The organism is Caulobacter sp. 10L414 (genome assembly GCF_056395525.1).
The window spans coordinates 1-47,243 of the sequence record NZ_JBFTJR010000043.1 but is presented as its reverse complement, the minus strand read 5'-3'; the positions used below and the strand labels follow the sequence as shown (position 1 = coordinate 47,243).

Sequence of the window (47,243 nt, the reverse complement as noted above, 5' to 3'; positions counted from 1 at the left end):
CTCCGGCCCTTCGGGCCACCTCCCCCAGAGGGGGAGGATCTATTGGCGCGAAGATGCTCCCCCTCTGGGGAGCTGTTGCGGAGCGACTGAGGGGGACCACTTGGCGCCGGCGCTGGCCCCCTCCGGCCCTTCGGGCTGCCTCCCCCAAAGGGGGAGGATCTCAGCTCAGCCCTTCGACGATCAGGTTGGGCAGCACCGCGTCGTCGAAATCGAGGCGGGGGCGGCCGATGCGGACGATGACCAGGTCGCGGGAGGGCGAGACGTAGACGCGCTGGCCCCCGAAGCCGTCGAAATAGACGAGGTCTTCGGCCAGGAACGCCGCGCCCTGCGGAGCGGCGTAGGCGGTGGAGGGGCCGTAGGCGCGCTTGCCGTCTTCGGCCGGGGCGGCGCGCCAGACCAGCAGGCCATAGGCCGGATTGAGCGGGTTCTGCGCGGTGATCGTCGAGATCCAGTCGGCCGGCAGCACCTGGCGGCCGTCGATCGCGCCGGCCCCGGCGACCAGGCGGCCCAGCTGCAGCCAGTCGCGGGCCCGGGCCTGCAGACCGGCGAAGAAGCGCGGCTCGCCGTCCTCGCGCTCGACCCACAGCCGGGCGTCGGCGCCGCCCATCGGCGTCCACAGCGCCTTGGAGAGATAGCTCGCCGCGTCGCCCAGGCCCTTGGCCGCGACGGCGCGCGACAGGGCCAGGCCCGCGGCCTGGGCGGCGACGTTGTAGTAGTCGAAGACCTCGCCGGACGGGCGCTCGGCCTGGACGGCGAGGGCCGTTTCGCTGATCCGGTCGCCCAGCATCAGGGCCAGCGCGACGGGGTCGCCCTTGTCGAGGCTGTGCACGGTCAGGCCGGAGCTCATGCCCAGCAGGTGGCGCAGCGGGATCGCGCCGCGCGGATCGTCGCGCCATTCGGCGAGGTAGAGGCCGACCGGGTCGTCGATCGAGGCGATGGCGCCGTCGCGGATCGCCGCGCCGTAGAGCAGGCCCAGCGCCGACTTATGCATCGAGAAGGTCTCGAACAGGCTGTCGGCGGTCACGTGCGGGGCATAGGACTCGTGCCGCAGAGCGCCGCCCGCGAAGACCAGCAAAGCGAGGCCGTCATGGGCGTCGGAAAAGGCCTGGGCGGCGTCGAGGGCGGCTTGGGAGACGCCGCCGGGGACCACCGGCGAGGCGTCGGGTGCGGCCGCGCCGGGCACCGGGCGCAGGGGGGCGTAGCCGTGGATCTCGTCCACGCCGCGTCCGTTCATCGTCGTCATCCCAAGCCCCTGAAAAGCATCCGTTACGAGCCGTGAACCTAGGCTCTAGCGCGGTTCGGAAGCGGCCGCGCGCGGGGGCGCCCGCACAGCGGATAGGTGTTCCGCGACCCCTGTGAATCGAGGGCGCGGGGGCTAGCGTCGAGGCTGGAATTCCAGCGTCCCGGGGAGTGCGCCATGACCTTCTTCGTCCGTTCGGTCGAACCTCAGACGGAGGGCGCCAAGGCCTTCCTCGCCAAGCGTCGCAAGCAGCTGTTCATCGGCGGCGCCTGGGTCGACGCGGCCGCCGGCGACACCTTCCCGACCAAGGACCCGGCCACCGGCGTCGTGCTGGCCGACATCGCCAAGGGCGGGTCGGCCGACGTGGATGCGGCCGTGGCCGCCGCGCGCAAGGCCTTCGATGGCGGCGAGTGGCCGTCTCTGACGCCGATGCAGCGCTCGCGCCTGCTGTGGACCCTGGCCGACCTGATCGAGGCCAATATCGACGAGCTGGCCGAACTGGAGACCCTCGACCAGGGCAAGCCGCTGTATGTCGGCCGCTGGGCCGAGATCCCGGGGGCGGTGAACCAGTTCCGCTACTACGCCGGCCTGGCGACGGCCATCGAGGGGCGGACGATCGACAGCTCGATCAACTACCAGCCGGCCGGCAAGCAGGTGGCCAGCTGGACCCTGCGCGAGCCGGTGGGCGTTGTCGCCGCCATCGTGCCGTGGAACTCGCCGCTGGTGCTGACCGCCATGAAGCTAGCGCCGGCCCTGGCCGCCGGTTGCACGGTGGTGCTCAAGCCCGCCGAGGACACCTCGCTGACCGCCGTGCGCCTCGCCGAACTCGTCCAGCAGGCCGGCTTCCCGGCGGGCGTGCTGAACCTGATCACCGGCCTGGGCGGCGAGGCGGGCGCGGCCCTGGCCGCGCACCCGGACGTCGACAAGGTGGCCTTCACCGGCTCGACCCCGACGGGGCGGGCGATCCTCGACGCGGCCAAGGGCAACCTCAAGAAGGTCAGCCTGGAACTGGGCGGCAAGTCGCCTGTGGTGATACTGCCGGACGCCGACCTCGACCTGGCCATCCCCGGCGCGGCCAACGCCATCTTCTTCAACGCCGGCCAGGTGTGCGTGGCCGGCTCGCGGCTGTACGCCCACCGCTCGATCTATGACCGGGTGGTCGAGGGGGTTGCGGCCCAGGCCAGGGGGCTGCAACTGGGCCACGGCCTGGATCCGGCCACCCACATGGGTCCGCTGGTCTCGCGCAAGCAGGCCGACCGCGTGGCCGGCTTCGTGGCCGGCGCGGCGGCGGCGGGCGCCGAGGTGCTGACCGGCGGCGTGCAGGGCGGCGACGAGGGGACGTTCGTGACGCCGGCCGTGGTGGCGCGGGTCACCCCCGACATGGCCATCGTCCGCGAGGAGGTGTTCGGCCCCGTGGTGGTCGTCCAGTCCTATGACGAGATCGACGAGGTGGTCGCCGCCGCCAACGACAGCGAGTACGGCCTGGCCGCCAGCATCTGGACCGAGAGCCTGTCGCACGCCCACCGCCTGTCGCGCCGCATCAAGGCCGGCACGGTGTGGATCAACTGCCACTCGATGTACGATAACAGCCTGCCRATCGGCGGGGTGAAGGCCTCGGGCTGGGGACGCGACAGCGGTCAGGTGGCGCTGGACGGCTACTTGGAATGGAAGACGGTCTGCGCGGTCGTCTGATGAGCCTGGACATCGTCGAGATCGCCGTCGGCGATCGCTCCATCGGATTGGCCGTGGCGCGGCCCGCCGGACCCGCCAAGGCTGCCATCGCCTTTTCGCACGGGGCCTTTTCGGCGCCGGGCAAGTACGCGGCCCTGCTGGAGGGCTGGGCGGCTGCGGGCCTGCTGGTCGCCGCGCCGATGCATGTGGACAGCACCGACCACCCGTTCCGGGAGGCCTACGACCAGGGCGCGGTCTGGCGCACGCGGCTGGAAGACCAGGCCGCGACCCTGGACTGGCTGGCCGGGCAGGGGAACTTGCCCCTCGCGGCCGCCGGCCACTCGTTCGGAGCCTTGCTGGCCCTGGCGGCCGGCGGGGCGGGCGTGCTGGCGCCGCCCGGCGCGCCGACCCTGGATCCGCGGGTCAAGGCCGTGGTCGCCCTGTCGCCGCCGCCCGCCACGCCGCCGCTGATCGGGCCGGAGGGCTTTGCCAGCATCGCCGCGCCGCTGCTGGTGCAGACCGGCGACGCCGACGTGCTGCCAGGCTTCGTCGACGACTGGCGCATGCGGCTGATCGCCTATGAAGCGCCGGCGCCGGGGAACCGCCACGCGCTGGTATTGCCCGGCGTCGACCACTATTTCGGCGGGCTGATCTGTCGGCCCGAACTGCCAGGGCCGGCCCAGGCGGCGGGTCTGGCGCAAGCTCTCGCGGCGTCGGCGGATCTGGTGCTGGCCCATGCTGCCGGCGACGCCGAGGCGGCCGCTCGCATCGCCGCCCGGTCGAGCGACGAGAGCTTCACCACCCGCTGACCGTTGTGCGGATAGCGGGTCCGAGGCGCCTTTCGGAGGCTCGGGTCGGGGTTAAAGTCCTTCATCGAAACAAGGTTTTAGAGGTGCCTCATGGACGCTCCGGCCCTGGCCCAACGCGGGCGCGCGTCGCTCGATTTCCAGGCGGGCATATCGAAGGCGACCTTCGGCCTGCACTTCGCCTCCGAGGCGGAACTGGCCATGAAGGGCGTCACGGCCCAGACCATGCCCGACGACATGGATGAACGCCACGCCCTGGTCGTCGAGACCTTGGCCGACTCCAAGATCTTCAAGATCCGCGAGCTGTTCGGAGAATGGGCCTCGCGCACCCACGGCGCCCACTGCGACGAAGCCTTCGAGGAGCGTCGCGCGGTCATCGAGCCGTACCTCAAGGCCCTCGACGAAGGTCCGGCCAGCTTGGACTACGGCGACGGCGAGACCCCGCCCAGCTACTGGAGCAAGGTCTGGTTCCACCGCACCACCGGCGGCTGGGACCACATCGACCACACCGGCTACGTTCACGGCGAGCTGGTGCACAAGCAGCTGGTGGCCCGCGGCTATGGCGGCGACATCTTCGGCCAGCGCCGGGCGGCCGCCCAGCAGGCCCCGCGCCGCGACTACAAGGAAATCCTCGATATCGGCTGCGGCTCGGGCCACTTCACCCAGGCCCTGCAGGAGACGTTCCCTGAAGCCCAGATCACCGGGATCGACTGGTCGGCCCGCATGCTCGAACAGGCCCGCCGCGTGGCCAACGAGAAGGGCTGGAACTGGAAGCTGATGGTCAAGGGCGGCGAGAACTCCGGTTTCGCCGACGAGAGCTTCGACCTCGTCACCACCTTCATCCTTTTCCACGAGGCGCCGCCGCGGATCATCAAGGCGGTTCTGGAAGAGGCGTTTCGGATGCTGAAGCCGGGCGGCGACATCATCATGGCCGACGTGCCGCGCTACGCCGAGATCGATAAGATGGCCTCGTGGCGCTACGACTACCTGGCCAAGTGGGGCGGCGAGCCCTACTGGCGCGCCTCGGCCAGCATGGACCTGATCCAGACCTGCAAGGACATCGGCTTCGTCGACGTCGAGGGCGCGACCCAAGCTCCGACCCATTCCTACTACGTGCTGCGCGCTCACAAGCCCGCCTGATCCTTCCGACAACGAGCGAGCGACATGAACGCGATGAACCAGAAGACCTTCGAGCGCCCGATCTCCGAGCCGGTGAACCGCCGGATGCTGACCGTCGACCAGATCGACGACCTGGGCGAGGCGATCCTGTCGCTGACCCGCGAGATCTGGGTGCTGACCGACCGCGTCCACGTCCTGGAGGCGGTGCTGGAAAGCCACGGCGTGCTGGCCAATGCGGAAGTCGACGCCTTCCAGCCGGGCCCGGAACTGCAGGCCCAACTGAACGCCAAGCGCGACGCCATCGTCCAGAACCTGATGCGCGCCCTGCGCGCGGCTCCCGAGGCGCGGAGCTGACGAAGTCCCCGCTGCAACTGCGCAGTGTGTAGCCTGGCGCGGTCCGAAAGGACCGCGCCTTTTTTTATTGGCTTGTGCGAGGGCGGCCCTTCTTGAAACCTCTTCCATGGGGAGAGGGAGGGGCCCGCGACGCAGGCGTGGGAGGGTGAGGGGATAAGCCGCTGGCGGTCCCATCCCCTAGCTCCCGCGCGGCCGACGTTTCTGATGTTCGATCGTGGATTTATCGGTGAGGGCGTAACCCCTCACCCTCCCAGGCTACGCCTGGGCCCCTCCCTCTCCCTCTGGGAGAGGTTTTCCGAGACTGGGAGAGGCTTGGGGCCTTACAGCCCCAGCGCCCCGGGGTTCATGACGCCCTTCGGATCCACCGCGGCCTTGACGGCCTTCACCAGATCCAGCGTCGGGGCCTCCAGCACATCCGCGTAGGGATAGAGCTTGCCCAGCTGGAAGTGCACGGCGCCGTGTTGGGCGTAGAGGTCGATGATCTGGCTCTTCAGCTTGCCCACGAAGGCCGTGGTCTCGGGGTCCTCGGCGTACTGCGGCAGGCTGGCCAGATGCTCGGCCGGCAGTACGCCGGCGTGGTAGGCGGTCTGCTCGCCGGGCCAGTAGAGGGCGACCTCGTAGAGGAAGCCGGACGGGCGCAGCACCTCGAACATGCCGCCGCGCCAGACGCCGCGGGCGGTCATCTCCTGCGCGTGGCTGGCGTAGAGGGCCTCGAGCGCCGCGTGGAAGGCGGCGACCTGGCTGTGGGGCAGGATGCCGTTCAGCGGGGCCCAGCGCTCGCCCTTGGGGCCGAGCACGTTGTAGAGCGGCGCGAACGGCATGCCGCGCACGATGGTCGGCATGGTGTTGGGGATCTCGACCCCCTCGGCCGTCATCAGGGTGCGCAGGCGGTCCAGTCGCGCCTTGGCCTCGCGGTCGTCCACCCCTTCGAGGATGTAGTGGACCATGTATTCGGCCTTGCGCAGGGCGCGATCGCCGGCCAGGGCCATCTTGCTGAGCTGCTTGACGCCGGCGACCAGCGACGGCGAGCTCTTCAGCACGGTCAGGGCCATCTGCACGACGGCGGCGTTGTCCTGGCGGGCGATCTGGCCCTGGGCCAGGGGCGCGTCGATGGCGAAGTGCTCGTCGTCGAGCGCCTCGACCGACGCCGCGCGCATGGCGCGGGCGAGGCTCGGCAGGTCTTCGAAGGCGAAGGACGCGCACTGGAAGGCGGGCTTCCTGGCGATCAGCGGCAGGGTGATGCGCGCCTTGATCCCCAGCGCGCCGCAGTCGCCCAGGAACAGGCCGCACAGATCGGGGCCGTACCAGCGGGCGAACGGCGAGGCGCCGCGGGCCGCCGAGCCGGTGCGCAGCAGGGAGCCGTCGGCGATCACGACGTCGACCGACACGGCCGACTCCGCCGAGCTGCCGTAGAGGCCCGAGCCGTGGCTGATGGCGTGCTGAGACATCGACCCGCCGATCGTGGCGGCCAGGCCCGAGAACGGGCCGAAGAACGGAGTGCGCAGGCCCAGCGGATCCAGCGCGTCCTTCAGCTGGGCCCAGGTGACCCCGGCCTCGACCGTGACATAGGCGTCGGTCTGGTTGATCTCGACGATGCGGGAAAGCGCGCCGGTGTCGATCAGCACCGTGTCGGTGCGGACGGCCAGATAGCCGTCGGTATAGGAGGCGCCGCCGCCGCGCGGGACGATGGCGACGCCGGCCGTAGCCGCTTCGCGCACGACCGCCTGAAGTTGCTCGACGTCGGCCGGGCGAACCACGGCCAGCGGCGTTTCCAGCGTGCGATAGACGTCGGTGGCGAAGGGCAGGGCGGCTTCGCCCGTCAGGACGCCGCCGGCGCCGACGATCGCCTCCAGGCGCGCGAGGAGGCCGGCGTCAGCCGGGGCGGTACGCGTCTTGACGGGCATAGGCTCTACTCAGGTTTGGGCGATGTCTTCGATGGTGGCGCGGAAGCGCTCGGCCGTGTCGGCCGCGGCGGCTTCCGAGGCGTCCTTGCGGGCCAGGTAGAACAGGCGACCCAGGAAGTCCTGGCGCCAGGCCTCGCGGGCCTCCAGGGCGGCCTGGTCGAGCTGCAGGGCCTCGATCTCGGCGGCGAGGTCCAGGCCCTTGGCGGCGTGGACGCGTTCGGCGCTGTCGAGACGGTCGTGCAGCACGGCCAGTTCGTTGGCCAGGACCATGATCATCGACATGGCCTGGTCGAGGCCCGGGGCCTCGTAGAACTGCGGGCGCTTGCCCTTGGCGTCGCGGATAACGTGCGGGCGCTCGGCCTGCGGAGCGTGGGCGTTCATCGTACTGTTTCCTCGAACTCTGCTCAGGCCTTGCGGGCGATCAGGACTTCCCAGCCGCCGCCGGGAGCGTATTCGCCGGCGGCGAACTCGCGGTCGGAGACCGCCGCGCTGGCGTCCTGGCTGTAGCCGGCGGCCTGCTGGGCGACGAACTCCATGATCGCCATCGGCGCGGTGTCGAACTTGATGGTTTCCGGCGGGAAGCCGGCGGCCTTGGCCAGCGCGACCTGGTCGGTCTCGCGCATGGCGCCCCAGAATGGTTCGTTGTTGTACCAAGTCTCGTTGTCGAGGATGAACTGGGTGAACGGATCCATGTTGTCGAACGGCGGCAGGTCGGCGTGGATCATGTAGCCGCCGGGCGCCAGCAGGCGGTGGCACTCCTTGAAGATGCGCGGCATGGCCTTGCCCGACGTCTCGTGCAGCAGGATGTGGCTGACGATCAGATCAAACGAGCCGTCCTCGAAGCGGGTCTCCTCGGCGTTCATCTGGGCGAAGTTGACTTCGAGGCCCAGACCGGCCGCGCGAGCATGCGCGTAGCGCACCTGCGGGGCGGCCACGTCGACGCCCCAGACTTCGGCCTCGGGGAACAGCTCCTTGTAGGGCAGGGTCGAGTGGCCCACCGTGCAGCCCAGATCCAGGATCCGCTTGGGCTTGAAGCCGTCGAGGCGGCGATTGACGTAGTTGCAGACCGAGCGACCCATGTCGTCGTTGAACGGACCCATATAGCCCATGGCGTAGAGATAGACGCCGCGGTCGTAGAGGGCGCCGGTCGAGATGTCGTTCGGGGCCACTTCGCCGGCATAGCCGCCGGGCATGCAGTGGATGTCGATCGAGGTGACGTAGCGCGGGGTGTCGAAGGCTTCGGGCACGTCGAGCTTGCCCTTGGCGGAAGCCGAAAGGTCGCGGGCCTTCTCGATCAGCTCGGGCAGCTCACGGTCGATCGTGACGTTGGTCGATTCCCAGAGCAGCTCCTGGGCGATGCGGTTGGCGGCCGCGTAGTGCTGGAAATAGAGGTCCTTGACCATGGCCGAGCGGATGTCGCGGCGGTCGGCGGGGGTGCGGCCATGCTCGCGCTCGAAGGCCTTGGCGGCGCGGACGCCGAACACGGGACCCAGGCCCGGCAGCAGACCCTGCTGGATGAACTGCTTGAAGCTCTTGGTGAATTCCTGGCGCGAGCCCTCGTCGTGGGTCGGCTTGGGCAGGATCGGGTGGTCGACCTGCTGGAAGGTGTTGAGCATCTCGGCGGACATGGCGGCCTCCAAACAGCCGGCCCGGAAGGGCGGCGCGAACTGAGGCTAATCTGAAGGGGACTGATCAGTCAAAATATTGCGTTCAGCGGATGCTCCGCTAGGCGGACAGCCTGGGTGGTAGGCAGGCGAGGGCTGTCGGCGGGCAGGGCGTGGGCGGACGCAGGGGAAGGGGAATGTTCGACTTCCCTCCCGTCATTCCCGCCCTTGTGGCGGGAAACCCTCTTTCAGCCGCAAGGGCGGGAGGGGCGGCGTGCTCAGCACGTCGCTAGCGCATCACGTGCGGGCGGAACCAGGGGTTCCCGCCACAAGGGCGGGAATGACGGGAGTATGGGAGGATGGGCGGCACCCGGTTCGGAGAGGGTAAAACCTCTCACCCTCCCACCGCCTGCGGCGGCTGGCCCCTCCCTCTCTCTCGGAGAGAGGGATCAGGTGTCAGACCTCCACCGCTCCCGCGTCATACGCAAACAGCCCCAGGGTCTCTTCGTTCTTGATCTCGGTAATGCCGTAGAGGTGGGCTTCGTCGCCTTCCAGGCGGTCGGCGTTGAGGTTGGATTCGACCTGGATGAAGCCGCAGCGCTCCTTGCGGGCGGCCTCGTAGCGGGCCAGGGCTTCAGGAACGTCGGCGGCGGCCTCGAAGGCGCGGGCCAGGACGAGGGCGTCCTCGATGGCGGCGGCGGCGCCTTGGCCCAGGAACGGGGTCATGGCGTGGGCGGCGTCGCCCAGCAGGGCCACGCAGCCGCCGCGCACCCAGGTCTTCAGCGGCTGGCGGGCGAAGACGGCCCACTTGTAGAGGGCCGACGGATCCACCGCGTTGAGCAGGGACTGCACGTCGCTGCTCCAGCCCTCGAAGGTCTTGCGCAGGTCGGCGAGGTCGGCGCGGATCGTCCAGCCTTCCTCGGCCCAGCCTTCCTGGCGGGCGAAGAAGACGAGGTTTAACAGGGTGGAGCCCCGCAGCGGATAGCGCACGGCCATGCGGCCCGGGCCGATGTGGATGCCGGGGAAGTGGGCCATGTCTTCCAGCAGCGCGCCCTCGACCGGCACGATGGCGCGCCAGACGACGTGGCCGGTGAAGTGCGGCTGGCCGGGATCGAAGCCCTTGCGCACGCCTGACTTGACGCCATCGGCGCCGATCACCGCGTCGCCCTTGATCTCAGTTCCATCGGCCAGGACGGCGATGGCGCCGTCTTCGGTCGGCTCGGCGGCGACGCACGCGGACGACAGGCGCACCGTGGCGCGGCCGCTGGCCTCGAGCGCCTCGACCAGGATGGCGTGCAGGTCGGCGCGGTGGATGTAGACGTAAGGGGCCCCGTAGAGGTCGCGCACCTTCTGGCCGCGCTCGAAGGCGACCAGATCGCGGCCGTCGGCCCAGTGCTGCACCCGCTGGCGCTGGGGCTCGACCCCGGCCGTGGTGATGGCTTCGGCAAGGCCCAGGTGGTGATAGACGCGCATGGCGTTGGGGGCGAGCGTGACGCCGGCGCCGATTTCGCCGAGCGCCGGGGCCTGCTCCAGAACCTCGACGGTGTGGCCGGCGCGGGCCAGGGCGATGGCGGCGGTCAGGCCGCCGATGCCGGCGCCGGCGACGATCAGGTGCTGGGGACGCATGGGTAGTCTCCGTACTCAGGCATAGGTCGCCGCGTCGGCCAGCAGGGCGTCGAGCCCGGCGACGGCGTTGAGGCGGGGAAGGTCGAAAATGTCGAGGCCGTCGGTGGTGCCGTCGGCGGCCAGCTTGGCCAGCCAGTCGGGCGCGTGGCGGGCCAGGCCGTGCAGCAGCAGCATCGGGTGCAGGGCGATGGCGAAGCCAAGCTCCTGCAGCTCGGCGCCCGTGCGCACGGCGGTGATCCCGCCCTCGACCAGGTTGTGGACCAGGGGAACGCGGGCGGCGAAGCGCTCGGCGACGGCCCTGGTCTCTTCGAGGGTGCGGGGACCTTCGACGAAGACGATGTCGGCGCCGGCCTCCAGATAAGCCTCGGCGCGATCCATGGCGGCTTGCGGACCCTCGACGCCCAGGGCGTCGGTGCGGGCCACCAGCAGGGTTTCCGAGCGGGCGTCGAGCGCGGCGCGGACCTTGCCGACCATCTCGGGCAGCGGGATCACGCCTTTGCCGCGCATGTGGCCGCAGCGCTTGGGAAAGGTCTGGTCTTCCAGCTGCACGGCGGCGGCGCCGGCGCGTTCGAGCACCTTGACCGTCCGCTGGGTGTTCAGCGCGTTGCCGAAGCCCGTGTCGATGTCGACGATCAGCGACAGGTCGACGCGGTCGCAGATTGCCCGCACCGCATCGGCCAGCTCGCCGACGCCGACCAGGCCGACGTCGGGACGGCCCAGCCGCGCCAGCGACAGGGCCGCGCCCGACAGGAACGCGGCCTCGAAGCCGGCCTGCTCGAGCAGCAGGGCCGAGAAGCCGTCGTAGCAGCCCGGGGCGGCCAGCAGCCGGCGGCGGCCGTCGGGGCCGGCCGCCAGCCGCTCGCGCAGGCGCGTGGCGGCGCTGGTCACTCGGCCGCCTTGGAGGCCGCGCCCGTCGGGATATGGCTCTCATGGTTGGCCAGATACCAGTCGGCGATCTCTTCGCGGGTGGCGAACCACACGCCCGGCAGGCTTTTGGCGTGCTGGATGAACTCGCGCAGCGCCCGGATCCGATAGGCCCGGCCCGAAACGTGCGGGTGGATGCCCACGTTCATGATCCGGCCCGAGGTCGCGCCCTCCTTGTAGAGGACGTTCAGCTCCTCGATCAGCACATCGCGGTACTCGTCGGTGGTGTGACCGCGACGGGTGAGCAGGGTGAAGTCGTTGATCTCGTTGGAATAGGGCGTCGAGACGATCGGGCCGTTGGGCGTGCGCAGCAGATAGGGCTGGTCGTCGTTGAGCAGGTCGCAATAGAAGGTGCAGCCGTGCTCGGCCAGGATATCGGCGGTCTGCAGCGTGCCGCGCAGGGACGAAGACAGYCAGCCCTTGGCCTTCTTGCCCACGAACTTCTCGTACTGCTCCAGCGAGCGCAGGACGATGTCGCGCTCCTTGGCCGGTTCATGGGCGAAGTCGGTCAGCAGTTCGCCCTGTTCCCAGTTGTGGGCCAGAAGCTCCCAGCCGCGCTCCAGGCAGGCGTCGGTCATGGCCTTGCGACGCTCGAAGGTCACCGCGTTGGTGGTGCAGCTGGCCTTGACGCCCTGCTCGTCGAACAGGTCGAACAGCCGCCAGATGCCCACCCGCTGGCCGTATTCGCGCCAAGTGTAGTTGGGGAAGTCGGGGGTGTCGCCGGCCAGCACGTCGGGCAGCACGGCCGGACCGCCGGCGTAGTACTTCTCCTTGGTCGGCTTGGTGAGGTCCCAGGTCTCCAGGTTGAAGGTCATGACCAGGGCCACGCGCGCGCCGTTCGGCCAGATCAGCGGCTTGCGGTGCGGAAGCGGAACGTAATCGTATTCCATACTGATAACCCCTAGTGCTCGAGCAGCAGCGAGCCGAAGCCGTCGATCTTGTCCTGGATCCCCATGCTCCGGAGAGCATGCCAGTAGGTGGCGGTGTTGATGGCCACGACCGGCTTTTCCAGCCAGAACTCGGCCATGGCCGCGACCTTGGCGAAGGCCAGGTTCGTGCCGCACTGGACGACGGCGTCGGCGCCTTCGGAGACCTCTTCGGCCGCGCGCTTGAGCGTTTGCGGCGTCTCGTGGGCGATCAGCATCGGCGAGGGCGACTTCAGGCCCTTCACCTGCGTGACCTCGTAGCCCAGGTCCTCGAAGAACTTGCGCACCTGGTTGTCGCCCACCGGCATGTAGGGGGTGATCACCCCGATCTTCTTGATGCCGCCGTGGGCCTTCAGCGCCGCGTCGACGGCGGTGGAGCCCATGACGACCGGCACGCCGTTGGTGCGCTCCAGCATGCGCTGGGTCAGGCGCTCGGCGCCGTCGGCGCCGTCCCAGAAGGTTTCAGCCGACATGCCCATGACCACGCAGGCCGGGTCCATGGTCATGGCGACGTCGACGCTGTCCATGGTCGCGTCGCGGATGTTCTGCAGCATCACCATGAACGACTCGTCGTCGGTGACCTTGGTGTCCGGAATGGCGATGCGCTGGAAGTGGTTGGTCACGCCGCGCGGGCGCATGTCGTCGTATTCCGGCTGCACGCTGGTGTTGGTCGACGGCGCGATCACCGCATACTTCAGGCGGTGTCCCAATGAATCCGGCATGACGCTTCCTCGACGTTTCGATGGTCGAGGAATGGCAAAGCCGAAGCGGCCGCGCCGCACCCCAGGAGCCGATATCCGCCCGGCGGATAGGAAAAGGCGCCGCCAGAGCGGGAAGGACGGGCGTCGCTAGGGTCGTCGTTGAACCACAACGGAAATTCCTTCGGGGGACGAGACCATGCCCGCCTTCATCATCGCCACCACCGTCATCACCGACCCGCCGCGCTTCATGGAATACGTGAAGGCCATCTCGGGCCTGGCCGAGCGCTTCGGCGGCGAAACCTATGTCCGCGGTCCGGTGACCGAGGTGCTGGAGGGCGAGGTGCCGGAAGGCGAGCGCGTGATCGTCACCCGCTATCCCGACGCCGCCGCCGCCAAGGCCTACCTGCACTCGGACGAGTACCAGGCCGCCAAGCTCCTGCGGAAGAACGCGGGCGACGTCGTGGTCCGCATGATTGTCGTCGACTGATCAAGACGCGTGAGCCGGGGCGCGAGGGGGAAACCGCGCCCGCAACGCCGATCCAAAACTAGCGAGGTTCCGTGGAACGATTCCAAGTCGTCGTCGCCGGCGCTGGGCCCGTGGGCTCGGTCGCGGCCTATCGGCTGGCCCAACTGGGTGTCGAGGTGCTGCTTCTGGAGGCCGCGCCCCGCTGCCCCGAGGACCTGCGCGCCTCGACCATGCATCCGCCGACGCTCGACATGATGAAGACGCTGGGCGTGCTGGACGAGCTGGAGGCTCAAGGCCTGCGCGCGCCGGTCTATCACTATCGCAACCGCGTGACGGGCGAGGTGATGGCCTTCGACATGGGCGAGCTGGGCGACATCTCAGAGCACCCGTATCGGCTGCAGTGCGAGCAGTTCAAGCTGGCGCGCCTTCTGACCGCCAAGCTGGCGCAGCATCCCAAGGGAGAGGTGCGGTTCTCGCACCGGCTGGCCCACTTCACCCAGGACGACCAGGGCGTCACCGCCTTCATCGAGGCGCCGTTCGGCATCGAGCAGGTGCGCTGCGACTACCTGATCGGGGCGGACGGGGCCAACTCGATCGTCCGCAAGTGGCTGGATGTCGAGTTCGAGGGCTTCACCTATCCGGAGAAGTTCCTGACCCTGTCGACCGACTGGCCGCTGGAGGACCATTTCCCGGGGCTGGCGCACGTCAACTACGTGGCCGATCCCAAGGAGTGGTGCGTGCTGCTGCGGGTGCCGTCGCTGTGGCGGATCCTGGTGCCGGCCAACGGCGACGAGAGCGACGAGGCCCTGCTGTCGGACGCCAAGAAGGAAGCCGTGTTCGGCGGCCTGCTGGGCGAGGGCGCGTCGATCAAGACCGCGCACCGCACGCTCTACAAGGTGCATCAGCGGGTGGCCAAGACCTACCATGTGGGCCGGGTGCTGCTGGCGGGCGACGCGGCCCACCTGAACAACCCGCTGGGCGGGTTCGGCATGAACTCGGGCATCCACGACGTGTGGAACCTGACGGAGAAGCTGGCCGAGATCCTGCAGGAGAACGGCGACGCGCAGGCGCTGCTGCCGCTCTATGATCGCCAGCGTCGGGCGGTGATGCACAAGTTCATCCAGACMCAGACCATCGCCAACAAGGCGGCGATGGAGGCGGGCACCGCCGAGGCCTATGCCGAGCGCGAGGCCAAGATGCGCCAGATCCTGGCCGACCCAGAGCAGCGCCGCGAGTACCTGCTGCTGCAGTCGATGTACAAGAGCCTTGAGCTCGAAGCGGCGACGGCGTGAGGCGGGCGCGATGATCCAGTTTCACACCGTTCCGACCGCCAACGGCCAGAAGGTGCGGATCGTGCTGGAGGAGACGGGGCTGGCCTATGCGCTGGCCCCGGTCGACCTCTATGCCGGCGAGCACAAGAAGCCTGCCTACAAGGCCGCGCTGAGCCCGTTCGGCAAGGCGCCGGCCATCGTCGATCCCGACGGGCCGGGCGGCGCGCCCATCGTGCTGTCGGAGACCCTGGCCATCGCCTGGTACCTGGCCGAGAAGGCCGCCAGCGACCTGCTGCCCAGGGGGCCGGGCGAGCGGGCCGAGTTCCTGATGTGGGCCTCGGCGGTGTCGTCGCAGCTGGCCGGCGCCTTCACCAACCAGTTCGTGGCCACMGTCATGGCCCCGGAGAAGACGCCGTGGGCGATCGAGCGCTCGCTGGCCGACTGCCACGAGCAGCTGGCGGCGTTCGAGGCCCGCCTGGCGGACCGCGTCTACATGCTGGGCGAGCGGTTCACGATCCTGGACGCCCTGTTTCTCCCGATGGTGGCCAGCTCGGCCAAGCGGCTGGCGGGCGGGCTCGACCCGTATCCGAACCTGGCGCGGTACGAGGCCTTCATCGGCGAACGGCCGGGCGTGAAGCGCGGGATGGCGGCCGGCTAGGGCCGGCCGGCGCACCCGCGCCAGAAGGCGGCGATCTGCCGGCGCTCGTCGGGGGCCTCGGCGCCCACGGGGTTGGCGTCGCCGTTCCACACCCATTGCAGCCGGCCGGTGCGGGCGAAGGCGGCGATCGCGGGCGCGGCGGGGTCGATCGGGGCTCTCAGGATGGCGATCTCGGCGCTGGGGTCGGGCTCGGCCTTGATCGGCAAGGCGGCGCCGCCGCTGCGCAGGGCCAGGGTCTTGGGCCAGGCGGCCGGGTCTTCGTCGACGAACACCAGCAGCTCCGCCTGGCCCTTGGGCGCGCAGGTGAAGCCCAGCCAGACGACGTCGCTCTCGGGCTCGCCGTAATACAGCTTGGCGTCGACGCCGTTCTCGGCCGGCGTATGGCTCCAGCTGTAGTCGTCCTGCGCGGGCAGGCTGGCGCAGGCGCCCAGTAGTAGCGTGGCGGCGGCGAGGGCGAACACGATGCGGGAAAGCTTGGCCATGCGCCCACTCTAGCCGAGCCGCCGGCCGTCGTCAGGCGTATCTGCCGCGCCTGCAACCTCCGCGCCGTTTTCCTTGCCAAAGCCTTGTGAGACAGTCGTTCGCAAGGTTAACGCGAGGCGGGCCTGGATGGAGCGCAGCTGGATCAAGGGGCGTGTGTTCGTGGTCGACGACGACCCGGTGCTCCTGGCCTTCCTGGAAGGTGCCTTGGCCAAGTCCGGCTATCTGGTCCAGGCCTTCGAATCCGCCCGCAGCGCGCTGCACGCCGCGTCGATCGACCGGCCGGCGATCTGGCTGATCGACATCCGCATGCCCGACATGGACGGTATGGAGCTGCTCAGGCTGCTGCGCGGCGGACAGGAGCATCGCGAGACCCCTGTGGTCATGCTGACCGGCGACGGACGCCTGGACCGCATCGCCAGCGCCATGGGCGCGGGGGCCACCACCTACCTCCTCAAGCCGTTCTCGCCGCAGCAGGTGGTCGAAAAGGTCTATGCGGCGCTGAACTTGCGGTAGCTCGACAATCCTTGTCATCCCGGCGCTTCGCTACGCTACGGCCGGGATGACAAGGAGCGTGAGCCTCTGCTTCACCAGGCCACCTCGGCGCCGGCCAGGTCGAGGAACTTGCCCGTATCGTCCAGGCTCAGCCCGGCGATGACCTTCTGCTGGCCTTCGACGCTTTCCTCGACCGAATAGGGCGCGTCGGGCCCGCCCAGGGCGGTGCGGGTCCAGCCCGGGGCCATGGCGATGACCGTGACGCCGTCGGCCTTCAGTTCCACCGCCAGGCCCTTGGCCAGCATGTTCAGCGCGGCCTTGGACGAGCGATAGGCGTGTGAGCCGCCGTAGATGTTGGTTCCAATCGAGGCCAGGCCGCTGGACATCATGACGATGGTCTTCTGGCCGCCGGCCTTGATGTTGTCGATCAGCGCCGCGGTGATGCGGAACGGCGAGACGACGTTGGTGGCCAGGATGTCGGCCCAGATGTCGTAGTCCATGCCGGCGAGCGTCTGGTGGGCCATGCCCTCGGGCAGCGGAATGGGTCCGTAGGTGCCGGCGTTGTTGATCAGCACGTCGATCGCCACGCCTTCGAGGCGCTGGGCGAAGGCGGCGACGGAGCCTGCGTCGTTCACCGACAGCGCCTCGACGCGCACCTTGCCCGGATGGGCGTCTGCGATGGCCGCGAGTTCGGCGGCCGAGGCCGGATCGCGGCAGGTCGCGATGACCTGCGCGCCCGAGGCGGCGTACTGGCGGACGTGTTCCAGACCGATGCCGCGATTGGCGCCGGTGATCAGGACCGTGGTCATGGCGTGCTCTCTCGTTCGTTGCTGGGGCGACTTGAACCGGTCGGAAAGGCGAGGGCGAGGCGGCGGCGATCTTCGCCGCTGTGCGGATAACGGCCCCGGCCGCCGGGAGCGCGCGCGGGGGCGGCGCTAGGACCGAGGCTCGAAGATTCCGCTGGAGCCGCGTTCGTGACGCTCATTCGCCAAGCCCCGATTGTGAAGGCTTACGCCGATACGCCCGCCGGCCAGGTGCACCTGCGCCGGGTGGACGGACCCGGCGATCCGATCGTCCTTCTGCACCGCACGCCGGTCAGTTCGGCCTGTTTCGACGGCGTGCTGGCGCGGCTGGCGGGCCGCCGCGCGGCGATCGCGCTGGACACGCCGGGCTTTGGCCAGTCGTTCAAGCCGCAAGGCATGCCTTCCACGGTGGACTACGGCGCCTGGCTGCTGGCGGCGCTGGACGCCCTGGGCGTCGATCGCTTCCACCTGGCCGGCCATMATACCGGCACCCACGTCGGCGCCGAGATCGCCGTGGCTGCGCCCGACCGCGTGCGTTCGCTGCTGCTGAACGGCGTGCTGTTCGCCAGCGCCGAAGAGCGCGAGATGTTCCGCGCCCAGGTCGGCCAATCCGCGCCGATCGACGCGCACGGCGCCTATCTGATCGAGTCCTGGGGCGTGATGAAGGGGCTGCTGCCCCGCTTCGACGCCCAGCTGGTGCAGACCGAATTCCTGGGCGCCATCGGTGCGCCGGACGGCCGCAACCAGGCCTTCGGCGCGATCTTCGACCAGGACTTCGCCAGCGTCTTCTCGGGCGTGACCTGTCCGGTGACGGTGCTGCAGGCTGTGGACGACCCGCTGGCCGGCTTCGTCGGCCGCATCCGCAAGGCCCGCCCGGGGGTGGTGGTGACCACCCAGGGCAAGACCGGCGTGGCCGCGCCGGAACTGGAACCCGAGATCTTCGCCGAGACCCTGCTGGCCTTCGCGGCCGGCGTCGAAACCACGCCTCCGAACAGCCCCCTTCAGTGGACCCCGCCCATGACCAATCGCCGTTTCTCCCTCGTCCGCGCCGGCCAGGGCTTCGAGTTGGCCGAGTCCATCGTGCCGATCCCCACGCCGGGTCCGGGCGAGGTGCTGGTGCGCGTGCGCGCCGTGGCGCTGAACCGCCGCGACGTGATGATCCGCAAGGGCTGGTATCCGGTGGGCGAGGCCGACGGCTTCACGCCGCTGTCGGACGCCGCCGGCGAGGTGGTCGCCGTGGGCGAGGGCGTCGAGGGGCTGGCCTTCGGCGACCGCGTGGCCTCGACCTTCTTCCAGAACTGGGCCGGCGGCCGCGTCAGCTTCCCGGCGGTGATCTCGTCGCTGGGCGCGGGCGGACCGGGCGTGCTGGCCGAGCACGTGGTGCTTTCGGCCGGCGGCGTGGTGAAGCTGCCCGACGGTCTCGACTTCGTGCAGGGCGCGACCCTGACCTGCTCGGGCGTCACGGCCTGGGCCTCGCTGGTCACGCACGGCGGCATCCAGGCCGGCGACTGGGTGGTGACCCTGGGCACCGGCGGCGTCTCGCTGTGGGGGCTGCAGATCGCCAAGGCCTTCGGGGCCAAGGTGGCCGTGGTCGGCGGCGACGACGCCAAGCTTGCGCGCGCCGCTGAGCTGGGCGCGGACCTGACCGTCAACTATCACACGACGCCCGACTGGGAGGCCGTCGTGAAGGAGGCCTCGGCCGGCGGCGTGCAGCACGCCCTGGAGCTCGGCGGCGCCGGCACGCTGGCCAGGTCGCAGGCGAGCCTGGGCGTCGGAGGGCATGTGGCCGTGATCGGCGCCCTGGATGGCTTCGGCGGAACGCTGGACGCCTCGGCCATGGTGATGATGGCCCAGCGCGCCACGGCGATCTCGGTCGGCTCGCGCGCCGATCACCAGGCGCTGTCGGACTTCGTAACCGCCAAGGGGATCGTCCCGCAGGTCGACGCGGTGTTCGGCCTCGACGCCATCGAAGGCGCCTATACGCGCGCCGATCAGGGCGCGTTCGGCAAGGTCGTGGTGAAGCTTTGATCGATACGCCCCTCTCTCTATGAGAGAGGGAGGGGCCCACGCCGCAAGGCGTGGGAGGGTGAGAGGTTTCAATCTCACAGGAAAAGGCGCGGTCGTTCGGCCGCGCCTTTTTGTTTTCTGATCCGGTTGTTCTGACCGCTGCTGCCGGCGGAGAGGTGAGGGGAGACCCGCAAGCGGCGTACCCTCTCACCCTCCCACCGCTGCGCGGCGGGCCCCTCCCTCTCTCCATGAGAGAGGGGTTTCTTACGCTTCCACCACCTCGACCAGCGCTCCGCCCGGGGCGCGCAGCACGCCGGCGCGTTTGCCGCCGTAGACGGCGCCGTTGCGCACGGTCGGCGCGACGATCCAGTCGCCCTGGATGCTGTCGAAGTCGGGGTGCTTGAGCGTGCAGATGGCGATCCCCGGCGGCAGGGCGCCGGGATGGCCCGGGCGCACGGTGGCCGCCTCGGGATACTGATCGAACTCCAGGAAGACGTCCTTCTCGAAGGTGGCCGTCGCCAGGGCGTGGCGGCTGTCCTTGGGCAGTTCGAAGGCGTCGTTGATCATGTTGTAGACGATGGTCATCGGCGCGCCGACGTCCAGGCCCAGGGTCTGGCCGAACCAGGCGCCGCTGGCCTCCATGTCGTCGCTCGCCAGAACCAGGATGAACAGCTTGTCGATCAGGCTGCCGGGGTGGGGCAGGCCGTTGCCGGGCGAGACGATCTCGGTGAGGTAGACGATCTCGCCGTCGGGGCCTTTCACCTGCATCGGGTGGATGGTGGGCAGGCCGTCGATCCGCTTGGGCGGGCCGATGATCTCGAACGGCGCGTCCTGCATGCGGGCGTTCACGGCCATGACGTCCTGGCAGCAGATCTCGATCGCCGCCCAGCCGTAGGTGCGCAGGGGGCGATATTCCGGAACCGGGTCGCCCTCGACGAAGCGCAGGAAGACGTCGGCGCCGCTGGCCGGCTGCAGCACGGCGTAGGGGCGGCCGGCGCTGGCCGGGGCGCCCCAGCTGGCGGCGAGGTCGGCGGGAACCTCGCCCTGCTCGACGACCGCGTAGTCCAGCCACTGGGCGTAGCGCTGCGCGGCCTGGGCGACGTTCGGCGTCACCAGGGTGGCGGCCCTGAGAAGGTTCATCGGTATGTCCTTGAAATCGTGCGGGCTTCAGTCGCGCAGTTCGACGGCGACGTCGTCGGAGGCGACGTCGCCCGTGGCGGTGGCCGCCTCGGCCTCCTGCTGGACGATGCGCAGCACGCGGGAGAGGTATTCCTGCAGCCACAGGCCGCGCTCGGCGGCGGCTTCGGCGGAGGGTTCGAAGCGTTCGATCTCTGCGCGGTCCAGGCCGCCGCGGGCCTCGATCACCCGTTCCAGCGTGTCGAGCCGGGCGCGGGTGACGGCCAGTTCCTGGACCACGGCCATGGTGATGGCCAGCACGCGCTCGACCTCGCGGTCGGCGAAGAAATAGGGGCGCTTGCCGGCGGGCTTGGCGCCGGCGTCGGCCAGGGCGTCTGCGATGCTCATTGAGTTTTCCGGGCTCCGATCACGCGCCAGGCGGCTTTTCGCCCGTAGTCTTCGCTGTCGTCGTCGGCAGCGTCGGGGAAGACCTCGCGATCGACCACGGCGGTGACGCCGTCATGGATCAGCTCGTCGGCGGTAAAGCCGGCTTCGACCATGCGGGCGTCCAGGTCGATCTCGTGCAGCGTGCTCCAGAAGGGCTCGTTGTTATAGAAGGCGTCCCAGTCGCGCATGGCCTGCTCGAACAGCGGCATGGTCGGCGCGTACTGGGGCTGTTCGACGTGCAGCACCACGCCGCCCGGGGCCAGCAAGCGGCGGCTTTCGGCGAAGATGGCCTTCATCGAGGCCAGCGACAGCTCGTGCAGGAACATGGTGGTCTGCACCCAGTCGAAGCTGCCGGTCTCGAAGCGCGACAGGTCGGTGCCGTCGGCCTGGACGAAGCGGATGTTCGTAACCCCCAGCGAGGCGGCGCGGGCGGCGGCGTAGCGCAGCATCGGCCCGCCGACGTCGATGGCCACCACCTCGGCGTCGGGGAAGGCCTGGGCGATCGGCAGGGCGCTGTGGCCCACGGTGGCGCCGATGTCGAGTATGCGGCGCGGCTTGAAGTCGGGCAGGCGGCGCTGAACCCAGCGCACTACGGCCTGGCCGCCGCCGTCGGAGAAGCGGCCCAGCAGGCCGCCGGTGGTGGCGAAGCCGCCGTGGTCGTAGTTGGCGCCGCCCGAGACGTCGCCCTCGAAGCGCTCGACGTGATAGCTGCCGGGCATGCAGTGGTGGTCGACGGCCGAGACGTAGCGCGGGATCGGCAGGGCCGGATCCAGCTGCAGCCGGTCGTGGCCGGCGTTCAAGGCGGCGGCCTTGGCGGCCAGTTCCTCGGCCTGGCGCAGGGTGGTCCAGCGGCCGGCCTGCTGGCGCTGCTCCATGGTCAGGCGGCGCAGGGCCGACCAGGTCTGGAAGGCGGGATCCTTCAGCAGCGCCTTGCGGACCTCGTGGCGGTCCTCGGGCGGGCGGCCGTTGACCTTCTCGAAGGCCGGCAGGGCGCGGGTCTCCCAGGCCTGCTTCACGCCGGGGATGACGCGGGTCGAAAGGTGGCGGTTCAGCTGGGCCAGGACGTTCAGCCGCTCGACTTCGTCGTGCGACATGTCGGGGAACACCCCGTGGCGGCCGACCTTGCGATAGTCGGGCGGGCCGTCATAGGCCTGGATCGGCCCCTCGTTGACGCGACCGGTCATGGGCGCACTCCTACTGAATTGACGCGAGCTTGCGCCCGTCCGGCGGAGGGCGGGGACGGGACGACGCGAAAATCCGCCTGTCAGGAATCCCCTCTCAGGAATCCAAGGGTCAGGCGCCGGGAACGGCCGCGCGCTCGCCGGCGGCGGCTTCGATGCGCTGCTCCTCGACGGCGTGCTCGGCGGCGAAGCGGTAGCGGCCCAGCGGCAGCAGGACGAGACCGCCCAGCACTAGAAGGCCCGTGGCCATGATCAGCGAGAGCTGGTAGCCGCCGGTGGCGTCGAAATCGGCTCCGAAGGCGACGGGCCCCAGGCCAGAGCCCGCCGCGTAGGCGCAATAGAGGCAGCCGTAGAGCGTCGAATAGGACCGCGCCCCGAAATAGCGGGCGATCAGGAAGGCCAACAGGTCGAACTCCATGCCCGCGGCCATGCCGACCAGGGCGATGGCCAGCAGGGCGCCGGCGAAGCCCGGGTCCTGGCCGTGCAGGATCAGGCAGCCCAGCGCCGGCAGGCACAGCAGCACCAGCGCCACGCCCGGGGCCCAGAAGCGGTCGACCAGCCAGCCGCCGGCCACGCGCCCGACGATTACCGACAGGCCCACGACGGGGGCCAGACTGACGATCTCGGCTTTGGTGAAGCCCTTCAGCTTCAGCAGGTTCTCCAGATTGGGCAGCGGGCCGGCGATGGCGAAGGAGAACAGCAGAAAGCCGCCGGCGATCAGCCAGAACTTCGTATCGCGCAGCGCTTGGGGCAGCGTCAGGCCGGGCAGCGGCGCGGCTTCGGTGTGGACGCGTCGGGCGCCGGGGTCCTTGAAGGCCAGTAGCGCCACGGGCAGGGCGATGACCAGGGGAAGCGCGCCGGTGACGAGGTAGGCCGCGCGCCAGCCGTGGGCCTCGATCATCCACATCAGGAACGGCTTGATGAGGAAGCCGAAGACGCCGGTGCCCATCAGGGCGATCCCCAAAGCCAGGCCCTTGTTCTGCTCGAAGCCGTTGTTGATCGCTCGGGTCCAGGTGGTGGGCAGGGTGCCCGCGCCGACCGCGCCCATCAGCGCCCAGTTCAGGTAGAACAGCGGCAGCGAGCCGTTGGTCAGCGCAAAGCCCATGAAGGCGAAGGCGAACAGCACCAGCGAGGCGATGGCCACGGGGCGCACGCCGATCCTGTCGCCCACCCAGCCGATGATCGGGCCGACGATCATCACCGCGACGGTGGCGACCGGCAGGCCCAGCATGATCGAGGCGAAGCTCCAGCCAAACTCCTTGGCCAACTGCGGGGCCAGCATGCCGATGCTGTAGAAAGGCAGGGGCGACAGGCCCAGGCCCACGCCCAGCACCACGCTGAGCAGCAGCGGCCAGCCGCGGCGGAATTCGCCCGTCTGGTTTTCGGATAGTTTCGCCATCGCCGTTTGCCCCGCCGCGATCACATCGGTAGGCGAGGCAGCCTGGGGCGCTGAACGTCGCCCGCAACAGGAATATCCGGAGCAGTCGCCTTGCGATCAGACGTCAGGCCCGGCGCCGCCCTCTCGGGGGTCAAGGTGCTCGATCTTTCCCGCGTGCTGGCTGGTCCCTGGGCGACCCAGGCCCTGGCCGACATGGGCGCCGAGGTCGTCAAGGTCGAGCGGCCGGGCGTCGGCGACGACACCCGCGCCTGGGGCCCCCCGTTCTTCGAGACGACGGACGGCGGAAGGGGGGACGCCGCCTACTTCACCTGCGCCAACCGCAACAAGCGCTCGGTGACCATCGACATGGCCGATCCGCGCGGCGCCGACCTGATCCGCCAGATGGCCGCCGAGGCCGACGTGGTGGTCGAGAACTTCAAGGTCGGGGGTCTGGCCAAGTACGGCCTGGACTACGACAGCCTGGCGGCGATCAATCCGCGCCTCGTCTACTGCTCGATCACCGGCTTTGGCCAGACCGGCCCCTACGCGGCGCGAGCCGGCTACGACTACATGATCCAGGCCATGGGCGGGCTGATGTCGATCACCGGCCAGCCGGACAGGACCGACGGCGCCGAGCCGATGAAGGTGGGCGTCGCGGTCGTCGACCTGTTCACCGGCCTCTATGCGGCCAACGCCATCCTCTGCGGCCTGCTGCACGCCCGCGCGACCGGGGAGGGGCAGCACATGGACATCGCCCTGTTCGACGTGCAGGCCGCCGTGCTGGCCAACCAGGCCAGCAACTACTTCGCCACCGGCCAGGCGCCCGGGCGCCTGGGCAACGCCCACCCCAACCTTGCGCCCTACCAGGTGTTCGCCACGGCCGATGGAGCCATGGTCCTGGCGGTCGGCAACGACGGCCAGTTCCGGGCCTTCGCCAAGGCGGCCGATGCGCCGCAGCTGGCCGAGGATCCGCGTTTCGCAACCAACGCCCAGCGGGTGGCGGCGCGTGCGCAGCTGGCGGCGGCCATGGCCCCGGTTCTGGTCACGCGTACGACGCGCGATTGGATCGCCCTGCTGGAGGCCGCCGGCGTGCCCTGCGGGCCGATCAACGGCATCGACCAGGTGTTCGAGGAGCCGCAGGCAGTGCATCGCCAGTTGGTGGTGCAGCAGGCGCGCGAGGATCTGACGGCGCCCATCCGCACCGTCGCCTCGCCGATCCGGGCCTCGCGCACGCCGGTGGTCGTGGAGCGCCCGCCGCCGGCCTTGGGGGCGGACACGGCGGCGGTGCTGGCGGGGCTGGGCAAGAGCCAGGCGGAGGTCGCGGCGCTGAAGGCGGCGGGGGTGATCTAGGGGGCTGAGTCCGTCCTAAATCCGACCTTCCCCGCGAAGGCGGGGATCCAAGCCGAGTCGGCGACTGCTCCACGACGGCGCCTCACTCTGAAAGACAGCTTGGATCCCCGCCTTCGCGGGGAGGATCGGTGAAAAGGGTTGGGTAAGAGGGAAGACCCCCCTACCGCGCCGCCCGCGCGACGCCTTCGGGCATGGCGCCGGCGAAATCGATGACGCACATGGCGCCGTAAGAGCGGTGGCCGCCGCAGGCGACGCCGGCGCTGCTGTAGCCGGTCGACAGGATGTTGCGGCGATGGCCCCGGCCCGGCACGCGGCTGTCGACCACCAGCTGGCGCACCACGTCGCGAGGGTCTTCGTAGCCGTAGGAGATGTTCTCGGCCGACATGCCGGCGAAGACGCCGTACTTGCGCAGCCGCTGGCCCAGACCGCCGCTCGCGCCGTGGCCGACCGAGCCGCGGGAGGCTTGCGCGCTGGCGTGGTCGCGGGCGGCGGCGTCGATGCGGCCGTCGGCGGTCAGCGGCGGCAGGGGGCGCTGGCGCTGCAGCTCGGCGATCGCTTCATCGAGGGCGTCGGGGTCTTCGCCATACAGCGGCTCGGCGCGACGCAGTTCGTCGGCATAGGCCCGGGGATTGGCGCGGACGTAGTTGATCTCGTCGAGGACCGCCTGCTCCTGGCTCTGGGCGGCGGCCACTTGCGGCATGCAAAGTGAGAAGGGGGCGAGCAGCAACAGTCCGGCGAACGCCAGGCCTGGGCGACGGTAAGAACGCATACGAACCTACGATACGGAAAAGCCCCTCGGTGCGTGCTGTAGCACGCTTCATGGGGTTCGCATCTGTCCGTGGCGTCGCACCCCCGGGGTTCCTATCCGCGAGGCGAGAAAACCGGCGACGGCGCGCCGGGGCGCCTTTCCAGGCGGCATCAAGACGGCCTGACAACCGCCGGATTCCACGATGCTTCTCGCCCTGATCACGCTGCTGCACGTGCTGGTCTTCGTCTACTGGCTGGGCGGGGACCTGGGGGCCTTCTACACCTCGCGCTACGCCGCCGATCCCTCCCGCACGGTCAAGGAGCGGGGACTGGCCTTGAAGGTGCTGGCCGACATCGACATGGCTCCGCGCACCTGCCTGATCCTGGCCCTGCCCACGGGCCTGACCCTGGCCAAGCTGAAGGGCTGGTGGGACGTCCCGCCCGAGGGCGTGGCTGCGGTCTGGGCGCTGTGCCTGTTCTGRCTGACCATGGCCTGGGCCATCCACATTCATCACAGCCCGCCCAAGGCCGGGGTGCGCCGCATCGACATCGCCATCCGCTGGGGCGTGCTGGTGGCGCTGGCCGGCTTCGGCGCCGCCAGCCTGGTGGGCCTGACGATCGCGCCGCTGTTCCTGGCCCTGAAGATGCTGATCCTGGCGATCGCCATCGGCTGCGGCCTGTTCATCCGCAAGCTTCTGGCCCCGCTGGGCCCGCCGGTCGTCGCCATGATGACCACCGGCCCCACGCCCGAGGGCGACGCGACCATCGCCGCGGTGCTGGAGAAGACCCGGCCCGTGGTCGTCAGCCTCTGGATCCTGCTGATCCTTGCCGCGCTGCTCGGCCTCTGGACCCCCGCCTGAAGGAGCCCCGCCATGACCCTGCGCTTCGAAACCACCATGGTCCGCGAGGACAAGACCGCTCGCCAGCTCTATGAGGCGGTGAAGGCCAATCCGGCCCGCGCCCGCTTCGGCTTCGGGAGCAAGGCGGCGGTGGTCAATATCGACTTCCAGCAGGCCTATACGCGGCCCGACCTGTTTCCCAAGAGCGCCTACGTCACCGATCCCGACCAGATCGCCCACGTGAACCGCCTCTCGGCCCTGGCCCGGGCGCGGGGGATGCCGGTGATCTGGACGCGGGTGATGTACAAGCCCGACGGCGGCGACGCCGGCGTTTGGGGTACGCGCACCGACACCCCCGACAGCCTGCAGAACATCAAGCAGAACAGCGAACGCCACGCCTTCGACCCGCGCGTCGAGATCGACCAGGCCGTGGATCTGGTGTTCGACAAGCGCATGCCCAGCGCCTTCTTCGAGAGCCCGCTGCAGAGCTATCTGGTCTGGCACAAGGTCGACACGGTCATCCTCACCGGCGGCTCGACCAGCGGCTGCGTGCGCGCCAGCGCGGTCGAAAGCCTCTCGCGCGGCTATCGCACCATCGTTCCCGAACAGTGCGTGGCCGACAAGCATGAGAGCTACCACTACGCCAACCTGACCGACCTGCAGCTGAAGTACGCCGATGTCGTGGACGTGGAAGAGGCGGCGGCGTGGTTGCGGGGGTGAGGGGGTGGTCGGAGAGACGGGCTCGCCCCTCCGACCGCGTACTCAGACGTTCACGACGACCTTGCCGATCTGCTCGTTGGATTCGAGGTAGCGATGAGCGTCCTGGATCTGGTCCAGGGGGAAGGTGCGAGCGATCACCGGCTTCAGCGCGCCGGTCGCCAGCCCTTCGAGAATGAAGGCCTTGGCGCGGGCCAGCTTGTCATCGCTGGAGACGATCTCGTTGTAGAGATAGCCCCGCAGGGTCAGTGACTTGCCCAGTACCGTAAACAGCGGGAAGGGCGTCGGAGCGGGGCTGAGGGCGCCGTACAGCAGCAGCACGCCGCCGGGCGCCATGCTGGCGGTCAGCGGCTCGAACGACGGCCCGCCGACCGGATCGAAGACCACGCGTGCGCCGCGGCCGCCGGTGATCTCGGCGACGCGGGCGACGAGATCTTCTTCTTCAGTGGCGACGACATGGTGAGCGCCGGCCGCGAGCAGGGCGTCGCGTTTGGCGACGGTGCGGGTGGTGGCGATCACGGTGGCGCCGACCATGCGGGCGATCTGGAAGGCCGCGAGGCCGACGCTGCTGGAGGCGGCGGTGACGATCACGTGGTCGCCCGAGGTCAGGGCGGCCTGCTCGATCAGCGCGCCCCAGGCGGTGACGTACTGCATCCAGCTGGCCGCGGCCTCCTCGAACGAGATCGTCTCCGGATGGCGCACGAGATAGCGGGCCGGCGCGTTGGCGACCTCGCCATAGGTTCCCCAGCGGGCGATGTCGTGCGGCGGGATCAGGCTGACCGCATCACCGAGCGCGAAGTCGGTCACGTCGGCTCCGACTTGGGTGACGACGCCCGAGGCCTCGTAGCCCAGACGGCTGGGGAACTGCGCTTCCTGCAGGTAGGCGTGATTGCGGAACATCACCTCGGCGCGGTTCAGGCCGATGCTGCGGACGGCGAACTGCACTTCGTCGGCGGCCGGCGGCGGCTGAGGCAGGTCTTCGATCCGCAGAACGCCGGCGTCGCCGTAGTCGTGGATGCGAACGATGCGGGCCATGTTGGGCTCCTGTTTCGATGAGCCCGGAAGAAGGCCGGGCGGACGATGCAGCAGCTAAGGCGGCGACAGGCGGCCCGGAAGCGCGCCTGGGCCTATCTCACTGTTATTGAAATTGATAACAATGGATTGATTGTTCGTCCGGGTGGTGGCGGTTGGACGGGGAGAAGCGTTGGATTTCGCCCAGAAGCTCAGGATCTTCGTCGCGGTGGCCGAGGCAGGCAGCTTCGCCCGGGCGGCCACGGCCCTGGGCATGTCGCGCCCCGGCGTGACGAACGCCGTCGCCGGTCTGGAGACCGAACTGGGCGTGCGCCTGCTGCAGCGGACGACGCGGCGGACCAGGCTGACCGGCGAGGGCGAGGCCTTCATCGATCGCGCTGTGACGCTGCTGGCCGACGTGGCCGAAGCCAAGACGATGTTCGCACCACCGGATGGCGCTCTGCGGGGGCGGTTGCGGGTCGACATCCCGACAGCGCTGGCCAGGCCGCTGATCATCCCGCGTCTGGGCGAGTTCACGGCGCGCCATCCCGAGGTGGAACTGGTGCTCGGTGTGGGCGACCTCGACATGGATCTGGTGTCAGAGGGCGTCGATTGCGTGGTCAGGCTGGGCGAGTTCCCGGCCAGCAGTCTGGTCGGCCGGTCGATCGGCAGGTTGCGGATGGTGACCTGCGCATCGCCTGACTATCTCGAACGCCAGGGCGCGCCGACGTCGCTGGACGACCTGGCCACGCATCGGGCGGTGAATTTCCATTCCGGCCGAACCCGCAGAGCGATCCCTTTCGAATTCGAGACCGATGACGGGCGTCGAAGTTTCACCATGCGCTCGACCGTGACGGTGAACAGCGGCGACGCCTATGTCGAATGCGGATTGCTGGGCCTGGGGATCATCCAGCCGCCCTGGGTGGGGGTCTGCGGCTTCCTGGCGGCCGGGCGCCTGGTGGAGGTGTTGTCGAACCTGCCGCCGCCGCTCAAGCCGGTCTCGGTTCTCTATCCCCACCGCCGGCACGTGCCGCCCCAGGTGCGCGCCTTCATCGATTGGGTCGAGACCTTGGTTCGCTCCATCGGAGCCTAGTTTCGGTCGCCACGCCCAAACAAAAAGGCCGCCGGCTCAGGGAGCTGGCGGCCTTCAGTCATCTGGAATTCCGGGGAGGAAATCCGCCTAGAGAAGCTTAGTCGACGACCTGGTAGCGGCCCGAGGCGTCGGGGCAGACGCGGACGAAGCGCTTCTGGGTGCGGCCGTCGGGCAGGTAGATCGGGCTTTCGGCCMGGGTGCAGCCGTTGGCGTCGGCGCGGCCTTCGGTCACGCGGTAGGAGCGTTCCGACTCATAGGTGTAGCCGGCGCCGCCGCGGCGATCGTAGTAGGCGTCGTCATAGCCGCCATTGTCGTAGCCGCGGTCATAGTCGTTGTAGGCGCGGGGCGGGGGRGGCGGCGGCGGGGGAACCGCGCCGGGCGCGCAGGCGGCCGAGCTGCGGCCGATATTGCCGCCGACGACCGCGCCGAGCAGGCCGCCCAGCACAGCGCCTTCGGTCTTGGCGCCGCGACCCGCGACGCTGCTGCCGATGGCCGCGCCGATGCCGGCGCCGGCCAGGCCGCCGCCGGTGGTGCGGTTGGTCGTGCTGCGGCGGCAGGGGTCGTAGTAGTAGCCGTTACGGTCGTAGGCTCCGCCCTGATAGGCGCCCGAGCCGTAGGCCTGGGCCGAGGCGACGGTCGGAGCCGCGGCGCCGACAAGGGCCGCGCCGGCGACGAGGGCGCTGATGGCGGTCCGGATCATCATCGAGAAACTCTCCCTGAAAGCGGGCGTGACGATCGGGGGACCGTCCGTTGTCCGCACCATGCCAAGCCGTACCTGAACGGTCGTTGACCGGACCGTTCATCTTCGTTCACGCACCAGTTCGTTCACGCATGAGGGCGGCGAATGAGGTATGGACGCGCTCGAACTGGCTTCTTCGGCGTCGAACTTGGCGCGGAAGAGGCGAAATTGGGGCCACGCCTGCGGCGAGGCTTGAACGGATCGGAACCGGTGAAGGTTCCCGAAGGCGACTATCGAATGCGTGAACTGAAAATCGACGCCGTCGGCGGCCAGGGCGACGGCGTCGCCGCCGGTCCGGCCTTCGTGCCCCTGACCCTGCCGGGCGAGCGGATCACCGCCCGCATGGAGGGCCCGCGCGGCGAACTGGTCGAGATTCTCGAGGCCAGCCCCGAGCGCGTCGATCCGGCCTGCAAGCACTTCGGCCACTGCGGCGGCTGCGCCCTGCAGCACTGGGACATCGCGCCCTATCTGGATTGGAAGCGCGAGCAGGTGCGCCTTCAGCTGAAGCGCGAGCGCATCGAGGTCGAGATCCTGCCGACCTTCGCCTCGCCGCCGGCTTCGCGTCGCCGGGTGGCGCTGCACGCGCGCGGCGGCAAGGGCGGCGTGCGCCTGGGCTTCAAGGAGCGCCGCTCGTGGAACTTGGTGAAGATCGAGGAATGTCCGGTCGCCCACCCCAGGATCGTCGCGGCCCTGCCGGGCCTGGCGCGCCTGGCCCAGCCGTTCCTGGAGCACCCGAAGTCGGCCCCGACCCTGCACGTGACCCTGACCGGCACGGGCCTGGACATCGACGTCACCGGCGTTGAGCGCAAGAGCGGCGGGCTGTCGGCCGACGCCCGCGTGCAGGCGGCCATGACCGCCGGCGAGTTCGACTTCGCCCGCGTCACCCTGGCCGGCGAGACGCTGTACATGGCCCGCCAGCCGCTGGTGAAGCTGGGCCCGGCGATCGTGCCGCTGCCGGCCGGCTCGTTCCTGCAGGCCGTGCCCGCCGCCGAGCAGGCCATGGCCGACTTCACCCTGGCGCACGTGGCGGGGGCGGCCCGGGTGGCCGACCTCTTCAGCGGCGTCGGCACCTTCACCTTCCGCCTGGCGCAGGAGGCCTCGGTCTACGCCGCCGACTTCGCCGAGCCGGCCATCGCGGCCCTGAAGGCGGCTGTCGGCTCGGCGCCTGGTCTGAAGGCGATCGTCGCCGAGGCGCGCGACCTGACCCGTCGGCCGGTGCTGTCGACCGAGCTCGACAAGATGGACGCCGTGGTCTTCGACCCGCCGCGCGCGGGCGCGCTGGAGCAGACGGTCGAGATCGCCAAGTCCAAGGTCTCGCGGGTGGTCGGCGTGTCGTGCAATCCGACGACCTTCGCCCGCGACGCCGGCCTGCTGATCGACGCCGGCTTCAAGCTGGAGAAGGTGCTGCCGGTGGACCAGTTCCTCTGGTCGCCGCATATTGAGCTGGTCGGGGTCTTTTCGCGATGAGGCGAGGATGGGCCAAGCCAGTGGTCGGGACGATGGGGTAGGGGCGCGGCGGCGCGGGGCCTTCGCCCTCGACGCCGCCGCCCAGCGGGGCAAGGCCGCCGCCAAGGCGGCCTGGTGGACGGCCGCCGGAGGGCTGGCCAAGTTCATCACCCGCCCGACCGAGGGCAAGGCCGCGCCGCGCTTTTCCTCCGACGCGCCGCCGGTCTCGCAGGGGCGCCTGCGCCGGTCCTATCTGGCGGCTTTCGAGAAGGACGCCGCCGACGTCGCCGCCGGCCTCTATCCGCCGATGGAGGACGCGCCCACCCATCCGGCCGCCTCGATCCTCAAGGCCTGGGACTTCCTGGCCGACGCCCGCGAGGTCGACCTGCGCCGCCGGCGGGGCGATGGCGTCGAGGTGCGCGACGATCCGAAAAGCCAGGGCTATCCAGCCTATTACCGGCAGAACTTCCACTATCAGTCGGGCGGCTGGTTCACCGCCGCCAGCGCCCGCCGCTACGACGCCCAGGTCGAGGCGCTGTTCTCCGGCGCGGCCGGAGCGATGCGCCGGCGCGCCCTGTCGCTCCTGGCCCGGCACTGGCGGGGGCGCGACCAGCGCGACCTGCGCGCCGTCGACGTGGCCTGCGGCTCGGGCGCGTTCCTGCGCGATCTGGCGCAGGCCTTTCCGCGCGCGGCCCTGGCGGGCGTCGACCTGTCGCCGGCCTATCTGAACGAGGCCCGGTCGCGATCGGGGCGGGGCGTGGTGCAGGCCAACGCCGAACGCCTGCCGCTGGCCGACGGCAGCCTGGACGCGGCGACCTGCGTCTACCTGTTCCACGAACTGCCGCCGCGCGTGCGCCCCATCGTCGCCGCCGAGATCGCCCGGGTGCTGAGGCCCGGCGGCGTGCTGGCCTTCGCCGATTCCGTGCAGCCCAGCGACGAGCCGCAACTGGCCCGGATGCTGGAGGCGTTTCCGGCCTATTTTCACGAGCCGTTCTACGGCAGCTACGCGCAGACCGACCTGGTGGCGCTGTTCCAGACGGCGGGGCTGCGGGTGATCGGGTGCGACAAGGCGTTCCTGACCAAGGCGCTGCTGCTCGCCAAATGACCCCTCTCCCCTTGTGGGAGAGGGTGGCCTCGCGGCGCGAGGTCGGGTGAGGGGTCTCTCAGAACTGTCCGCGCGACCCCTCATCCGTCGGCTTCGCCGACACCTTCTCCCGCAAGGGGAGAAGGATCATTGTTGCTGACTCACCACCGCGAAACCCGCCCCCTGCGGGTCGGTCGCCATGTAGATCCAGCTGCCGCCGGGCACCTGGTGGACGTCCATCATCGTCGTGGCGCCGGCGGCCACGGCGCGGTCGCGGGCGGCCGAGGCGCTGTCGACCTGGGCGTAATAGTTCCAGAACGACACCGGCATGTCGGGCAGCCGGGTCATCATGCCGCCGATGTCGGGGCCGCCGGCCTCGTAGGCGAACAGCTGGTAGGTTCCCATCGGACCCATGTCGATGGCCTGGGTCTTCACCCAGCCGAACAGCTTGGAATAGAAGGAAAACGCTCCTTCCAGGTCGCCGGCCATCAGCTCGCGCCAGCCGAACGTGCCGGGCGCGCCGTCGGCCGGTTGCGGCGGGATCTCGTCCTGGGGAAACGGCTTGAACAGAGTGAAGACCGCGCCGTACGGGTCGGCGACGACCGAGAACCGCCCGACGCCGGGGATGTCGTCGGCGGGCATGAACACCGAACCGCCGGCCTCGACCACCTTGCCGACATAGGCGTCGACGTCGTCGACGAAGATGTAGCCGATCCAGCCGGGACGGGCGCCGTCCGGACAGCCGCCCTCGGGCGTGAACACGCCGCCGACCCCGGCCGCGCCAACGTTGAGGATCATGTACTTGGTCGGGCCGGGCATGCCGGAATCCGTCGGGGTCCAGCCCACGACCTTGGCGTAGAAGGCGCACGCGGCGTCCACGTCGGTGGTCATCAGTTCGTACCAGCCAAACCGCCCGTTGGTGTCGGACATCGCTCTCTCCCTATATTTCCGGCCCGGCTCGGGCCGCTTTCGACGCAAGGACGAACGGCGCCGACCCGTCCCGACAGGCGGCGCGTGATTTCTAGCCTGGCATGGTCTCGAAGAGCTCCAGGCCTTCCGGAAGCACCACCCAGGCCGGCTTGTCGCGCAGGAACAGGGCCATGGTCGGCGCGAACAGCGAGGCGTCGTCCAGAGAGCCGGCATAGATCGTGTGGCTGTCGTCGACCCCGACCTCGCCGCCGAAGACGAGGCCGCCGCAGACGGGGCAGGCGTTGCGCAGGGCCTCTCCGCCGCGGAAGGCCGGCGAGCGCACCTTCAGCGTCTCGCCGGTGATCGTCACCGCCGAGGCGGGAAAGCCCATGAACGGCACGAAGCCCGAGCCGGACGCCCTGCGGCAGTCGGAGCAGCAGCAATAACCCTGGTACAGGGGGCGGCCCGTCGCGCTCCAGCGCACCGCGCCGCACAGGCATCTGCCGGAGTAACGCTGTTCTCTCGTCATGGGCGGCATTGATGGGCCTTCCTGTGACAGGCGCAAGCGCGGAGGGGTCTTGTGCATCATTCAACTTTCAACGCCGTCATCCCGGCCGAAGCGAAGCGGAGAGCCGGGACCCAGGGGACTGGGCGCAGCGCTTGCACGAACCGCCAAAGCGACGGCCGGCGCAGTACGGCGGCCCCTGGGTCCCGGATAAGCGCTGCGCGCTTTCCGGGATGACGGTCGGTGAGAAGCTAGAACAAACTCAACTGATCCCCCGCCTTGGGCGGGACGCGGAACTGGGAGGTGTCGAGGCGGGGCAGAGGCCTGTCGAGTTCGAAGCGCTTGAGGGCGGCGTGGAAGCGCTGGTTCAGCACCTCGGCCACAGGGCCCTCGCCGGTCATGCGCTTGCCGAACTCGCTGTCATAGGCCGCGCCGCCGCGCATCTGGCGCACCAGCGACATCACCCGCTTGGCGCGGTCGGGGTGGTCCGAGGCCAGCCATTGCTCGAACAGGCCGTGGATCTCCATCGGCAGGCGGATGGCGACGTAGCCGGCCGCCACCGCCCCGGCCTCCTTGGCCCGCTCCAGCACCGCCTCCATCTCGTGGTCGTTCAGCGACGGGATCGCCGGGGCGAACATGACGATGGTCGGAACGCCGGCCTCGGCAAGCTGCCGCACAGCGTCCAGCCGGCGTTCGGGCGTGGCGGCCCTTGGCTCCATGCTGCGGGCCAGCTTGCGGTCCAGCGTGGTGATCGACACCGCGGCCCTGGCCAGGCCCGCGCGCCCCATCTCGCCCAGGATGTCGAGATCGCGGGTGATCAGGGCCGATTTGGTGATGATCGAGAACGGGTGGCGAAAACGGCTGAGCGTCTCCAGCACCCCGCGCGTGACGCGTAGGGAGCGCTCCTGCGGCTGGTAGGGATCGGTGTCGCCGCCGATGTGCACGCTGCCGACCTTGTAGGTCGGCTTGGAAAGTTCGCGGTCGAGCAGCTTGCCGGCCTCGGGCTTGAAGAACAGCTTGCTCTCGAAATCGAGCCCGGGCGAGAGGCCGAGATAGGCGTGSGYCGGSCGGGCGWAGCAGTAGATGCAGCCGTGCTCGCAGCCGCGATAGGGATTGATCGAGCGGTCGAAGCCGACGTCGGGGCTCTTGTTGCGGGCGATGACGGTCTTGGACTTCATGGCCAGCACGCTGGTGGTCAGCACCCTGGCGGCGTTGTCGTCTTCGGTCCAGCCGTCGTCGAAGGGCTGGGAGGTCAGGCTCTCGTAGCGGCCGGTCTCGTTGCTGCGCGCGCCGCGTCCGCGCAGGGCGGCGGTCCCTTGCTTGTAGGCGGTGTCGGTGAACGAGCGGCGGGTCTCCATGCGGGCATCCTACGCCCGCATGCGGAACATAACAAGAACGATGCTTGACGATCGGTCCGGCGAGGCTTCAAAGGCCTGTTCATGATTTCGGTGATCCTTCCCGCCGTCGCGCCCGTGCATGCGCTCGCCCAGCTCCTGGCCCAGCTGGTGCCGGCGGCCGTCGACGGCCTAGTCAAGGAGGTGGTGATCGCGGGCGCTTCCGAGCCGGGTCTGGAGGCCCTGATCGAGGACAGCGGTGCGCGGTTCGTGGCGGCCTCGGGCGAGCGGGGCGCATTGCTGGCGGCGGGTGCGTCGGTGGCGCGGGGCGACTGGATCCTGGCGCTGGATCCGGCGAGCGGCCTGCCGGAGGCCTGGCGCGGCCCGGTCGAGGCGCATCTGGCCGGCGGAGCCGGCGCGGCGGCGCTGCTGGTTCCGGCGGGCGGCTTCCTGGTGCGGCTGACGGCGGCGCCGGTGGGGCTGCTCGTGCGGCGGCTGGACTATGCGGCGGGCGCGGCTTTTGCCGGGAGCGCGCCGGAGAAGGCGTTGGCGGGGCGGCTGAGGGCGCGGCGGGTTTCTCTCTAATCCCTCTCCCCTTGCGGGAGAGGGTGGCCTCCGGAGGAGGTCGGGTGAGGGGTCTCTCAGAAGCTTGCGGAGAGGTCTTTCGACCCCTCATCCGTCGGCTATTGCCGACACCTTCTCCCGCAAGGGGAGAAGGGACGTTGCGGCGTCCCTGTAACCCGCGTTATCGAAAGCCATGTCGCTCGCCTACGCCTCCGCCGCCGCATCCGTGAAGTGGGTCGGCTGGCTGCGGCGCCGGATCCGCTCCAGCGAGCTTTGGCTGATCGCGGTGGCGACCCTGATCGGGGTGGCGGCCGGAACCTTCGCGGTCGTGCAGGCCCAGGTGGCGCACGGCCTGCAGATGCTGCTGTTCGAGATCGACATCAACGAGCGGCTCAGCGCTCAGACCCGCGTCGCGCCCTGGCGGCTGCTGGCCATTCCGGCCGGCGGGCTGCTGCTGGGCGGGATCACCTGGGCCTGGATGAAGTATCGCCCGCGCCCGGCCGTCGACCCCGTCGAGGCCAACGCTCTGCACGGCGGGCGGCTGTCGATGAAGGACAGCGCCTTCATCTGCGGCCAGACCATGCTGTCGAACGGAGTGGGGGCCTCGGTCGGGCTGGAGGCGGCCTACGCCCAGGCCGGGGCGGCCGCCGCCTCGTTCGCCGGCCAGCGGCTGAACCTGCGTCGGGCCGACATGCGCACCCTGGTGGGCGCCGGCGCCGGCGCGGCCATCGCCGCGGCCTTCGGCGCGCCGCTGACGGGCGCCTTCTACGCCTTCGAGATCGTCATCGGGGCCTACACGGTCGCCAACCTCGCCCCCGTGGCCGCCGCCGCCCTGGCCGCCGTGCTGGTGGCCGGCAAGCTGGGCGCGATCCCGTACCTGCTGAAGACCGACACCCAGGCGGTGCAGTCGTGGACCGACTACGGCCTCTACGCCCTGGTGGGGCTGGCCTGCGCGGCGCTGGGCATCGCCCTGATGCGCCTGGTGGCCAACGCCGAACGGCTGGTGACCCGCTCGCCGATCCCGCGCTGGCTGCGGCCGGCGATCGGCGGCGTGGGGCTGGCCGCGCTGGCGCTGATCACGCCCCAGACCCTGTCGGCCGGCCATGGGGCGCTGCACCTGAACCTGACCGCCGAGCTGCCGCTGAAGCTGCTTTTGATGCTGCTGGCCATGAAGGCCCTGGCCTCGGTGATCTCGCTGAGCTTCGGTTTCCGGGGCGGCCTGTTCTTCGCCTCGCTGTTCCTGGGCGCGCTGCTGGGTCAGGTGTTCTCGGCGATATCGCTGCTGATCCCCTGGTCGCCCACCCTGGATCCGACGGTGGCGGCGCTGGTCGGCATGGCCGCGCTGGGCGTGGCCGTGGTCGGCGGGCCCTTCACCATGTCGTTCCTGGTTCTGGAGGCGACAGGCGACTTCACGGTGGCGGCCGCGGCCCTGGTGGCCTCGATGATCGCCAGCGCCATGGTGCGCGAGACCTTCGGCTATTCGTTCTCGACCTGGCGGCTGCACCTGCGCGGCGAGACCATCCGCAGCGCCCACGACGTGTCGTGGATGCGGCCGTTGAGCGCCGGCCGGATGATGCGCAAGGACGTGCAGACCGTGCCGGCCGAGACCACCCTGGCCGAGTTTCGCCGTCGCTTCCCGCTGGGCTCGACCAAGCGGGTGATCATGCTGGACGCGGCGGGGCTCTATGCCGGGGTGATCCCGACGGCGAAGGCCTATGCCGAGGGCGGCGATGGAGAGAAGCCGGTCGCGGGCCTGGCCATCAACGCCGAGGCGGCGCTGAAGCCCGAGCAGTCGATCAAGGACGTCATGCGCGCCTTCGATCGCAGCGAGACCGACGAACTGGCGGTGATCGACGACAAGCGCAACGTTCTGGGCGTGCTGTCGGAGGCCTACGCCACGCGCCGCTACGCCGAGGAACTGGAGAAGGCGCGGCGGGAACTGACGGGCGAGGCGGGGTGATATTCCCTCTCCCCCTTGCGGGAGAGGGTGGCCTCGCGGAGCGAGGTCGGGTGAGGGGTCTCTCAGAACTATGCGGAGAGGCCTTTCGACCCCTCATCCGTCAGCTTCGCTGACACCTTCTCCCGCAAGGGGAGAAGGGAGCTTTTACATATCCAGCCTGAAGTCGATCACCTTGGCGCCGCTGGCCACGGCGTCGAGGGTCTTGGTCTCGGCGCCCAGCAGGCGGCGGTAGGTCCAGTACGAGGCCATGACCTTTTCGACGTAGTTGCGGGTCTCGAGCGCCGGCAGGCTCTCGATCAGCAGCAGGCTGTCGCAGTCGGCGCCCAGCTGCTGCTGCACCTTCAAGAGGGTGCCCGGTCCGCCGTTGTAGGCGGCCACCGCGCGCAGCAGGTCGGGGCTCTGCAGCCCGCGGTCCATGAGCCAGGTGAAGTAGTCCTGGCCGACCCGCAGGTTGAAGGCCGGGTCGAACAGCGGGGTGTTGTCGGCCAGCAGCTTGTCGTCGCCGGCGGCGCGGGCGGCCGCGACGGGCATCAGCTGCATCAGGCCCACGGCGCCGGCGCCGGAGACGGCCATCGGGTCGAAGCGGCTTTCCTGGCGCACCAGGGCGTAGACCAGGGCCTTGTTGATCGTGAAGCCGCCCTTGGGCTCAAGCTCGGGCAGGGGATAGTCCTCGCCGCCGATCTTCTTGACCGGACGGCCGGCGTTGAACGGGGCGCGGGCGTTGAGCGCCAGGGTCAGGGCGCTCCAGTCGGCGCGGGCCTTGTCGTCGGCGGCCAGGGACAAGCCCGCCCGCAGCTCGGCGCCGGCCTCGTTCCAGCGGCCCAGCTGCGCCAGCGAGGCGGCGCGGCGGGCGCGGATGTCGCCGGCCAGCAGCTTGTTCAGCGACGCCGGATCGGGGCCGCTGTAGGACACGCGGGTGATCAGGGCGGCGATCGGATCGTCCGGATCGTTGGCGACGGCCAGGCCGGCCATCGACAGCTGGCGGGCGGCGATCATGCCGTAGAAGGTCTGCGGCGCCTGGGCGGCCTGGTTCAGCAGCACGCGCACGCCGTCGTTGTCGCCGGCCATGCCGGCCGAACGGGCGGCCCAGAAGGCGCCGGCGGCGCGCAGCCAGTCGTCCTGGCTCTGGTCGTGGGCGACCTGCTCGAAATAGGCGCGGGCGTCGGCGTAGGATTCCAGGCGGAACGAGGCCAGGCCCGCGATCCAGCGCTCGCCCGAGGCCTTGGCCAGCTTCAGCGCGCCCTTCACGTCGCCGGAATAGTAGGCTTCGCGGGCGGCGCGGCCCTTGTCGGCGGGACCTGCGGCGCGGCCGCCCTGGGCGACGTCGACGAACAGTTCGGGAGCCTTGGGCGCGGACGTGCGGGCCGGCTTGCGCTTCATGGCCAGGGCGTAGACGCGGTCGGCGCCGGCTTCGTCGCCGTAGAGCTTCAGCCAGCCGGTCAGGTCGTCATAGCTGGCGGTGTAGGCCGTCGGGTGCATCAGCCGCACCAGCGACAGCTTGCCGATCAGGCTGCGGTTGCGGGTGTTGGCGAAGGCGGCCTCGGCGGCGTCGAAGTCGCCGCGCTCGGCGGCGCCGAAGGCGGCCTGATAGAAGCGCAGGTCGCTGTCCGACAGCGGTTCCAGCCCCGCGGCCCTTGCCGCGGGCGCGGCGAGGTTAAGGCAAAGCGCGAGGGCCGAGACAACGGCCAGAGGGCGAGCGAAAAGCTGCAAATCGTATCCGCGCAAGCCTTTGAAAAGGCGGCGCGCGTCCCCGTTCCGACTGGTCAGCGGCTTGTTTAATGGGGCCGTTCGGGTCGATCAAGCCTTTCGGCCAGCATCAAGAGGTCCTGCCAGGCCTTCTTCTTGGCCGCCGGCTGGCGTAGCAGGAACGCCGGATGCAGGCTGGGCAAGGCCGGAACCTCGATCGCGCCGTCCTCGGAGCGCCATTCGAACCAGCGGCCGCGAAGCGAAAGAATGCCTTCTTCGCGCTTCAACATGCTCTTTGCGGAGGCGCCGCCGACCAGAAGGATCAGCTTGGGTTTAACCAGCGCGATCGCTCGCTCGACGAACGGCGCGCAGACGGCCTGCTCCTGGGGCGTGGGCGTGCGGTTGCCCGGCGGACGCCAGAAGACGGTGTTGGTGATGAAGGCCCGCTCTTGCAGGCCGGCGGCCTTGAGCATGCGGTCCAGAAGCTGGCCGGCGCGGCCGACGAAGGGTTGGCCGCGGGCGTCTTCCTCCGCGCCGGGGCCTTCGCCGACGACCATGACCGGTGCATCGCCCGGGCCGCGCGAGAACACGGCCTGCTTGGCGCCCTGCGTCTTCAGCGGGCAGCCGTCGAAGGCGGCGATAGCGGCGGCCAGGCTTTCGAGGTCGTTGCAGGCGGCGGCCAGTTCCCGGGCCTGGGCGGCGGCCGCGCCGATGTCGATCCCGCCGAAGGCGCCGGGGCGGGGCGGGGGAGCGGCGACCACCACCGGCTGCGGCTGGCTGCGGGCTCGCAGCAGGGCCGCGCCCTCGGCCAGGCGGTCGATCGGCTCGTCAGCGTAGCAGGCCTCGACGCCCGCATCGGCCCAGAAGGCCAGCAGGCTTTCGACGGCGCGCGGATCGACGGCGAGGCTCATGGAGTTTCTCTAGCGAGTATAATGGGCTGCGTCACCGATATGTCCGCGCTGCGGTGCAACAAAAACTATCCGGTTTTCCTTGACCGCCGTGGCGTCACGTTCGGATAAAGTCCGACTCAAACAGGAAGAAGGCAGGCTCCGCGCAGAGCCTGGGGCGGGAGAAGCCATGAGCGAAGTCCTCGAACGCGAGTCGATGGAATACGACGTCGTCATCGTCGGGGGCGGCCCGGCGGGTCTGTCGGCGGCCATCCGTCTCAAGCAGATGGCCGAGAAGGCCGGAACCGAAGTCAGCGTGGCCCTGGTGGAAAAGGGCTCGGAGGTCGGCGCGCACATCCTGTCGGGCGCGGTCATCGATCCCAAGGCGCTGAACGAGCTGATCCCCGACTGGAAGGAAAAGGGCGCGCCGCTCGAGACCCCGGTCACCAAGGACAAGTTCCTGATCCTGGGCCCGCAGGGCGAGGCCAGCCTGCCGATGTTCGCCCTGCCGCCGTTCATGCACAATCACGGCTGCTACATCGCCTCGCTGGGCAATGTCACCCGCTGGCTGGCCGCCCAGGCCGAAGAGCTGGGCGTCGAGATCTATCCGGGCTTCGCCGCCTCCGACATGGTGTGGCGCGAGGACGGCTCGCTGAAGGGCGTCGTGGTCGGCGTCGTCGGCATCGCCAAGGACGGCCATGAGAAGCCCGACTACCAGCCCGGCATGGAGCTGCACGGCAAGTACGTGTTCATCGCCGAGGGCGTGCGCGGCTCGCTGGCCAAGCAGCTGATCGCCAAGTTCGAGCTGGACGCCGGCAAGTCGCCGCAGAAGTACGGCATCGGCATCAAGGAGCTGTGGCAGATCCCGGCCGACAAGCACCAGCCGGGCCTGGCCCAGCACACCACCGGCTGGCCGCTGGACAACGCCACCGGCGGCGGCAGCTTCATGTACCACTTCGGGGACAACTACGTGTCCATCGGCTACGTGGTTCACCTGAACTACCAGAACCCCTGGCTGTCGCCGTTCGACGAGTTCCAGCGCTTCAAGCAGCACCCCTCGGTCAAGCCCTACCTGGAAGGCGGCAAGCGCATCGCCTACGGCGCGCGGGCCATCACCGAGGGCGGCTACCAGTCGATCCCGAAGCTGTCGTTCCCGGGCGGCGTGCTGATCGGCTGCTCGGCCGGGTTCGTGAACGTGCCGCGCATCAAGGGCAGCCACAACGCCATGAAGACCGGCATGCTGGCCGCCGAAGAGGCCTTCAAGGCCATCGCCGCCGGCCGCGAGGGCGACGCCCTGGTCGAGTACGAAGCCGCCTTCGAGAAGTCGTGGGTGGCCAAGGAGCTGAAGATCGTCCGCAACGCCAAGCCGCTGCTGGGCAAGCTGGGCACCTTCCTGGGCGGCGCGGCGGGCATGTTCGACATGTGGTGCACGCACCTCTTGGGCGGCTTCTCGTTCTTCGGCACGCTGAAGCACGAAAAGACCGACGCGGCCTCGACGGGCCTGGCCAAGGACTACAAGCCGATCGTCTATCCCAAGCCCGACGGCGTGATCAGCTTCGACAAGCTGTCGAGCGTGTTCCTGTCGGCCACCAACCACGAGGAAGACCAGCCGGCGCACCTGAAGCTGAAGGACCCGAGCGTTCCGATCGACGTCAACCTGCCCAAGTACGGCGAACCGGCGCGCCTCTACTGCCCGGCCGGCGTCTACGAGGTGCTGTACGACGAGCAGGGCGCCAACCCGAAGTTCCAGATCAACGCCCAGAACTGCGTTCACTGCAAAACCTGCGACATCAAGGATCCGTCGCAGAACATCGTCTGGACGACGCCCGAAGGCGGCGGCGGCCCGAACTATCCGAACATGTGATTTGAGAACCTCCCCCTCCTGGGGGAGGCGGCCAAAGGCCGGTGGGGGGACGTTTTCAGCTTCCGGTGGCCTTGGCCTGTTTGCTGGAGACACCCCCACCGATCGCTTCGCGATCACCTCCCCCACAGGGGGAGGTTCCTTTGCGGCGACTTGTGCCTCCACGCTTGCCCGAAACCCTGAAACCTAAGAGGGTGGCGGGATGATGCGTCTTCGAGTCCTCCTGTCCCTGGCGTCCACCGCCGTGCTGGCCGCCTGCGCCACGTCCGAGCCTGCGCTGCGCGGGTCGCAGGAGGGGTGGAGCAGCGCACCCTGGAACGGCCGCTCGGCCTATGGCCAGTTCCTGGCCGGCCAGGCGGCGCTGGAGGACGGCCGCAGCGATCAGGCCGCCGCCTATTTCCAGGCCGCCCGCAATCTGGGCGAGGACCCGGGCCTGCTGGGCGAGCGGGCCTTCACCGCCTCTCTGCTGGCCGGCGAGGTGTCGCGCGCGGCCGAGCTTGCGCCGCGAGGCGAGGGCGGTACCGAAGGCGTGCGGCGCCTGGGCATGCTGACCATGGCCGTCGACGCCCTGGCGCGCGGCAAGGCCAAGGACGCGCAAGGCCTGCTGGCCGATCCGGCCCTGGGTTTCCCCCACCGCCCGGCCGTGGCCCTGCTGACGCCGTGGGTGGCCCAGGCCGCCGGCGATGCGACGGCCGCCCAGACCCTGCCCGAGCTGCGCAACGACCGGCTCGTACAGTATTTCGGCCAGCTCGGCCGCGCCGAGATCCTGGAGCGGGCCGGCAAGCACGCCGAGGCCGAGGCCGACTACAAGGCGCTGATGGAGGTGGCGACCGTCCGGCCGATGTTCGCCATCGACTACGGCGCGTTCCTCGAACGCCGCAAGCGCCGCGACGAGGCCGTGGCGCTTTATGATTCCATCCTGGCCCAGGCCCCCAACGATATCGCGCTGCTGGACGCGCGCGCCCGCGCCGTGGCCCGCAAGACCCCGCCGGCGCTGGTCACCGGCCGCCAGGGCGCGGCCAACGCCCTGGTCGCCTGCGCCGCGGTGTTCACCAGCGAGCGCCAGAGCCAGTTCGCCCTGGCCTATCTGCGTCTGGCCCTGCACCTGGATCCCAAGCGCGAGGACGCCCTGCTGATGGTCGGCGACCTGCTCGACCAGGGCGGCGACGTCGACGGCGCCCGCGCGGCCTACGCCAAGATCCCGACCGGCTCGGCCCGCTACGCCTCGGCTCAGGGCAAGATCGCCTGGACGCTGCAGAACGCCGGCGACAAGGACAAGGCCATCGCTGTGGCCGAAGCCGCCGCCAAGGCGCCTGACGCCGGCCGCTCGGCCCAGCTGGTCTATGCCGACCTGCTGCGGGCCAACGACCGCTGGGCCGAGGCCGTGGCCGTGATCGACCCGCTGGTCGAGGCCGAGAAGGACCAGCCCGACTGGCGCCTGCTCTACATGCGCGGCGTGTCGCTGGAACGCGCCGGCCGCTGGCCCGACGCCGAGCGCGACCTGGAGAAGGCCCTGGAGCTCAATCCGAACGAGCCCGAACTGCTGAACTACCTCGGCTATTCGTGGATCGACCGCAACGAGCGCCTGCCCGAAGCGCTTTCGATGGTGCAGAGGGCCGTGAAGGCCAATCCGCAGTCGGGTGCCATGCTCGACTCGCTGGGCTGGGCCTATCACCGCCTGGGCGACGACAAGGCCGCGGTCGAGCTGCTGGAACAGGCGATCGAGATCGAGCCGGGCGATCCGGACATCAACGACCACCTGGGCGACGTCTACTGGCGCCTGGGCCGCAAGACCGAGGCCCAGTTCCAGTGGCGGCGGGTGCTGAGCCTGGAGCCCACCGACGAGCAGAAGGCGGCGGCCGAGGCCAAGCTGAAGGACGGCCTGGGCTCGAAGGGGCCGGCCAAGGCTCCGGCCGTGGCCAACGGCGCCAACGCGCTGTAGGTCTTACGGCGCAAGCCCAAGCTTCTCGGATTTCGTCGATGCGCCGTTCCGCCTTCGCCCCGGCCAAGGTCAACCTGTTCCTGCACGTCGGCGGTCCGGACGCCGAGGGCTATCACCCGCTGTCGAGCCTGATGGTGTTCGCCGACGTCGGCGACACCGTCTCGATCCAGCCGGCCGACGCGCCTAGCTTCGAGGCCACCGGCCGCTTCGGTCGCGACATTCCCGTCGACGACGGCAACCTTGTCGTGCGCGCGGCCAAGGGCCTGCACGCGGCCGTCGGCGGGCCGGCGCCGCCGGTGCGGCTTCTGCTCGACAAGGCGCTGCCGATCGCGGCCGGCCTGGGCGGCGGCTCCAGCGACGCCGGCGCGGCCCTGCGCCTGCTGCGCGAGGCGCTGGGCTACGATCTGTCGGACGCCGAACTGGAGGCCGTGGCGGGCGCGCTGGGCGCCGACGGCGTGCCGTGCCTGTGGGGCGCGCCGGTGCTGGCGCAGGGCAGGGGAGAGCGGCTGTCGCCGGCGCCCGTGCTGCCCGGCCTGCACGCGGTGCTGGTCAATCCGCTGGTCCCGTCGCCGACCGGCGCGGTCTATCGCGCCTACGACGCCGCCGTCGATCCGCGGGGCGAGGCGCCGCCGCCTGCGCCCGACGCCTTCGAGAGCGTCGAGGAGGTCTGCGCCTGGCTGTCGGCGGTCACCCGCAACGACCTGGAGGCGCCGGCCGTGGCTCTGGAGCCGCGTATCGGCGAGGTGCTGGACCTGCTGGCCGGCGAGCCCGAGACGCTGCTGGCGCGGATGTCGGGCTCGGGCGCGACGTGTTTCGCGCTCTGTGCGAGCGACATCGAGGCCGAGGGCCTGGCCGAGCGCGTCGAGACGATGCGGTCCGACTGGTGGGTGAAGCGGTGCCGGTTGGGCGGTCCGTTCTCGGAGTAGTTTCGAACTTTGATCGTCATCCCGGGCGGAGAGCCGCGGAGCGGTTCGCAGACCCGGGACCCAGGGGCCACTGCAGTGCGCCTGCCCCTGGGTCCCGGCTCTCCGCTACGCTGCGGCCGGGATGACGAGGGATTTGGGATTTGTAGCCCTGGCGAGGCAGGCACGGTTGCGCTTAGTCTTTGGGGCTCGCGCCAAGGAGCATCATATGGACCGTCGCCTGTTCCTCGCCGCCGCGGCTGCGGCCGCCGCCGCCGCCGCCGCCACTTCGGCGCACGCCCAGGAAGCGGCTTCCGCGGCTCAGCCCGCCGCGCCGCCCCAGCCCGTGGCCAAGCCGCCGACCCGGGTCGCCGTCGAGACGCCGCTGGGCAGGATCGTCATCGAGCTGCACACCAAGCAAGCGCCGATCACCACGGCCAACTTCCTGCGCTATGTCGACCAGAAGCGCTATGACGGCGCGACCTTCTTCCGGGCCTCGCGGGCGCCCGGCGCGCCGGAGTACGGCCTGATCCAGGGCGGGGTGCAGGGCGATCCCAAGCGCGTGCTGCCGCCCATCGCCCACGAGCCGACGACCAAGACCGGGCTCAAGCACGTCTCCGGCACGGTTTCGATCGCCCGCAACGCGCCGGGCACGGCCACCTCGGACTTCTTCATCCTGATCGGCGACGCGCCGGGCCTGGACGCCGATCCTGCCGCCTCGGGCGACAATCAGGGCTTCGCCGCCTTCGGCACGGTCGTGGAGGGCATGGACGTGGCCCAGAAGATCCTGGCCCTGCCCACGCCGGGCAAGGCGATCAATCCGGTGATGAAGGGCCAGATCATCGACCCGCCGCTGAAGATCATCTCGGCCAGGCGGGTTCCGTAGCGGGGAGTGAAAACCTCATTCTTCGACAAGCTCAGGAAGAGGTTTTCAGGTCAGGCGCGGCATTGAATTGATCCTCATCCTGAGCCTGTCGAAGGACGAGGATCACTCACAGACCCGGCAAAGAAAAAGGGCGCGGAGGCCGAAGCTTCCGCGCCCTTCTTTTGGACCGCCTTCAGCGGAGCCCGAAGGCTCAGCTGTGGTAGGCGCGTTCCCCGTGTTCGGAGATGTCCAGGCCTTCTTCTTCGGCGTCCGGCGAGGCGCGCAGGCCGATCACCAGCTTGATGATGAAGAAGACGATGGCCGAGGCGATGGCCGACCACACGACGGTCAGGCCGACGCCCTTCAGTTGGGCGACCACCTGGGTGACCAGGTCGTAGGCGGCCGTGTCGCAGGTCGAGATGTCGCCGTCCTTGGCGCAGGACATGTAGTCGACGACGCCGGCGCCGCCCCAGGCGGGGTTGACCACCAGGCCGGTGCCGATGGCGCCGACGATGCCGCCGATGCCGTGGATGCCGAAGGCGTCCAGGCTGTCGTCGTACTTCAGGGCGTTCTTCACGGCCGAGCAGAAGATGATGCAGATCGGCGAGACGACGAGGCCCAGGATGATCGCGCCCATCGGGCCGGCGAAGCCGGCGGCCGGGGTGATGGCCACCAGGCCAGCCACGATGCCCGAAGCCAGGCCCAGGGCCGACGGCTTCTTGCGCGTGATCCACTCGACGATGATCCACGACAGACCAGCGGCGGCGGTGGCGGCGAAGGTGTTGACCATGGCCAGCGAGGCGTAGGCGTTCGACTCGAGGTTCGAGCCGGCGTTGAAGCCGAACCAGCCCACCCACAGCAGGCCAGCGCCCACCAGGGTCAGGGTCAGCGAGTGCGGGGGCATCGGCTCCTTGCCGTAGCCTTGGCGCTTGCCGAGGATCAGGGCGCCGACCAGGGCGGCGATACCGGCGTTGATGTGGACCACGGTGCCGCCGGCGAAGTCGAGGGCGCCGAAGCTCCAGATCTTGCCAGCCTTGACCACGCCTTCAGGATCGAGGGCGATGGCGTTCGGGCCCGGCCACCACCAGACCATGTGGGCCATCGGGTAGTACGAGAGCAGCGGCCACAGGACGGCGAAGGCGACGATGGCCGAGAACTTCATGCGTTCGACCAGCGAGCCGACCACCAGAGCCGCGGTGATGGCGGCGAAGGTCGACTGGAAGGCGATGAAGGTCAGTTCCGGGATCACGATGCCGGTCGAGAAGGTGGCCACCGTGGTTGACGGCGTCACGTCCTTCAGGAACAGACGGCCCAGACCGCCGACATAGCTGTCCCAGGCGCCGCCGTCGGTGAAGGCGAAGCTGTAGCCCCACAGGAACCAGGCGACGAAGCCGATCAGGGCGACGGTCGAGACCTGCATCATGACCGACAGCATGTTCTTGGAGCGGACCAGGCCGCCGTAGAACAGGGCCAGGCCCGGCAGGATCATCAGGAGCACGAGCAGCGCCGAGGTCAGCATCCAGGCGTTGTCGCCCTTGTCCTGCTTGTCGACGATGGTCGGAGCGGCGGCCGGGGCCGGAGCAGCGGCGGGAGCGGCTGCGGCGGGCGCCGGCGCGGCCTCGGCG

The 47,243-nt window shown here is 69.9% G+C and carries 44 protein-coding genes and 1 pseudogene; 21 read left to right on the top strand and 24 right to left on the bottom strand.

Annotated elements, in window-relative coordinates:
- Window positions 1-160: 160 nt before the first annotated feature.
- Window positions 161-1,234, bottom strand: a complete 1,074-nt coding sequence (locus AC1DCG_RS17225; protein WP_477029198.1) for a serine hydrolase domain-containing protein — start codon at window positions 1,232-1,234, stop codon at window positions 161-163.
- Window positions 1,235-1,417: 183 nt separating this feature from the next.
- Here AC1DCG_RS17225 and AC1DCG_RS17220 point away from each other — a divergent pair, with 183 nt between their 5' ends.
- The 4 genes from AC1DCG_RS17220 (at window position 1,418) to AC1DCG_RS17205 (ending at window position 5,190) form a co-directional block, all read left to right on the top strand.
- Entirely contained in the window at window positions 1,418-2,932 is a 1,515-nt protein-coding gene (locus tag AC1DCG_RS17220; RefSeq protein WP_477029197.1) for an aldehyde dehydrogenase family protein, read from the top strand.
- Window positions 2,932-3,720, top strand: a complete 789-nt coding sequence (locus tag AC1DCG_RS17215; protein WP_477029196.1) for an alpha/beta hydrolase — start codon at window positions 2,932-2,934, stop codon at window positions 3,718-3,720. Before AC1DCG_RS17220 ends, AC1DCG_RS17215 begins: the two co-directional genes overlap by 1 nt.
- Window positions 3,721-3,810: 90 nt before the next feature.
- A complete protein-coding gene (locus AC1DCG_RS17210) occupies window positions 3,811-4,857 on the top strand; it encodes a class I SAM-dependent methyltransferase (protein WP_165256112.1) in 1,047 nt (348 codons plus the stop codon).
- A gap of 24 nt (window positions 4,858-4,881) precedes the next feature.
- Window positions 4,882-5,190 carry a hypothetical protein gene (locus AC1DCG_RS17205; protein WP_101718975.1) on the top strand — a complete coding sequence of 103 codons (309 nt, stop codon included), beginning with the start codon at window positions 4,882-4,884 and terminating at the stop codon, window positions 5,188-5,190.
- A gap of 320 nt (window positions 5,191-5,510) precedes the next feature.
- On the opposite strand, the gene AC1DCG_RS17200 is transcribed toward AC1DCG_RS17205, so the two are convergent.
- From AC1DCG_RS17200 to AC1DCG_RS17170, 7 genes are all read right to left on the bottom strand, one after another.
- The gene (locus AC1DCG_RS17200) at window positions 5,511-7,094 is read right to left on the bottom strand and encodes an FAD-binding oxidoreductase (RefSeq protein ID WP_477029195.1); all 1,584 of its coding nucleotides are present in this window, start codon (window positions 7,092-7,094) and stop codon (window positions 5,511-5,513) included.
- A gap of 9 nt (window positions 7,095-7,103) precedes the next feature.
- Window positions 7,104-7,475 (bottom strand): hypothetical protein, encoded by a 372-nt coding sequence (locus AC1DCG_RS17195; protein WP_165256106.1) that lies wholly within the window; start codon window positions 7,473-7,475, stop codon window positions 7,104-7,106.
- Window positions 7,476-7,498: 23 nt separating this feature from the next.
- Window positions 7,499-8,722, bottom strand: coding sequence for a class I SAM-dependent methyltransferase (locus tag AC1DCG_RS17190; RefSeq protein ID WP_477029194.1), 1,224 nt, complete (start codon window positions 8,720-8,722; stop codon window positions 7,499-7,501).
- 432 nt (window positions 8,723-9,154) lie between these two features.
- The gene (locus AC1DCG_RS17185) at window positions 9,155-10,324 is read right to left on the bottom strand and encodes an FAD-dependent monooxygenase (RefSeq protein WP_477036798.1); all 1,170 of its coding nucleotides are present in this window, start codon (window positions 10,322-10,324) and stop codon (window positions 9,155-9,157) included.
- A 15-nt stretch (window positions 10,325-10,339) separates the two neighbouring features.
- On the bottom strand, window positions 10,340-11,212 hold the full coding sequence (locus tag AC1DCG_RS17180) for an isocitrate lyase/PEP mutase family protein (RefSeq protein WP_477029192.1): 873 nt from the start codon (window positions 11,210-11,212) through the stop codon (window positions 10,340-10,342).
- A complete protein-coding gene (locus AC1DCG_RS17175) occupies window positions 11,209-12,138 on the bottom strand; it encodes a polysaccharide deacetylase family protein (RefSeq protein ID WP_477041580.1) in 930 nt (309 codons plus the stop codon). The genes AC1DCG_RS17180 and AC1DCG_RS17175 overlap by 4 nt, the downstream gene beginning before the upstream one ends.
- Before the next feature lie 11 nt (window positions 12,139-12,149).
- Entirely contained in the window at window positions 12,150-12,896 is a 747-nt protein-coding gene (locus AC1DCG_RS17170; protein ID WP_165256100.1) for a maleate cis-trans isomerase family protein, read from the bottom strand.
- Window positions 12,897-13,071: 175 nt separating this feature from the next.
- Here AC1DCG_RS17170 and AC1DCG_RS17165 point away from each other — a divergent pair, with 175 nt between their 5' ends.
- From AC1DCG_RS17165 to AC1DCG_RS17155, 3 genes are all read left to right on the top strand, one after another.
- The gene (locus AC1DCG_RS17165; RefSeq protein ID WP_058350252.1) at window positions 13,072-13,362 is read left to right on the top strand and encodes a DUF1330 domain-containing protein; all 291 of its coding nucleotides are present in this window, start codon (window positions 13,072-13,074) and stop codon (window positions 13,360-13,362) included.
- A 71-nt stretch (window positions 13,363-13,433) separates the two neighbouring features.
- Window positions 13,434-14,633: an FAD-dependent monooxygenase gene (locus AC1DCG_RS17160; RefSeq protein ID WP_165256098.1), complete on the top strand. Its 1,200-nt coding sequence runs from the start codon at window positions 13,434-13,436 to the stop codon at window positions 14,631-14,633.
- 10 nt (window positions 14,634-14,643) lie between these two features.
- Window positions 14,644-15,270: a glutathione S-transferase family protein gene (locus AC1DCG_RS17155; protein ID WP_477029190.1), complete on the top strand. Its 627-nt coding sequence runs from the start codon at window positions 14,644-14,646 to the stop codon at window positions 15,268-15,270.
- Here AC1DCG_RS17155 and AC1DCG_RS17150 read toward each other — a convergent pair.
- On the bottom strand, window positions 15,267-15,752 hold the full coding sequence (locus tag AC1DCG_RS17150) for a hypothetical protein (protein WP_477029189.1): 486 nt from the start codon (window positions 15,750-15,752) through the stop codon (window positions 15,267-15,269). The two genes, AC1DCG_RS17155 and AC1DCG_RS17150, sit on opposite strands and share 4 nt — an antisense overlap.
- Window positions 15,753-15,879: 127 nt before the next feature.
- Between AC1DCG_RS17150 and AC1DCG_RS17145 the strand changes: the two genes are divergently transcribed.
- On the top strand, window positions 15,880-16,266 hold the full coding sequence (locus AC1DCG_RS17145; protein ID WP_477029188.1) for a response regulator: 387 nt from the start codon (window positions 15,880-15,882) through the stop codon (window positions 16,264-16,266).
- A 71-nt stretch (window positions 16,267-16,337) separates the two neighbouring features.
- Here the strand turns inward: AC1DCG_RS17145 and AC1DCG_RS17140 are convergent, their stop codons facing one another.
- Window positions 16,338-17,054: an SDR family oxidoreductase gene (locus tag AC1DCG_RS17140; protein WP_477029187.1), complete on the bottom strand. Its 717-nt coding sequence runs from the start codon at window positions 17,052-17,054 to the stop codon at window positions 16,338-16,340.
- Window positions 17,055-17,219: 165 nt separating this feature from the next.
- On the opposite strand from AC1DCG_RS17140, the gene AC1DCG_RS17135 reads away from it, so the two are divergent.
- Window positions 17,220-19,076 (top strand): alpha/beta fold hydrolase, encoded by a 1,857-nt coding sequence (locus tag AC1DCG_RS17135; protein ID WP_477041579.1) that lies wholly within the window; start codon window positions 17,220-17,222, stop codon window positions 19,074-19,076.
- A 243-nt stretch (window positions 19,077-19,319) separates the two neighbouring features.
- On the opposite strand, the gene AC1DCG_RS17130 is transcribed toward AC1DCG_RS17135, so the two are convergent.
- From AC1DCG_RS17130 to AC1DCG_RS17115, 4 genes are all read right to left on the bottom strand, one after another.
- Window positions 19,320-20,195, bottom strand: a complete 876-nt coding sequence (locus AC1DCG_RS17130; protein ID WP_477029185.1) for a VOC family protein — start codon at window positions 20,193-20,195, stop codon at window positions 19,320-19,322.
- 27 nt (window positions 20,196-20,222) lie between these two features.
- A complete protein-coding gene (locus AC1DCG_RS17125) occupies window positions 20,223-20,579 on the bottom strand; it encodes a hypothetical protein (RefSeq protein WP_477029184.1) in 357 nt (118 codons plus the stop codon).
- The gene (locus AC1DCG_RS17120; protein ID WP_477036795.1) at window positions 20,576-21,802 is read right to left on the bottom strand and encodes a class I SAM-dependent methyltransferase; all 1,227 of its coding nucleotides are present in this window, start codon (window positions 21,800-21,802) and stop codon (window positions 20,576-20,578) included. The genes AC1DCG_RS17125 and AC1DCG_RS17120 overlap by 4 nt, the downstream gene beginning before the upstream one ends.
- A gap of 109 nt (window positions 21,803-21,911) precedes the next feature.
- Complete coding sequence (locus AC1DCG_RS17115) at window positions 21,912-23,198, bottom strand: MFS transporter (RefSeq protein WP_477036794.1); 1,287 nt, start codon at window positions 23,196-23,198, stop codon at window positions 21,912-21,914.
- A gap of 90 nt (window positions 23,199-23,288) precedes the next feature.
- On the opposite strand from AC1DCG_RS17115, the gene AC1DCG_RS17110 reads away from it, so the two are divergent.
- On the top strand, window positions 23,289-24,527 hold the full coding sequence (locus AC1DCG_RS17110; RefSeq protein WP_477029181.1) for a CaiB/BaiF CoA transferase family protein: 1,239 nt from the start codon (window positions 23,289-23,291) through the stop codon (window positions 24,525-24,527).
- A 160-nt stretch (window positions 24,528-24,687) separates the two neighbouring features.
- Here AC1DCG_RS17110 and AC1DCG_RS17105 read toward each other — a convergent pair whose 3' ends face one another.
- The gene (locus tag AC1DCG_RS17105) at window positions 24,688-25,296 is read right to left on the bottom strand and encodes a CAP domain-containing protein (RefSeq protein ID WP_477029180.1); all 609 of its coding nucleotides are present in this window, start codon (window positions 25,294-25,296) and stop codon (window positions 24,688-24,690) included.
- Between the two features lie 181 nt (window positions 25,297-25,477).
- On the opposite strand from AC1DCG_RS17105, the gene AC1DCG_RS17100 reads away from it, so the two are divergent.
- Both AC1DCG_RS17100 and AC1DCG_RS17095 read left to right on the top strand, forming a co-directional pair.
- The gene (locus tag AC1DCG_RS17100) at window positions 25,478-26,134 is read left to right on the top strand and encodes a hypothetical protein (protein WP_477041578.1); all 657 of its coding nucleotides are present in this window, start codon (window positions 25,478-25,480) and stop codon (window positions 26,132-26,134) included.
- A 12-nt stretch (window positions 26,135-26,146) separates the two neighbouring features.
- The gene (locus tag AC1DCG_RS17095; protein WP_477036791.1) at window positions 26,147-26,833 is read left to right on the top strand and encodes an isochorismatase family protein; all 687 of its coding nucleotides are present in this window, start codon (window positions 26,147-26,149) and stop codon (window positions 26,831-26,833) included.
- A 42-nt stretch (window positions 26,834-26,875) separates the two neighbouring features.
- Here the strand turns inward: AC1DCG_RS17095 and AC1DCG_RS17090 are convergent, their stop codons facing one another.
- Complete coding sequence (locus AC1DCG_RS17090; RefSeq protein WP_477029177.1) at window positions 26,876-27,865, bottom strand: zinc-dependent alcohol dehydrogenase family protein; 990 nt, start codon at window positions 27,863-27,865, stop codon at window positions 26,876-26,878.
- A 169-nt stretch (window positions 27,866-28,034) separates the two neighbouring features.
- On the opposite strand from AC1DCG_RS17090, the gene AC1DCG_RS17085 reads away from it, so the two are divergent.
- Entirely contained in the window at window positions 28,035-28,934 is a 900-nt protein-coding gene (locus AC1DCG_RS17085; protein WP_477036790.1) for a LysR family transcriptional regulator, read from the top strand.
- A 97-nt stretch (window positions 28,935-29,031) separates the two neighbouring features.
- On the opposite strand, the gene AC1DCG_RS17080 is transcribed toward AC1DCG_RS17085, so the two are convergent.
- Complete coding sequence (locus AC1DCG_RS17080) at window positions 29,032-29,637, bottom strand: hypothetical protein (protein ID WP_477041577.1); 606 nt, start codon at window positions 29,635-29,637, stop codon at window positions 29,032-29,034.
- Between the two features lie 273 nt (window positions 29,638-29,910).
- Between AC1DCG_RS17080 and AC1DCG_RS17075 the strand changes: the two genes are divergently transcribed.
- Together AC1DCG_RS17075 and AC1DCG_RS17070 are read left to right on the top strand one after the other, a co-directional pair.
- Complete coding sequence (locus tag AC1DCG_RS17075; protein ID WP_477029175.1) at window positions 29,911-31,140, top strand: class I SAM-dependent RNA methyltransferase; 1,230 nt, start codon at window positions 29,911-29,913, stop codon at window positions 31,138-31,140.
- Between the two features lie 7 nt (window positions 31,141-31,147).
- A complete protein-coding gene (locus tag AC1DCG_RS17070; protein WP_477029174.1) occupies window positions 31,148-32,224 on the top strand; it encodes a class I SAM-dependent methyltransferase in 1,077 nt (358 codons plus the stop codon).
- A gap of 126 nt (window positions 32,225-32,350) precedes the next feature.
- Here AC1DCG_RS17070 and AC1DCG_RS17065 read toward each other — a convergent pair whose 3' ends face one another.
- The 3 genes from AC1DCG_RS17065 to AC1DCG_RS17055 all read right to left on the bottom strand — a co-directional run bounded on the left by AC1DCG_RS17065 (window position 32,351) and on the right by AC1DCG_RS17055 (window position 34,975).
- Window positions 32,351-33,133, bottom strand: coding sequence for a VOC family protein (locus AC1DCG_RS17065; protein WP_477036788.1), 783 nt, complete (start codon window positions 33,131-33,133; stop codon window positions 32,351-32,353).
- Between the two features lie 91 nt (window positions 33,134-33,224).
- Window positions 33,225-33,641, bottom strand: coding sequence for a GFA family protein (locus AC1DCG_RS17060; RefSeq protein WP_477029172.1), 417 nt, complete (start codon window positions 33,639-33,641; stop codon window positions 33,225-33,227).
- Between the two features lie 227 nt (window positions 33,642-33,868).
- Window positions 33,869-34,975 carry a PA0069 family radical SAM protein gene (locus AC1DCG_RS17055; RefSeq protein WP_477041576.1) on the bottom strand — a complete coding sequence of 369 codons (1,107 nt, stop codon included), beginning with the start codon at window positions 34,973-34,975 and terminating at the stop codon, window positions 33,869-33,871.
- Between the two features lie 81 nt (window positions 34,976-35,056).
- Here AC1DCG_RS17055 and AC1DCG_RS17050 point away from each other — a divergent pair, with 81 nt between their 5' ends.
- Entirely contained in the window at window positions 35,057-35,536 is a 480-nt protein-coding gene (locus AC1DCG_RS17050) for a glycosyltransferase family protein (protein ID WP_477029170.1), read from the top strand.
- Window positions 35,537-35,708: 172 nt separating this feature from the next.
- Window positions 35,709-37,475, top strand: coding sequence for a chloride channel protein (locus tag AC1DCG_RS17045; RefSeq protein ID WP_477029169.1), 1,767 nt, complete (start codon window positions 35,709-35,711; stop codon window positions 37,473-37,475).
- A 144-nt stretch (window positions 37,476-37,619) separates the two neighbouring features.
- Here the strand turns inward: AC1DCG_RS17045 and AC1DCG_RS17040 are convergent, their stop codons facing one another.
- Window positions 37,620-39,185, bottom strand: a complete 1,566-nt coding sequence (locus tag AC1DCG_RS17040; RefSeq protein ID WP_477036786.1) for a lytic transglycosylase domain-containing protein — start codon at window positions 39,183-39,185, stop codon at window positions 37,620-37,622.
- Between the two features lie 65 nt (window positions 39,186-39,250).
- Window positions 39,251-40,072 (bottom strand): uracil-DNA glycosylase, encoded by an 822-nt coding sequence (locus AC1DCG_RS17035; RefSeq protein ID WP_477036785.1) that lies wholly within the window; start codon window positions 40,070-40,072, stop codon window positions 39,251-39,253.
- 166 nt (window positions 40,073-40,238) lie between these two features.
- Between AC1DCG_RS17035 and AC1DCG_RS17030 the strand changes: the two genes are divergently transcribed.
- The 3 genes from AC1DCG_RS17030 (at window position 40,239) to AC1DCG_RS17020 (ending at window position 44,777) form a co-directional block, all read left to right on the top strand.
- Window positions 40,239-41,912, top strand: coding sequence for an electron transfer flavoprotein-ubiquinone oxidoreductase (locus AC1DCG_RS17030; RefSeq protein WP_477036784.1), 1,674 nt, complete (start codon window positions 40,239-40,241; stop codon window positions 41,910-41,912).
- Between the two features lie 202 nt (window positions 41,913-42,114).
- Window positions 42,115-43,851, top strand: coding sequence for a tetratricopeptide repeat protein (locus tag AC1DCG_RS17025; RefSeq protein WP_477029165.1), 1,737 nt, complete (start codon window positions 42,115-42,117; stop codon window positions 43,849-43,851).
- 38 nt (window positions 43,852-43,889) lie between these two features.
- Entirely contained in the window at window positions 43,890-44,777 is an 888-nt protein-coding gene (locus tag AC1DCG_RS17020) for a 4-(cytidine 5'-diphospho)-2-C-methyl-D-erythritol kinase (protein WP_477029164.1), read from the top strand.
- Window positions 44,778-44,793: 16 nt separating this feature from the next.
- On the opposite strand, the pseudogene AC1DCG_RS17015 reads toward AC1DCG_RS17020, so the two are convergent.
- Window positions 44,794-44,901, bottom strand: a pseudogene (locus AC1DCG_RS17015) (hypothetical protein); the annotation flags it as partial.
- A gap of 81 nt (window positions 44,902-44,982) precedes the next feature.
- Between AC1DCG_RS17015 and AC1DCG_RS17010 the strand changes: the two are divergent.
- Window positions 44,983-45,639: a peptidylprolyl isomerase gene (locus AC1DCG_RS17010; RefSeq protein ID WP_477029163.1), complete on the top strand. Its 657-nt coding sequence runs from the start codon at window positions 44,983-44,985 to the stop codon at window positions 45,637-45,639.
- A 190-nt stretch (window positions 45,640-45,829) separates the two neighbouring features.
- On the opposite strand, the gene AC1DCG_RS17005 is transcribed toward AC1DCG_RS17010, so the two are convergent.
- Window positions 45,830-47,243, bottom strand: a 1,414-nt coding sequence (locus AC1DCG_RS17005; RefSeq protein WP_477041575.1) for an ammonium transporter, incomplete at its 5' end; no start/stop codon positions are given.

Coding starts and splice junctions, on each gene's coding strand:
- AC1DCG_RS17225 (WP_477029198.1), bottom strand. CDS start 1,234: ATGAACGGACGCGGCGTGGACGAGATCCACGGCTACGCCCCCCTGCGC.
- AC1DCG_RS17215 (WP_477029196.1), top strand. CDS start 2,932: ATGAGCCTGGACATCGTCGAGATCGCCGTCGGCGATCGCTCCATCGGA.
- AC1DCG_RS17210 (WP_165256112.1), top strand. CDS start 3,811: ATGGACGCTCCGGCCCTGGCCCAACGCGGGCGCGCGTCGCTCGATTTC.
- AC1DCG_RS17205 (WP_101718975.1), top strand. CDS start 4,882: ATGAACGCGATGAACCAGAAGACCTTCGAGCGCCCGATCTCCGAGCCG.
- AC1DCG_RS17200 (WP_477029195.1), bottom strand. CDS start 7,094: ATGCCCGTCAAGACGCGTACCGCCCCGGCTGACGCCGGCCTCCTCGCG.
- AC1DCG_RS17195 (WP_165256106.1), bottom strand. CDS start 7,475: ATGAACGCCCACGCTCCGCAGGCCGAGCGCCCGCACGTTATCCGCGAC.
- AC1DCG_RS17190 (WP_477029194.1), bottom strand. CDS start 8,722: ATGTCCGCCGAGATGCTCAACACCTTCCAGCAGGTCGACCACCCGATC.
- AC1DCG_RS17185 (WP_477036798.1), bottom strand. CDS start 10,324: ATGCGTCCCCAGCACCTGATCGTCGCCGGCGCCGGCATCGGCGGCCTG.
- AC1DCG_RS17170 (WP_165256100.1), bottom strand. CDS start 12,896: ATGCCGGATTCATTGGGACACCGCCTGAAGTATGCGGTGATCGCGCCG.
- AC1DCG_RS17165 (WP_058350252.1), top strand. CDS start 13,072: ATGCCCGCCTTCATCATCGCCACCACCGTCATCACCGACCCGCCGCGC.
- AC1DCG_RS17150 (WP_477029189.1), bottom strand. CDS start 15,752: ATGGCCAAGCTTTCCCGCATCGTGTTCGCCCTCGCCGCCGCCACGCTA.
- AC1DCG_RS17145 (WP_477029188.1), top strand. CDS start 15,880: ATGGAGCGCAGCTGGATCAAGGGGCGTGTGTTCGTGGTCGACGACGAC.
- AC1DCG_RS17140 (WP_477029187.1), bottom strand. CDS start 17,054: ATGACCACGGTCCTGATCACCGGCGCCAATCGCGGCATCGGTCTGGAA.
- AC1DCG_RS17130 (WP_477029185.1), bottom strand. CDS start 20,195: ATGAACCTTCTCAGGGCCGCCACCCTGGTGACGCCGAACGTCGCCCAG.
- AC1DCG_RS17125 (WP_477029184.1), bottom strand. CDS start 20,579: ATGAGCATCGCAGACGCCCTGGCCGACGCCGGCGCCAAGCCCGCCGGC.
- AC1DCG_RS17120 (WP_477036795.1), bottom strand. CDS start 21,802: ATGACCGGTCGCGTCAACGAGGGGCCGATCCAGGCCTATGACGGCCCG.
- AC1DCG_RS17115 (WP_477036794.1), bottom strand. CDS start 23,198: ATGGCGAAACTATCCGAAAACCAGACGGGCGAATTCCGCCGCGGCTGG.
- AC1DCG_RS17105 (WP_477029180.1), bottom strand. CDS start 25,296: ATGCGTTCTTACCGTCGCCCAGGCCTGGCGTTCGCCGGACTGTTGCTG.
- AC1DCG_RS17095 (WP_477036791.1), top strand. CDS start 26,147: ATGACCCTGCGCTTCGAAACCACCATGGTCCGCGAGGACAAGACCGCT.
- AC1DCG_RS17090 (WP_477029177.1), bottom strand. CDS start 27,865: ATGGCCCGCATCGTTCGCATCCACGACTACGGCGACGCCGGCGTTCTG.
- AC1DCG_RS17075 (WP_477029175.1), top strand. CDS start 29,911: ATGCGTGAACTGAAAATCGACGCCGTCGGCGGCCAGGGCGACGGCGTC.
- AC1DCG_RS17070 (WP_477029174.1), top strand. CDS start 31,148: ATGGGCCAAGCCAGTGGTCGGGACGATGGGGTAGGGGCGCGGCGGCGC.
- AC1DCG_RS17065 (WP_477036788.1), bottom strand. CDS start 33,133: ATGTCCGACACCAACGGGCGGTTTGGCTGGTACGAACTGATGACCACC.
- AC1DCG_RS17060 (WP_477029172.1), bottom strand. CDS start 33,641: ATGACGAGAGAACAGCGTTACTCCGGCAGATGCCTGTGCGGCGCGGTG.
- AC1DCG_RS17050 (WP_477029170.1), top strand. CDS start 35,057: ATGATTTCGGTGATCCTTCCCGCCGTCGCGCCCGTGCATGCGCTCGCC.
- AC1DCG_RS17045 (WP_477029169.1), top strand. CDS start 35,709: ATGTCGCTCGCCTACGCCTCCGCCGCCGCATCCGTGAAGTGGGTCGGC.
- AC1DCG_RS17035 (WP_477036785.1), bottom strand. CDS start 40,072: ATGAGCCTCGCCGTCGATCCGCGCGCCGTCGAAAGCCTGCTGGCCTTC.
- AC1DCG_RS17030 (WP_477036784.1), top strand. CDS start 40,239: ATGAGCGAAGTCCTCGAACGCGAGTCGATGGAATACGACGTCGTCATC.
- AC1DCG_RS17025 (WP_477029165.1), top strand. CDS start 42,115: ATGCGTCTTCGAGTCCTCCTGTCCCTGGCGTCCACCGCCGTGCTGGCC.
- AC1DCG_RS17020 (WP_477029164.1), top strand. CDS start 43,890: ATGCGCCGTTCCGCCTTCGCCCCGGCCAAGGTCAACCTGTTCCTGCAC.
- AC1DCG_RS17010 (WP_477029163.1), top strand. CDS start 44,983: ATGGACCGTCGCCTGTTCCTCGCCGCCGCGGCTGCGGCCGCCGCCGCC.